This window comes from Streptomyces sp. NPDC006326 (assembly GCF_040612915.1).
Classification (GTDB): domain Bacteria; phylum Actinomycetota; class Actinomycetes; order Streptomycetales; family Streptomycetaceae; genus Streptomyces.
On the sequence record NZ_JBEXRC010000019.1, the window covers coordinates 57,672 to 114,662 of the forward strand.

The 56,991-nt window shown below is 73.1% G+C and carries 45 protein-coding genes and 3 pseudogenes (2 of these 48 running past the window's edge); 28 read left to right on the top strand and 20 right to left on the bottom strand.

Features of this window, described 5'->3' with window-relative positions; all coding sequences use genetic code 11:
* Together ABZ128_RS17000 and ABZ128_RS17005 are read right to left on the bottom strand one after the other, a co-directional pair.
* Positions 1-3,647, bottom strand: the 5' portion of a protein-coding gene (locus ABZ128_RS17000) for an aminotransferase class I/II-fold pyridoxal phosphate-dependent enzyme (RefSeq protein WP_356849133.1). The gene continues 1,123 nt to the left of window position 1, outside the view; the window shows 3,647 of its 4,770 coding nt (coding positions 1-3,647); it begins with the start codon at positions 3,645-3,647; the stop codon falls past the left edge of the window.
* Positions 3,644-5,995: an MMPL family transporter gene (locus tag ABZ128_RS17005; RefSeq protein ID WP_356849134.1), complete on the bottom strand. Its 2,352-nt coding sequence runs from the start codon at positions 5,993-5,995 to the stop codon at positions 3,644-3,646. The genes ABZ128_RS17000 and ABZ128_RS17005 overlap by 4 nt, the downstream gene beginning before the upstream one ends.
* 414 nt (positions 5,996-6,409) lie before the next feature.
* Between ABZ128_RS17005 and ABZ128_RS17010 the strand changes: the two genes are divergently transcribed.
* Positions 6,410-6,844, top strand: coding sequence for a hypothetical protein (locus ABZ128_RS17010; RefSeq protein WP_356849135.1), 435 nt, complete (start codon positions 6,410-6,412; stop codon positions 6,842-6,844).
* 99 nt (positions 6,845-6,943) lie between these two features.
* Here the strand turns inward: ABZ128_RS17010 and ABZ128_RS17015 are convergent, their stop codons facing one another.
* Positions 6,944-7,681, bottom strand: a complete 738-nt coding sequence (locus ABZ128_RS17015) for a hypothetical protein (RefSeq protein WP_356849136.1) — start codon at positions 7,679-7,681, stop codon at positions 6,944-6,946.
* 487 nt (positions 7,682-8,168) lie between these two features.
* On the opposite strand from ABZ128_RS17015, the gene ABZ128_RS17020 reads away from it, so the two are divergent.
* The 5 genes from ABZ128_RS17020 to ABZ128_RS17040 all read left to right on the top strand — a co-directional run bounded on the left by ABZ128_RS17020 (position 8,169) and on the right by ABZ128_RS17040 (position 14,055).
* The gene (locus ABZ128_RS17020; RefSeq protein ID WP_356849138.1) at positions 8,169-8,600 is read left to right on the top strand and encodes a hypothetical protein; all 432 of its coding nucleotides are present in this window, start codon (positions 8,169-8,171) and stop codon (positions 8,598-8,600) included.
* Between the two features lie 725 nt (positions 8,601-9,325).
* Complete coding sequence (locus tag ABZ128_RS17025) at positions 9,326-11,131, top strand: DUF6777 domain-containing protein (protein WP_356849139.1); 1,806 nt, start codon at positions 9,326-9,328, stop codon at positions 11,129-11,131.
* A gap of 214 nt (positions 11,132-11,345) precedes the next feature.
* On the top strand, positions 11,346-11,765 hold the full coding sequence (gene panD, locus ABZ128_RS17030; protein ID WP_356849141.1) for an aspartate 1-decarboxylase: 420 nt from the start codon (positions 11,346-11,348) through the stop codon (positions 11,763-11,765).
* A gap of 15 nt (positions 11,766-11,780) precedes the next feature.
* The gene (locus tag ABZ128_RS17035; protein WP_356849143.1) at positions 11,781-12,134 is read left to right on the top strand and encodes a GNAT family N-acetyltransferase; all 354 of its coding nucleotides are present in this window, start codon (positions 11,781-11,783) and stop codon (positions 12,132-12,134) included.
* Between the two features lie 679 nt (positions 12,135-12,813).
* On the top strand, positions 12,814-14,055 hold the full coding sequence (locus ABZ128_RS17040; protein ID WP_356849144.1) for a transglycosylase family protein: 1,242 nt from the start codon (positions 12,814-12,816) through the stop codon (positions 14,053-14,055).
* Between the two features lie 24 nt (positions 14,056-14,079).
* On the opposite strand, the pseudogene ABZ128_RS17045 reads toward ABZ128_RS17040, so the two are convergent.
* A pseudogene (locus ABZ128_RS17045) lies at positions 14,080-14,907 on the bottom strand (DMT family transporter); the annotation flags it as partial.
* A gap of 257 nt (positions 14,908-15,164) precedes the next feature.
* Between ABZ128_RS17045 and ABZ128_RS17050 the strand changes: the two are divergent.
* The 3 genes from ABZ128_RS17050 (at position 15,165) to ABZ128_RS17060 (ending at position 18,425) form a co-directional block, all read left to right on the top strand.
* Complete coding sequence (locus tag ABZ128_RS17050; RefSeq protein ID WP_356849146.1) at positions 15,165-16,652, top strand: SDR family NAD(P)-dependent oxidoreductase; 1,488 nt, start codon at positions 15,165-15,167, stop codon at positions 16,650-16,652.
* Between the two features lie 404 nt (positions 16,653-17,056).
* Positions 17,057-17,233 (top strand): hypothetical protein, encoded by a 177-nt coding sequence (locus tag ABZ128_RS17055; RefSeq protein ID WP_356849147.1) that lies wholly within the window; start codon positions 17,057-17,059, stop codon positions 17,231-17,233.
* A 208-nt stretch (positions 17,234-17,441) separates the two neighbouring features.
* Entirely contained in the window at positions 17,442-18,425 is a 984-nt protein-coding gene (locus ABZ128_RS17060; RefSeq protein WP_356849148.1) for an NAD-dependent epimerase/dehydratase family protein, read from the top strand.
* Here ABZ128_RS17060 and ABZ128_RS17065 read toward each other — a convergent pair.
* From ABZ128_RS17065 to ABZ128_RS17075, 3 genes and pseudogenes are all read right to left on the bottom strand, one after another.
* Positions 18,411-19,850: a lipase maturation factor family protein gene (locus ABZ128_RS17065; RefSeq protein WP_356849149.1), complete on the bottom strand. Its 1,440-nt coding sequence runs from the start codon at positions 19,848-19,850 to the stop codon at positions 18,411-18,413. The two genes, ABZ128_RS17060 and ABZ128_RS17065, sit on opposite strands and share 15 nt — an antisense overlap.
* 20 nt (positions 19,851-19,870) lie before the next feature.
* A pseudogene (locus tag ABZ128_RS17070) lies at positions 19,871-20,336 on the bottom strand (DUF1990 domain-containing protein).
* Positions 20,337-20,431: 95 nt separating this feature from the next.
* Positions 20,432-21,325, bottom strand: coding sequence for a YndJ family protein (locus ABZ128_RS17075; protein ID WP_356849150.1), 894 nt, complete (start codon positions 21,323-21,325; stop codon positions 20,432-20,434).
* 179 nt (positions 21,326-21,504) lie between these two features.
* Here ABZ128_RS17075 and ABZ128_RS17080 point away from each other — a divergent pair, with 179 nt between their 5' ends.
* The 4 genes from ABZ128_RS17080 (at position 21,505) to ABZ128_RS17095 (ending at position 26,393) form a co-directional block, all read left to right on the top strand.
* Positions 21,505-22,869 (top strand): DUF6777 domain-containing protein, encoded by a 1,365-nt coding sequence (locus ABZ128_RS17080; protein WP_356849151.1) that lies wholly within the window; start codon positions 21,505-21,507, stop codon positions 22,867-22,869.
* A gap of 7 nt (positions 22,870-22,876) precedes the next feature.
* Positions 22,877-24,940 (top strand): SpoIIE family protein phosphatase, encoded by a 2,064-nt coding sequence (locus tag ABZ128_RS17085; protein WP_356849153.1) that lies wholly within the window; start codon positions 22,877-22,879, stop codon positions 24,938-24,940.
* Between the two features lie 68 nt (positions 24,941-25,008).
* Entirely contained in the window at positions 25,009-25,869 is an 861-nt protein-coding gene (locus ABZ128_RS17090) for a DNA-formamidopyrimidine glycosylase family protein (protein WP_356849154.1), read from the top strand.
* A 92-nt stretch (positions 25,870-25,961) separates the two neighbouring features.
* Positions 25,962-26,393 carry a hypothetical protein gene (locus ABZ128_RS17095; protein ID WP_356849156.1) on the top strand — a complete coding sequence of 144 codons (432 nt, stop codon included), beginning with the start codon at positions 25,962-25,964 and terminating at the stop codon, positions 26,391-26,393.
* 37 nt (positions 26,394-26,430) lie between these two features.
* On the opposite strand, the gene ABZ128_RS17100 is transcribed toward ABZ128_RS17095, so the two are convergent.
* Positions 26,431-26,931, bottom strand: coding sequence for a hypothetical protein (locus ABZ128_RS17100; RefSeq protein ID WP_356849208.1), 501 nt, complete (start codon positions 26,929-26,931; stop codon positions 26,431-26,433).
* A 190-nt stretch (positions 26,932-27,121) separates the two neighbouring features.
* The gene (locus ABZ128_RS17105) at positions 27,122-27,661 is read right to left on the bottom strand and encodes a sigma-70 family RNA polymerase sigma factor (protein ID WP_356849158.1); all 540 of its coding nucleotides are present in this window, start codon (positions 27,659-27,661) and stop codon (positions 27,122-27,124) included.
* A gap of 275 nt (positions 27,662-27,936) precedes the next feature.
* Between ABZ128_RS17105 and ABZ128_RS17110 the strand changes: the two genes are divergently transcribed.
* A complete protein-coding gene (locus ABZ128_RS17110) occupies positions 27,937-29,187 on the top strand; it encodes a CapA family protein (RefSeq protein WP_356849159.1) in 1,251 nt (416 codons plus the stop codon).
* On the opposite strand, the gene ABZ128_RS17115 is transcribed toward ABZ128_RS17110, so the two are convergent.
* Complete coding sequence (locus ABZ128_RS17115) at positions 29,171-29,632, bottom strand: universal stress protein (RefSeq protein WP_356849160.1); 462 nt, start codon at positions 29,630-29,632, stop codon at positions 29,171-29,173. The genes ABZ128_RS17110 and ABZ128_RS17115 overlap by 17 nt on opposite strands.
* A 60-nt stretch (positions 29,633-29,692) precedes the next feature.
* Between ABZ128_RS17115 and lysX the strand changes: the two genes are divergently transcribed.
* Positions 29,693-33,007, top strand: a complete 3,315-nt coding sequence (lysX, locus tag ABZ128_RS17120) for a bifunctional lysylphosphatidylglycerol synthetase/lysine--tRNA ligase LysX (protein ID WP_356849162.1) — start codon at positions 29,693-29,695, stop codon at positions 33,005-33,007.
* Between the two features lie 70 nt (positions 33,008-33,077).
* Complete coding sequence (locus tag ABZ128_RS17125; protein ID WP_356849163.1) at positions 33,078-33,986, top strand: polysaccharide deacetylase family protein; 909 nt, start codon at positions 33,078-33,080, stop codon at positions 33,984-33,986.
* A gap of 80 nt (positions 33,987-34,066) precedes the next feature.
* Here the strand turns inward: ABZ128_RS17125 and ABZ128_RS17130 are convergent, their stop codons facing one another.
* Positions 34,067-34,741, bottom strand: a complete 675-nt coding sequence (locus tag ABZ128_RS17130; RefSeq protein WP_356849165.1) for a class F sortase — start codon at positions 34,739-34,741, stop codon at positions 34,067-34,069.
* A 350-nt stretch (positions 34,742-35,091) separates the two neighbouring features.
* Between ABZ128_RS17130 and ABZ128_RS17135 the strand changes: the two genes are divergently transcribed.
* Positions 35,092-35,622 carry a hypothetical protein gene (locus ABZ128_RS17135; RefSeq protein WP_356849166.1) on the top strand — a complete coding sequence of 177 codons (531 nt, stop codon included), beginning with the start codon at positions 35,092-35,094 and terminating at the stop codon, positions 35,620-35,622.
* Positions 35,623-35,782: 160 nt separating this feature from the next.
* Here the strand turns inward: ABZ128_RS17135 and ABZ128_RS17140 are convergent, their stop codons facing one another.
* Entirely contained in the window at positions 35,783-36,337 is a 555-nt protein-coding gene (locus ABZ128_RS17140) for a hypothetical protein (RefSeq protein WP_356849168.1), read from the bottom strand.
* Between the two features lie 188 nt (positions 36,338-36,525).
* The gene (locus tag ABZ128_RS17145; RefSeq protein ID WP_356849169.1) at positions 36,526-37,296 is read right to left on the bottom strand and encodes a hypothetical protein; all 771 of its coding nucleotides are present in this window, start codon (positions 37,294-37,296) and stop codon (positions 36,526-36,528) included.
* Positions 37,297-37,384: 88 nt separating this feature from the next.
* Between ABZ128_RS17145 and ABZ128_RS17150 the strand changes: the two genes are divergently transcribed.
* The 3 genes from ABZ128_RS17150 (at position 37,385) to ABZ128_RS17160 (ending at position 41,422) form a co-directional block, all read left to right on the top strand.
* Complete coding sequence (locus tag ABZ128_RS17150) at positions 37,385-37,765, top strand: hypothetical protein (RefSeq protein WP_356849171.1); 381 nt, start codon at positions 37,385-37,387, stop codon at positions 37,763-37,765.
* A 550-nt stretch (positions 37,766-38,315) separates the two neighbouring features.
* On the top strand, positions 38,316-39,146 hold the full coding sequence (locus ABZ128_RS17155) for an SAM-dependent methyltransferase (protein ID WP_356849210.1): 831 nt from the start codon (positions 38,316-38,318) through the stop codon (positions 39,144-39,146).
* A 131-nt stretch (positions 39,147-39,277) separates the two neighbouring features.
* Positions 39,278-41,422 (top strand): EAL domain-containing protein, encoded by a 2,145-nt coding sequence (locus tag ABZ128_RS17160; RefSeq protein WP_356849211.1) that lies wholly within the window; start codon positions 39,278-39,280, stop codon positions 41,420-41,422.
* Between the two features lie 84 nt (positions 41,423-41,506).
* Here ABZ128_RS17160 and ABZ128_RS17165 read toward each other — a convergent pair whose 3' ends face one another.
* A complete protein-coding gene (locus ABZ128_RS17165) occupies positions 41,507-42,574 on the bottom strand; it encodes an FAD-dependent monooxygenase (protein WP_356849173.1) in 1,068 nt (355 codons plus the stop codon).
* Between the two features lie 106 nt (positions 42,575-42,680).
* Here ABZ128_RS17165 and ABZ128_RS17170 point away from each other — a divergent pair, with 106 nt between their 5' ends.
* Positions 42,681-43,325 (top strand): TetR family transcriptional regulator, encoded by a 645-nt coding sequence (locus ABZ128_RS17170; RefSeq protein ID WP_356849174.1) that lies wholly within the window; start codon positions 42,681-42,683, stop codon positions 43,323-43,325.
* A gap of 65 nt (positions 43,326-43,390) precedes the next feature.
* Here the strand turns inward: ABZ128_RS17170 and ABZ128_RS17175 are convergent, their stop codons facing one another.
* From ABZ128_RS17175 to ABZ128_RS17185, 3 genes and pseudogenes are all read right to left on the bottom strand, one after another.
* Positions 43,391-43,819, bottom strand: a complete 429-nt coding sequence (locus ABZ128_RS17175) for a VOC family protein (RefSeq protein ID WP_356849175.1) — start codon at positions 43,817-43,819, stop codon at positions 43,391-43,393.
* 109 nt (positions 43,820-43,928) lie between these two features.
* Positions 43,929-44,128: pseudogene (locus ABZ128_RS17180) on the bottom strand (hypothetical protein); the annotation flags it as partial.
* 65 nt (positions 44,129-44,193) lie between these two features.
* Complete coding sequence (locus tag ABZ128_RS17185) at positions 44,194-45,072, bottom strand: LysR substrate-binding domain-containing protein (RefSeq protein ID WP_356849177.1); 879 nt, start codon at positions 45,070-45,072, stop codon at positions 44,194-44,196.
* A gap of 94 nt (positions 45,073-45,166) precedes the next feature.
* Between ABZ128_RS17185 and ABZ128_RS17190 the strand changes: the two genes are divergently transcribed.
* The 6 genes from ABZ128_RS17190 to ABZ128_RS17215 all read left to right on the top strand — a co-directional run bounded on the left by ABZ128_RS17190 (position 45,167) and on the right by ABZ128_RS17215 (position 53,397).
* Positions 45,167-45,871 (top strand): succinate dehydrogenase cytochrome b subunit, encoded by a 705-nt coding sequence (locus ABZ128_RS17190; RefSeq protein WP_356849178.1) that lies wholly within the window; start codon positions 45,167-45,169, stop codon positions 45,869-45,871.
* A 2-nt stretch (positions 45,872-45,873) separates the two neighbouring features.
* Positions 45,874-47,826, top strand: coding sequence for a fumarate reductase/succinate dehydrogenase flavoprotein subunit (locus ABZ128_RS17195; RefSeq protein WP_356849180.1), 1,953 nt, complete (start codon positions 45,874-45,876; stop codon positions 47,824-47,826).
* On the top strand, positions 47,823-48,575 hold the full coding sequence (locus tag ABZ128_RS17200; RefSeq protein WP_356849181.1) for a succinate dehydrogenase/fumarate reductase iron-sulfur subunit: 753 nt from the start codon (positions 47,823-47,825) through the stop codon (positions 48,573-48,575). The genes ABZ128_RS17195 and ABZ128_RS17200 overlap by 4 nt, the downstream gene beginning before the upstream one ends.
* Positions 48,576-48,760: 185 nt before the next feature.
* Positions 48,761-50,524, top strand: a complete 1,764-nt coding sequence (locus ABZ128_RS17205) for a Stealth CR1 domain-containing protein (protein WP_356849182.1) — start codon at positions 48,761-48,763, stop codon at positions 50,522-50,524.
* A 161-nt stretch (positions 50,525-50,685) separates the two neighbouring features.
* Complete coding sequence (locus tag ABZ128_RS17210; RefSeq protein ID WP_356849183.1) at positions 50,686-51,339, top strand: hypothetical protein; 654 nt, start codon at positions 50,686-50,688, stop codon at positions 51,337-51,339.
* A gap of 39 nt (positions 51,340-51,378) precedes the next feature.
* Positions 51,379-53,397 (top strand): SGNH/GDSL hydrolase family protein, encoded by a 2,019-nt coding sequence (locus tag ABZ128_RS17215; RefSeq protein ID WP_356849184.1) that lies wholly within the window; start codon positions 51,379-51,381, stop codon positions 53,395-53,397.
* On the opposite strand, the gene ABZ128_RS17220 is transcribed toward ABZ128_RS17215, so the two are convergent.
* Both ABZ128_RS17220 and ABZ128_RS17225 read right to left on the bottom strand, forming a co-directional pair.
* The gene (locus tag ABZ128_RS17220) at positions 53,361-55,775 is read right to left on the bottom strand and encodes an excinuclease ABC subunit UvrA (protein ID WP_356849185.1); all 2,415 of its coding nucleotides are present in this window, start codon (positions 55,773-55,775) and stop codon (positions 53,361-53,363) included. The two genes, ABZ128_RS17215 and ABZ128_RS17220, sit on opposite strands and share 37 nt — an antisense overlap.
* Before the next feature lie 10 nt (positions 55,776-55,785).
* Positions 55,786-55,908 (bottom strand): hypothetical protein, encoded by a 123-nt coding sequence (locus ABZ128_RS17225; RefSeq protein WP_356849187.1) that lies wholly within the window; start codon positions 55,906-55,908, stop codon positions 55,786-55,788.
* Between ABZ128_RS17225 and ABZ128_RS17230 the strand changes: the two genes are divergently transcribed.
* Positions 55,907-56,548: an endonuclease gene (locus ABZ128_RS17230; protein ID WP_356849188.1), complete on the top strand. Its 642-nt coding sequence runs from the start codon at positions 55,907-55,909 to the stop codon at positions 56,546-56,548. The two genes, ABZ128_RS17225 and ABZ128_RS17230, sit on opposite strands and share 2 nt — an antisense overlap.
* An 18-nt stretch (positions 56,549-56,566) precedes the next feature.
* Here the strand turns inward: ABZ128_RS17230 and ABZ128_RS17235 are convergent, their stop codons facing one another.
* Positions 56,567-56,991 carry the 3' end of an LLM class flavin-dependent oxidoreductase gene (locus ABZ128_RS17235; protein ID WP_356849189.1) on the bottom strand. 586 nt of this gene lie beyond the right edge of the window, so 425 of the gene's 1,011 nt are visible here — the last part of the coding sequence; its start codon lies off the right edge, out of view; the stop codon is at positions 56,567-56,569.

The following is a 56,991-nucleotide window of genomic DNA, read 5'->3' on the forward strand; positions in this document are numbered from 1 at the left end:
AGGAAGTACGGGTTCGGCAGCCTCATCCGGCCGAGCGCGGCGACGCGCTCGGCGTGGGCGGTGACCTCCGGGAAGCACTCGATCCGCGTGTACTCCTCGGGCAGCGCGGCGGGGGCGGCCTCGGAGACGGCCGGCGCCGGCCGGTCCGTACGCGGGTCCGCGGATTCGGGCCGGTCCGCGTCCGGGTCGGCGGACGGGCGGACCAGGGTCAGGGCGGCGGGCGACGCGGGCGGGACCTCCCCGGCGCGGTCGGCGCGCTGCCCGGGGACCGCGGCCGCAGCGGCTTCCGCGGAGCCGGTCGCGATCAGCGCGGCGATCTTTCCTGCGGTCGGCCGGTCGGCGGCCCTGTCGTCGAACGTCCAGTGCGGCCACTCCCGCTTGAGGGAGGTGAAGAGGTCGGTCAGCATCAACGAGTCGAAACCGAGATCGTCGATCAGCAGCTGGTCCCCCCGCAGACGACCCACCGGGAACGCGCTGATCCGGGCGACCTGCGCGAGCACCGTGCCGGTGACCTCGTCGAGGCCCGCGGCCGGCGGGGGCGCCTCCTCGGCCGGCGCCCGGGAAGCGGGCGCCTCGGCGGGCGCGGCAGGGGCAGGGGGGACCGCGGCAGCAGCAGGCGCTGCCGGCACGTGAGCGGTCGGCGAGGCGGGTACGAGGGTGGTCGCCTCCGTCGACGCGGTGCCGCTCCGGGCAGCGGGGTCCTGCGCGGGGAGCGCCCCGGTGAGGCGGCCGAGCAGGGCCACCTGCTGCCGGGCCAGCTGGAGCAGTTCGTTCATCGGGTCGTTCGTCGGTTCGTTCATCGAGTTCTCCTGGAGTGGTGCGGGCCGGGTCGGGAGGGGAGCGGCGGAGCCGTTCTTCTGCGCGGGGCGCTTGGTCGGCACCCAGTAGGACTGGGTGGCGAGCCGCGCCACCGGCAGGTCCAGCAGACGGCGGTCTTCCCCGGGCACCAGGGCGCGCGGGTCGACCGGGACGCCCAGGACCGCCAGCCGGGCGAGGGCCCGGACGAAGGCGCGTCCGCCGTCCGGCTCCACCCCCGCCGCGGGGACGACGAGCACGTCGTCGCGGCCGGTGAGGTTGCGGCGGACCGAGGTGAGGAGCGAGTTGCCCCCGGTCGTCTGGAGGAAGATGCGGGCCCCCTGGTCGTAGGCGGTCCGGACGGCATCACCGAAGCGGACCGGCGCGGACGCGTGATGGGCCCACAGCTCGCGCAGCCGGTCGGCGTCGGGGCAGACCGCCGCGTCGACGGACGAGACGAACGGCAGCACGGGGCTGCTGACGCGTCGGTCGGCGAGGTCCGCGCGCATGGCCTCCTCGGCCCAGGCCACCAGCGGCGAGTGGAAGGCGTTCGACACCTCCAGCGCCACCGTGACCACACCGGCCCCGGCACAGGCCTCCTGCAGGGCCGAGAGTCCCCGCGGCGTGCCGCTGACCACGAACTGCCGCGGCTGGTTGAAGCAGGCGAGCCACACCTCGTCGATGCCCTCGACCAGTCGGCGGCACGTCTCCTCGTCGCTCTGCACGGCGAGCATCCCGCCGCCCCGGCCGGCGTCGGCCAGTGCCACGCCCCGGTGGACCAACAGCCGGACGGTGTCCTCGCAGGTGAGGGCGCCGGCCGCCGCGGCCGCGGCGAACTCGCCGAGGCTGTGGCCGAGGGTGAGGTCCGGGGTGATCCCGCAGTCGGCGAGCAGACGGGTGGCGGCCAGCTGGACGCCGCCGAGCAGGGGCTGGCAGACCTCGGTCGAGGCGAGCCGCTGCCTGAGCTCCTCGGTGTCGCCACGGGTGGTCGCGGCCTCCCCGTACAGCAGGTCGACGAGGTCGGGTCCGCCGACCTGCCGGGCCACGGCGCCGAGCGCGTCGAGGGTGGCCCGGAAGCCGGTGAAGCTCTCGTACAGGTCCTGCATCATGCCCGGCCGCTGACTGCCCTGACCGGGGAAGAGGAAGGCGACGCGGCGCTCCTCGGCGGGCAGGGGAGCGGCGGCGGCGAAGGCGCCGTCGCCCAGGTCGCCCCATGCGCCGTCGGCGAGCTGCCGACGGGCCCGGCGCAGCCGCTGTACGAACTCGTCCGTGTCGGCGGCCACGATCGCGAGCCGGGCCGTCAGCGCCGCCCGCGAGCCCAGCGTGTGGGCCAGTGCCGCGACCGGCGGGCGCGGTGTGCGCTCCACGCTGTCGAGCACCTCCCCGATGTGCAGGTCCAGCAGCTCGGGGCTGCCCGCCGAGAGCATGACGAGCTGGGGCGCGGTGTCCTCGGCGCGCGCCGGGAGGCCGTCGGAGGCCGGGGCGGGCCGCTCCTCCAGGACCACGTGGACGTTCGTGCCGCCGAACCCGAACGAGCTGACGGCCCCGCGCACGGGGGTCCCCGAGCCCGGCCAGGGTCGCGCGGTATCGGCGAAGCGCAGGCCCGCGGCGCCGACGCCCAGGTCCGGGTGGGGCGTGGTCTGCGGCTGCGGCACGATCGTGCGGTGGTGCACGACCAGGGCCGTCTTGATCAGCCCCGCGATGCCCGCCGCGGCCAGGGAGTGCCCGATCAGGGCCTTGCCCGAGGCGAGGTAGCACAGACCGGGGTCGTCGTCGGGGTACTCGGTGCGCAGCCGGCGCAACGCCTCCACCTCGGCACGGTCGCCGACGGCGGTGCCGGTGCCGTGCGCCTCCAGGAAGCCCACGGAGGACGGGGCGACCCCGGCGTCCTCGTAGGCCCGGTGCATGGCGCGCAGCTGGCCTTCGGGGGTAGGGACCAGCGGGCCGGGGGACGCGCCGTCGTTGGCCGAGCCGATGCCCTTGATCACCGCGTAGACGCGGTCGCCGTCGGCGAGGGCGTCGGACAGCGGCCGCAGGACGACGGCACCGGCGCCTTCACCGAGGACGAAGCCGTCGGCCTCCTCGTCGAACGGGCGGCACACCCCGGCGGAGGACAGCGCGCGGATCCTGGAGAAGCCCACCAGGGCGTCGGGGGTGAGGTTGACGTACACGCCGCCCACGACGGCGGTCCGGCAGGCGCCCTGGCGCAGCTGCGCCACCGCCTGGTCGAGGGCGACCAGCGAGCCGGAGCAGGCGGCGTCCACGGCGAAGCTGGGGCCGCCGAGGTCGAACAGCCGGCTGACGGTACCCGCAGCCATGTTGAGCAGGCTCCCGGGCAGTGAGAAGGCGGGGATGGTGCTCAGCTGGACCGTCTGCTCCTTGATGGCGTCCAGGTCGTCCACCTGGTCCGTTTCCCGCGCCCGGTCGGCCATGGAGATGGCCCGGAGGGGGGCCGTGAGCAGGTCCTTGTAGTCGGACACCGACACGGCGAAGAAGACCCCGGTGTTCTCCCGGTCGAAGTCGCCGCGGCCGAGCCCCGCGTCGTCGAGGGCCTCCCGGGTGACGTCGAGCATCAGCCGGTGCTGCGGGTCCATGGCCTGGGCGCGGGACGGCGCCACCCCGTAGTGCCGGGCGTCGAAGCGGTCCACGTCCTCCATGAAGGCGACCTGGTCCGTGTACGCCGCATGGGGGCCGGAGCGGGTGCCGGGCTCGTGGAAGACCTCGTGGTTCCAGCGCTCGGGCGGAACGGCGGAGAACTGCCGCTCCCCGCTCAGCAGGAGCTTCCAGTAGCCGTGGATGTCGGGGGCGCCGGGAAAGCGGCAGCCGAGTCCGGTGATGGCGATGTCGGTCATGAGAGGTCTTCCTTGTCGTGGTGTCCGGTCAGGACGGCGGCCGGGGCGGCGGGGAGGGTATGGGCGCCCTGGCGGTCAGCGGCGCGCGGGGAGGGGGTGCGGAGGGCGGCGGGATCAGGGGGGCACGTCGGGGGGTCCTCCCGGACGGCATCCGGGGGTGGTGGCCCGGGCGGCCGGGCCGCCGGCCGCGGCGCCCTGCGCCGCAGCGGCCACGGCGCCCACCAGTTCAAGCCGCCCGCCAGGCGCATCAGCGCCGGTACGAGGACGCCCCGGACGAGGGTGGCGTCGAGGAGGACGCCGAGCCCTGCGCCGATCCCGAAGAACTGGAGGAGGGAGACCTGGGAGGTGCCGAAGCTCAGCAGGGTGAAGGCGAGCAGGGCGCCGGCGGTGGTGACGATGCCGCCCGTGCGGGCGAGGCCCGTGACGATCGAGCCGGGGTTGTCCTCCCCGGCCTCGTACGCCTCCTTGATGCGGGCGAGGACGAACACCTCGTAGTCCACCGACAGCCCGAAGACGATGCAGAACAGCAGGACCGGCATGGTCGTGCTGAGGGGTCCGGGCGTGAAGTGCAGCAGGTGGTGCAGATGGCCCATCTGGAAGATCCACACCATGGCTCCGAGGACGGCCGCGAGCCCCAGGGCGTTCAGCGCGATGGCCTTCAGCGGCAGGAGCAGGCTGCGGGTGAAGCCGAGCAGCAGGACGAACGTGGTGAGCGTGATCAGGGAGAGCGCCAGCGGAATCCGGTCCGCCACGGTGTGCTTGGCGTCCACCAGCACCGCGCTCTGACCACCGACGAGAGCCTCGGTGCCCGCCGGGGCGGGAGTCGTGCGGATGTCGTGCACCAGCTGCTGGGCGGCGCGCGAGTGGGGGTCGACGAGCGGCACCACGGAGAGCCGCGCCGGGCCGGTGCCGGCGCGCCCGGCCGGGGAAGCGGCGGCGGAGACCGCTGCCTTCCCGCCGTGCCGGAAGCTGCCCTCGGGCCCCACGACCTGGGCGACCTGCGGGAGCGCGGACAGCCGGCGGGCGTAGTCCTGCTGCGCCGCCGGGGACGCCTTGCCCGTGAGGACGACCGTGACCGCGCTGGAGCCCTTCATGTCGAACGAGTCGCGCACCAGGTCCCCGGTCTGACGGCTGGACGCGCTCACCGGCAGCGCCCGGTCGTCGGGGGTGGCGAAACCGGCGCGCGCGAACGGCGCGGCGAGCACCAGCAGCAGGCCGATCACCGGCAGCGCGGCGAGCAGCGGGCGGCGTACGACGATCCGCGCGAGCTTCGCCCAGAACCGGGAATCCGAGCCGGCGTGGACGCGGCGCCGCCACGGCACGGCCCACGCGTTCACCCGCTTCCCGAGCAGCGTGAGCAGGGCCGGCAGTACGGTCAGGGCGCTCACCGCCGCGATCGCCACCACGGCGATGCCCGCGTAGGCGAACGAGCGCAGGAAGTACGGCGGGAACACCAGCAGCGTCGCGAGCGCGGCGGAGACCGTCGCGGCACTGAAGACGATGGTGTGGCCCGCGGTGCGCACGGTCTGCATGGCGGCCTCGCGCGGAGCGAGTCCGCGTGCCAGCTCCTCGCGGAACCGCGAGACGATCAGCAGGCCGTAGTCGATGCCCAGCCCGAGGCCGAGCGCGGTGGTGAGGTTCAGGGCGAAGACGGACACGTCGGTGACGCTGCCGAGGACGCTCAGGACCAGCAGCGTCCCGGCGATGGCCAGGATCCCGATCAGCAGGGGCAGAGCCGCAGCCACCACACTGCCGAACACCAGGACCAGCAGGACCAGGGTTCCCGGCAGGACGACGGCCTCGGCCCGCTTCAGGTCGGACTCCGACAGGTCCTGGAGCTGGGCGTCGATGAGCGCGGGCCCTCCGACGTGCACGGTCAGGGCCGTGCCGGCGGCGTTCGGGGCGGTCAGTTCCCCGCTCAGCTCCTTGACGCGCGCTCCGAGCTGCTCGCCCTCGCCGTCCACGTGCGCGACCAGCATGGCCGCGCGGCCGTCCCGGCTGCGCAGCTCCGCCGCGTCGCCGGTCCAGTACGAGGTCACGGCGCTGACGTGCGGCTCGGCGGCGAGGCGCCGGGCCAGGCTCTTGCCCGCCTCCCGGGCTGCCGGGCCGTCCACGGAACCGCTGCGGGTCTTCGCGACGACGACCAGGTTGGGGGACGCGCCCAGTCGCTCGGCCGCGACGTGGGCGGCCCGGCTGGACTCGGACCGCGGATCGTCGTATCCCTGCGACTTCAGGAGGCCGGTCGCATTCGCACCGAACACGGCGGACAGCAGGAGGAACACGAGCGCGGCGAAGAGGACGAGTCTGGGGCGGCCAGTGACACTTCGTCCCCATGCACGACGGGACATTTCACAACTCCGGGAGGGGTGGCGTTTCGCTCCTGCTCTTGTGCAGGACGGTCGACATCCACCGTCCCCGGAGGAGGGATGACGCCGTAGTCCCGGCTACTCGTTACTTGACAGGAGCCGATGGGGCGGCTCCAGGGCCCCAGGGCCTGACGCCGGCCGAGCCGTCCACGGGGGCGGGGGTGTGCCGCCGCCGGCCCGGAAAGGGCGGTTCAGGGAACGCGCACGCGCTTTTACCAAGATCGGTTTTCGGCGTCAAGTCACGTATTCGAGGGGCGTGACGCACCTCTTGCCGCAGGGTTTATTTGAAGTACGCCCTCACCGGGGAGTCCCGGAGAGACCGAGGCGGAACAGAAAGCCCCTCCCTTTTCCCGGGGCGGCACCCAGACCTCTTTTTGCATCGAATGGAGAATTCCCATGTTCCAGCGTTTCTCGACCCGTCGTATCGTTCTGGCCGGAGCTTCCGTGGCCCTGCTGGGCGGCGGTATCGCACTGCCGGCGACCGCGATGGCCGCCCCGGTCGCCGCCCCGCAGCACGTCGTCACCCTCGCCCCCGCGGACAGCGCCGACGGCATCGGCACCGGCGGCGACTCCAACGCCGAGAACACCACGGTCGGCGGCAACGCCACCGGCGGCAACGCCAACTCCGGTGTGAACAACTGCGAGGGTGGCTGCGACATCACCACCGGTCCCGCCACCGGCGGAAACGCCAGCGCCGACGCGATCAACCAGGGCGACGCCACCTCCACGGGCGGCAACGGCACGGGCAACGGCGGCATCGTGAGCAAGTCCACCGCGCAGGTCATCAAGGACCAGGTCAAGGAGAACCTGAAGGCCAAGCTCGGCAAGTGACGGCCGGACCGCCCCCAGACGAAAGACGCCGGAGAGGCCCGTGGCCTCTCCGGCGTCTTCGCCGTGCTCCTGGCGCTTCCCGCCTCCGGGCGACGGGGCCTAGGAAGCCGCGGCCGTCGCGTCCCCGCTCACGGCGGTGGCATTGCCGGTGTTGATGGCGTCGGCGCTGGCGTCACCGCTCGTCGCGGCCCCCGTGGTGATCGTGCACCTGCCGATGCAGGTGCCGACACCGGAGTTGGCGGCGCCGCTGGTGGCCGTGCCGCCGGTCGTGGTGTTCGTGGCAGTGGCATCACCGCTGACCGCAATGGCGCCGCCGCCCGTGTCACTGTCGCCCCGCGTGCCGCGTCCGATCGACCTCACCGTTTCGGAGCTGCCCGTGGCCAGCACGTCAGCGCTCCAGGCGGTGTTGACGCTGTCGTGGCAGACACCGCTGCACTCGTTGTAGGCGCCGACGCCCACAGCGGTGTTGGTGCTGGTGCCGCAGAGACCCGTGCACTGGCTGAACGCGCCGGCCCCCACGGTGGTGGACGTGCTGTCACCGCACAGGCCCTCGCACAGGCCGGCGGCGCCGTCGCCCACGGCGGTGTTGGTGCTGTCCTTGCAGAGACCTCTGCATGCGCCGGTGGCGCCGTCGCCCGCGGCGGTGTTGGTGCTGCCCGTGCAGAGGCCTTCGCACACGCCGGGGGCACTGCTGACTGCGGCGCTGTAGATGCTGCTGTAGCCGTGCTGCGGGGCTGCCGGTGCGGCCATCGCGGTCGTCGGCAGCGCCACGCCGCCGGCCAGTGCCACGGAAGCCGCGGCCAGCAGGATACGACGGGTCCAGGAACGCTCGTTCATCGGAATTCTCCGGGATTCTTGTGTGAAGTCTCCGCCTGCGGCCAAGCGGGCGGACGCCGAGCAGCCGGGCGAATGCGTCCGATGGTGTGCAGACGCAAGGGGACGCTCCGGGGCTCATTCGGGGGCGACGTTATCGCGCTGATCATGAAGCGAGCAGGATCTGGCGCAGCGCGGCGTGTTCTCCGCCCTTGCGGGTCTTCTTCTTGAGCTCCTTTCAGGACCCCGGGCATGCCGACCCGTACGGCCGGAAGCTGCACCGGAGCCGCGCAGTACGCCTCGCCCCGGCACGACGTCCGCCTTTTACCAAGATCGGTTTTCGGCGTCAAGGCGCGTATTCGAGGGGCGTGACGCACGTGCTCCCGCACGGTTCATTTGACGTGCGCCCTCGACGGGGAAATCCCGGACAACGCGAGGTCGCAGAATTTCCCCAGGGGTTTCCCTGGGCAGTGGACAGATCCCCTTTTTCTGCATCGAATGGAGAATTCCCATGTTCCAGCGTTTCTCGACCCGTCGTGTCGTTCTGGCCGGAGCTTCCGTGGCGCTGCTGGGCGGCGGTATCGCTCTGCCGGCGACCGCGATGGCCGCGCCGGTCGCCGCTCCGCAGCACGTCGTCACCCTCGCCCCCGCGGACAGTGCCGACGGCATTGGTACCGGCGGCGACTCCAATGCCGAGAACACCACGGTCGGCGGCAACGCCACCGGCGGCAACGCCAACTCCGGTGTGGGCAACTGCGAGGGCGGCTGCGACATCACCACCGGTCCCGCCACCGGCGGCAAGGCCAGCGCCGACGCGATCAACCAGGGCGATGCCACCTCCACGGGCGGCAACGGCACGGGCAACGGCGGCATCGTGGACAACGTCAAGCAGGTGATCAAGGACAAGCTCCTGCAGAACCTGAAGGCCAAGCTCGGCGACTGAGGCGACTGAGGCGACTGAGGCGACTGAGGCGACTGAGGCGACTGAGGCGACTGAGGCGACTGAGGCGACCGAGGCGACTGAGGAAGGGAAGCCCGTGGCTCCCCGGGGCGCGCCCCGGGGAGCCGCCCCGTGACGGGGGGGGCCGGGGCCGGTGCCCCGGCGCGGCGGAAGTGACGCAGACCCGGTCGGGCCGCCGACCGCCTGTCAAGCCCCGAAATCCCGCGGCATGACGGGAGCCGATCCCCCGGGGCTTACTCAAGACGGGGGCTCACTCGGAGGGTGGGCCCGCCTTCGTCACCTCGCGGAGCGACGGGATCGTCCGGCCGCTCTTCATCTTTTTTCGCGGGAGTGGAATTTCCATCATTCACGCCTCCAGGACTGGAGGCCATAATGGCTGTAAGGAGCGAGCACATGCGGATAACCACCATTTTCCCGATGCCCTACGTCGGGGGGAGAGTGTCGTGACTTCCCTACCTCCTCCGGGCGAGCGCCCCACCGGCCCGCCGTCCGGACCGCTGTCCGACCGGCCGACGAACGAGCAGTCCTGGCCACACAGCCCCCCGCCGCCAGGCCCTCCCATGCCACCGGTGCCCCCGCCGCCATCGCAGCCCCCTGGCCCGCCCGCCAACAGCGGTGAGCCGGACGAGCCCGGCCCGCGTCGAGGCGGATCGGCCCACGGGTGGCGTTCACGCAGAACCGTGCTGAGTGCCGGCACGGCAGTGGTCATGGCGACCGCCGTGGTCCTGGCCTTCACCGTCATGGGCGGGCACGAGGCATCCGGCGGAGAGGTCTTCCTCCAGGCCGCCTCGGCGGCCGGCCCCGACCCCTTCACCCCCTCGACGGACACGCAGTCCGAGAACGGCGCGGTCACGCCTGCAACCGCCGGCAGGTCCACGGGCGGCGGCGCGGGCGGCGCGGGCGCCCTCGAAGTCACAGGTGCGTACCCGGGCCTCTACGGCGGCACGCGGAACGTCACGAGCTGCGACGTCGAAAAGCAGATCAAGTACCTCACGGAGCACGCGGACAAGGGGAAGGCCTTCGCAGACCCCCTGAGCATCCGGCAGTCCGACGTCGCCTCCTACCTGCGGTCCCTGACGCCCGTCCAGCTGGGCTGGGACACCCGGGTCACCAACCACGGGTACAAGAACGGCGCGCCCACCGGCTACCAGGCCGTCCTCCAGGCCGGCACGTCCGTCCTCGTCGACAACCGCGGAGTACCGCGCGTCCGCTGCGCTTGCGGCAACCCGCTGGCCCCGCCCGTCGCTGCCAAGGGCAAGCAGAAGTACAGCGGCCAGGAGTGGTCGTCGTTCCGGTCCTCCGACCTCGTTGCGGTCAAGCCCGCCGAGCAGCCGGTGAAGACCGTCACGATGTTCGACCACGCCCACAAGGGCTGGTACCAGCGCCCGAGCGGAGACGCGCAGGGCAAGCACGACCACGAGGTCGCGGCCCCGAAGGGCCAGATGCCCGACTCGCCGTACCCGGTCCTGCCGCCTCCTGCGGGATCGGTGGAGAGGCCCCCGGCCAAGGACAGGCATGAGGGCGTGGACAAGGACACGCACAAGGGCACCGACAAGGACAACCGCGAGGGCGTCAACCAGCACCCGCAGGAGAAGAACAAGCACAAGGGCACCGAGGAGCACACGAAGGAGCACAAGCAGGGCACCCACGAGAACACCAAGGAGAACGAGCACAAGGGCACCGAGGAGCGCACCAAGGAGCACAAGCAGGGCACCCACGAGAACAAGCAGGGCACCCACGAGAACACCAAGGGCGACAAGGAGAAGAGCACCGAGGAGCACACGAAGGAGCACAAGCAGGGCACCCACGAGAACACCAAGGAGGGCAAGGAGAAGAGCACCGAGGAGCACACGAAGGAGAAGAACCAGGGCACCAACGAGAAGAGCAAGCAGGACAAGCAGGGCACCCACGAGAACACCAAGGAGGGCAAGGAGAAGAGCACCGAGGAGCACCCGAAGGAGAAGAATCAGGGCACCAACGAGAAGAGCAAGCAGGACAAGCAGGGCACCCACGAGAACACCAAGGGGGACAAGGAGAAGAGCACCGAGGAGCACCCGAAGGAGAAGAATCAGGGCACCAACGAGAAGAGCAAGCAGGACAAGCAGGGCACCCACGAGAACAAGGAGGACAAGCAGAACAAGCAGAAGCGCACCAACGAGAACACGCAGCAGAACAAGCAGAAGAGCACCAACGAGAACACGCAGCAGAACAAGCAGAAGAGCACCAACGAGAACACCAAGGAGTCCAAGCAGGGCACCCACGAGAACAGCAAGCAGGGCACCAGCCAGAACACGAACAAGCAGGGCACCAGCCAGAACACGAACAAGGGCACGGGCGAGGACAAGCGCAAGGGCGGCAACCAGAACCCGCAGCAGAACCCGCAGAAGAACACGCAGCAGGGCACGGACGAGGGCACGCCCACGGCCCCCAAGAAGGTCCCCGAGAAGGTCCCGCAGCACGATACGGGTGAGCAGAAGAGCCAGAACCACGGCGACGACGGGGGGTCCGGATGATCCCGGTCGTCCGGTCGCCCGGGAACGGTGCCGACGTCTGGTGGCCGGACGGTGAGGACAAGCGCCCGGCTGGGGTTCCCCGGCCGGGCGTCTTTCGTGGCCGTCCGGAAAGGCCCGGGGGAGCTGACCCCGGGAGGGGAATCGTTGTACAGTCCTGAGAACGCCCTTGACCTGCACAAAGCGGGCAGGGAGCAGACATTCCGGGAGTTTCTCGATGCTTCGCACCATGTTCAAGTCCAAGATCCACCGCGCCACCGTCACCCAGGCCGACCTGCACTACGTGGGGTCCGTGACCATCGATGCGGACCTCCTCGACGCGGCCGATCTGCTGCCGGGGGAGCTCGTGCACATCGTGGACATCACCAACGGGGCGCGGCTGGAGACGTACGTCATCGAGGGGGAGCGCGGTTCCGGGGTCATCGGGATCAACGGCGCCGCCGCGCACCTCGTACACCCCGGAGACCTCGTCATCCTGATCAGCTACGCGCAGGTCGAGGACGCCGAGGCCAGGACGCTGAAGCCCCGCGTCGTACACGTCGACGCGGACAACCGGATCATCGAGCTGGGTGCGGATCCGTCCGCCCCGGTGCCGGGAACGGACCAGGAGCGCAGCCCCCACGCGGTGGCTGTCTGAGGGGAGTCGGGGGCCATGTCGCAGACGGGGACGATCGAGTTCAAGGACGAACGGGAAGCCGGGCGGCTGCTCGCCGTCGAGGACGGGCAGGTCGTCGGGCTGATCGCGTATTTCGTGCTCGCGAAGGCGCCGGGCGCGCTGGTGGCGGTGCACACCATCGTCGAGCCCGGTCACGAGGGCCGGGGCATCGCCGGGGACCTGGTGCACGCCTTCTACGGGATCGCCGCCGCCGAGGGCGTGCCGGTGGTTCCGCTGTGCCCGTACGCGGCGAGCTGGGCCGCCCGTCACCCCGACCAGGCCCCCGAGGCCCCGGCGGCGGTCGTCGCCGCGGCCAAGGCCCAGCTGGACGCGAGCCCCGACCTCTGGTGACGGCCCCCGCCCGGGCGGACACCCCGCCCGGGCAGGACCCGTCCCCGCCGCCCCGCGGCCGGGCCCACACGGGCGAGGGCGGCATTCGAGGAGGTTTTCCTCAGGCGTATGCGGCCCGATGGGGGGAAGGCGGCCCATATGGTGCGATACGCAGACGAAGACCAGACGCAGCCGCCGGTGCCCGAGCCGTCGCCCGTGCCGCAGCCGCCGAGTCCGACGCCGCCGTTCCCGGACCCCGAGCCCATCCCGCGGCCCGTGCCGCCCGTGCCCGGGCCGGTGCCGGAGCCGGATCCGGTGCCGCCCCCGCCGGGGCCCGCGCCGATTCCGCAGCCCGGACCGCTCAGCTGAGCGGCGTCGCGTCGGTCACGCGCGGACCGCGGAGCCCGCGTCCCCGCTGAGGGTGGGGGCGGGCCCCGCGGTCGGCGCGTGGGCGCCGTGCGCCCTGGACCGGGCTCCACCGGCTCCGCCGAAAGGCATTCCGCGCCGGCGTCCGCAGGGCATCTCCCCTGATCCGCACCGCCCACCCCCTCTCCCCGTCATCCGGCCGACGCGCCCCCCGGTCGCCTGCCGCACCGACACGCCGTCAACTTCCCCCGGCATGCGCCCCGTTGCGCCTCTTGTCATGCACCCAACGCGACGTTAGGTTGTGCGGTTCCTGATGTCTTCAATGGGGGCTCCCATGGGTGTACGGGGTCGGCACCGCCGGTACCAGCCGAGCAGCATCAACCGCGCCTCGCTCGCCGTCACCGCCGGTGGCGCCGGGATCGCGCTTCCCCTGATCGGCACCGGCGCCGCCCACGCGGCCTCCCTGGACACCTGGGACAAGGTGGCCGGGTGCGAGTCCACCCACAACTGGCACATCAACACCGGCAACGGGTACTACGGCGGGCTCCAGTTCAGCCAGAGCACGTGGCGCGCCTTCGGCGGCACCGCCTACGCCCCCCGCGCCGACCTGGCCACCAAGGACCAGCAGATCGCGGTCGCCGAGAAGGTGCTCAAGGGCCAGGGCCCGCAGGCCTGGCCGGCGTGCGGGAAGCAGGCGGGGCTCAGCCGCAGCGCGCCCGCGCCCGCCGCGACCCCACAGGTCCGCATCCAGCAGGCGAAGGCCCCCGCGGCCACGCCTCAGGCCGCTGCACCTCGGGCCGCTGCACCTCAGCCCGCCGCGCCCCGCCCGACCGGCACGCCGGTGCTGCCGAACCCGTACGTGGTCGCCCCCGGGGACTCCCTCTCGGCGATCGCCGCCAGCCGGCACGTCGAGGGCGGCTGGCAGGCGCTGTACGAGACGAACCGGGCGACCGTCGGCAGCGACCCGAACCTGATCTTCCCCGGCCAGCGGCTCACCCTGCGCGTCACCACCGCCCCGGTGCCGCCGCCGCCCGCCCAGAACCCCGAGAAGCCGCCGCGCACCGCCGAGCCCGTCACACCCGTCCAGCCCGCGGCCGAGAAGCCCGCCGCGAAACCGGCCGGAAAGCCCGCGGAAAAGCCGGCGGAGAAGCCGGCCGCGCAGCCCGCCTCGGGCGGGTTCGTCGCCCCCGTCGACGCCGCCCTCGGCACCCGCTACCGCGTCGCGGGCTCCTCCTGGTCCAGCGGCTACCACACGGGGGTCGACTTCCCCGTGGCGACCGGGACCTCAGTGAAGGCCGTCGGCCCGGGCGAAGTCGTCTCCGCCGGATGGGCCGGAGCGTACGGATACCAGGTCGTCATCCGCCACCCCGACGGCCGGTACTCGCAGTACGCCCACCTCTCGGCGCTCGGGGTGAAGGCCGGGGCGCAGGTCTCGGGCGGCCAGCGGATCGGCCGCTCGGGCTCGACGGGCAACACCACCGGGCCGCATCTGCACTTCGAGATGCGGACGGGCCCCGGCTACGGCTCCGACATCGATCCGCTGAAGTACCTCCGCGGCCACGGCGTCAGCATCTGACCCCCGCACGTGCGGCGGCACGGCCGTGAGCAGGACCAGGCCGGCCGCCGCCAGCACGGCGCTCGCCAGCGCCGAGGCCGTGCCCGCGGCCCCGTACCGGAAGCCCTCGCCGAAGAGGGTGATCCCGACCACCGCCGCCACCACCGGGTTGACCACCGTCACGGTGGCCAGCGGTACGGTCAGCCCCGCGCCCCGGTAGGCCGCCTGCGAGAGCAGCAGTCCGCCCGCCGCCAGTACGGCGATCACCGCCAGGGCGGCCCACGGGGAGCCCGCGGACCCGGCGGCGCCGAGCGCGTCGGTGACCCCCTCGGCGACCGACTTGGTGAACACCGAGGCCATGCCGAACGCGGTGCCGGCCGCCGCCGCAAGCAGCACGCTGCGCAGCACCGCCCGGTGCATCCGGTGCGCCGCCAGGAACAGGACGGCCACGCCGGCCGCCGTCGCCATCAGCAGCAGTGCCTGTTCGCCGCCCGCCAGCGGCCGGCCTCCGCCGCGGTTCCCGCCCGTCAGGGCCAGCAGCCCCGCCAGGCCCACCGTGGCCATGACGGCGCCCCGCCAGGCCGCCGCACCCGCCCGCCGGTGTACGAACACGGCGGCCATGGGCAGCGCGAAGACGATCGTGAGCGCGCCCAGCGGCTGGACCAGGCTCAGCGGACCGTACGCGAGCGCCACCACGTGCAGCAGGGCGCCGAGGCCGTTCAGCCCGACCGCGACCCACCAGCCGGGCCGGCGCAGCGGCGCGTACGGGCGGTCCGGGGTGCCGGCCGCGACCCGCTCCTGGACGATCGCGCCGCCCGCGTACGCCACGGCGGACACCAGGCACAGCAGGACCGACAGCACAAGGGCACTCATAGATTCCACAATGCCTTGCCCAAGCGGCCTATTCCTCCCCCTCAAGGACGTATCCGATCATCCTCAAGGCATACTCCGAGCGGAGTAGAGGATCCGGCGCCGTCCTCCTCGCGGAGTGCTTCCCGTGACCCCGCGGTCGCCGTCTGTGAGGTCGCGGAACGGGTTTGGTCCCGGGCGCGTCGGATCCGTACAGTTGCCGTTTTGGGGACATCCGCAGCAGGCGGACGCGGACGAGTGATCAAGGAACGGCAGCGGCCATGACGGTGACCGAAGACAGCCAGGACCACGGGCAGGCCTACGGGCCGGGCATCGACCCCGAGCGCCTGGCCCTCTGCCTGAGCGTGCTCGGCGAGCTGGACGAGCTCGACGTCGACCACCCGGACGCCATCACCGTACGCCGCGCCACCGCGGGCCTCTACCGCACGGTCAAGCAGCGCCGCCGCCAGGAGCGCCGCGCCGCCAAGACCGCCAACGACAAGGCCGTCACCGAGGCGACCGCGACCGGCTCCGCCGAGCGCATCGACGACGAGACCGAGGGCATCCTGCCCTCCTCGGTCACGGAGGCCGGCCGGATCGCGGGGATACTCCAGCGCCCGCGCTCCTGCTACGTCTGCAAGACGCGGTACGTCGAGGTCGACTACTTCTACCACCAGCTCTGCCCGAACTGCGCCGCCGAGAACCGCGCCAAGCGCGAGGCCCGCGCCGACCTCTCCGGCAAGCGCGCGCTGCTCACCGGCGGCCGGGCCAAGATCGGCATGTACATCGCGCTGCGGCTGCTGCGCGACGGTGCGCACACCACCGTCACCACCCGCTTCCCCAAGGACGCCATCCGCCGCTTCAAGGCGATGGACGACTCGGCGGACTGGATGCACCGCCTGGAGGTCGTCGGCATCGACCTGCGCGACCCGGCCCAGGCCGTTGCGCTCGCCGACCAGGTGGCCGAGTCCGGGCCGCTGGACATCCTGATCAACAACGCGACGCAGACCGTGCGCCGCCTTCCCTCCGCGTACGCGGCGCTGGTCGAGGGGGAGAGCGCCCCGCTCCCCGCCGGTGAGCTCCCCGCCCACCACGTCATCGGCGCCTTCAATTCCGGGGCGGTCGACGGCCTGGCGGCGCTGCCCGTCGGCGTGAGCGGCCTCGAAGCGCAGAAGGTCGCCGACCTCGCCCTGGTCGCGGGCAACGCCAGCATCGCCCGGCACCTCGACGGCACCGCCATCGACGCCGGAGGCCTGCTCCCGGACGTCGTCGAGACCAACACCTGGGTGCAGACCATCGACCAGATCTCCCCGGTGGAGCTGCTCGAAACCCAGCTGTGCAACTACACGTCGCCGTTCATCCTGATCAGCAAGCTCCGGCCGGCCATGGCCGAGGCCGCCCGCCGCGCGTCCAGCGGGCGTGCGTACGTCGTCAACGTCTCCGCGATGGAAGGCGTCTTCAGCCGCGGCTACAAGGGCGCGGGGCACCCGAACACCAATGCCGCCAAGGCCGCGATGAACATGGTGACGCGGACCAGCGGCCAGGAGATGTTCCAGACCGACCGCATCCTCATGACCTCGGTCGACACCGGCTGGATCACCGACGAGCGCCCGCACTTCGACAAGCTGCGCCTGGCCGAGGAGGGCTTCCACGCCCCGCTCGACCTGGTCGACGGCGCGGCCCGGGTCTACGACCCGGTCGTGCGCGGCGAGGCCGGCGAGGACCTCTACGGGGTCTTCCTCAAGGACTACGCGCCCGCCAACTGGTAAAGAACCGACAGCCCCCGCAAGCCCGCGCGCCCCGGCCTCCGTACAGGAGCCGGGGCGCGTCGCGTTCACCGCGTGCGCGGGTCGGCCCCCGCCGCGTGGTCCGGCGACCCGGAGCTCCTCGGCCTGTTCGTGCCGAACTCCTGCCGCACTCGTGCCGTTGAGCAGAGCATCGATGGGGAACCTTCGGCCCACGGCTTCCTGAACCGGGGAAGAAATCGAATGGTCGGGGTGGATTTTGCCGTTCCATCGAGCGGGGGTGCGCTCATATGTGTACTCTGAGGGGCAGCAAGAAGGCCCCAACCGGGCCACGCTCCACCACGGCGCCACCGCGTCCGGAAACCCTTTATCCCTTGTGCCCGGCGCGCGGTTCGCCCGCCGGGTTGCGCAACACAAAGGAGTGCGCGGTGACAGACACGACGACGAAGTCCGACGAAACCCTGACGGAGCGTCCGGGGCGGCGCAGCAGCCCCCGCACCGACAAGCTCGGCAACCTCGAAGTCTGGGCCCGGTCCGCCCCCATCCGGCTGGCGGGTTACGAGGAAGACCTCGCGGAGTCACACATCCTGCCCGGCATCGACTGAGAGCGTTCCCGGCGCCCCCGAGCCGACACGGCGACGGGGGCGCTGCGCTGCGCGGCGGAGCACCTCCGCCCGGCCGCACGCCGCCACCCCGCCCGGCCCGGCACGCGCCGCCGGCCCGCCCGGTTCCCGCACCGCGTACGCCGTCAGCGTCATCGCTCACGGCGATCACCGCTTCCCCGGCCCCGCCCGCCCGGGCACGCTGATCCGCATGAAACTACTGATGCTCGGCGGTACCGAGTTCGTCGGACGCGCGATCACCGAAGACGCCCTGGACCGCGGCTGGGAGGTCACGGTCTTCCACCGCGGACACCACGCACCCCCTCCCGGCACCTCGGCCGTGCACGGCGACCGCACGGCCCCCGGCGGTCTGGACGCCCTCGCCGAGGGGGAGTGGGACCTCGTCGTCGACACCTGGTCCGCGGCCCCCACCGCGGTCCGCGACAGCGCCCGGCTGCTGAGCGGCCGGGCCGGAGCCTACGCCTACATCTCCAGCCGTTCGGTCTACGCCTACCCCGCCCCCGCCGGCATGGACGAGGGCGGGCCGCTGGTCGAGGGCTCGCCCGACGCCGACTCCACTGCCTACGCCGAGGACAAGCGCGGCGGGGAACTCGCCGCCCTGGACGCCTTCGGCGACCGCGCCCTGCTGGTGCGCGCCGGGCTCGTCCTCGGCCCGTACGAGAACGTCGGCCGGCTGCCCTGGTGGCTGAACCGGGCCGCCCGCGGCGGCCCCATGCTCGCCCCCGGCCCGCGGGACCTGCCGCTCCAGTACATCGACGTGCGCGACCTCGCGCGCTGGACCCTGGACGCCGCCGCGGCCGGGCGCGGAGGTCCGTACAACCTGGTCTCCCCGGTCGGGCACGCCACGATGGGCAGCTTCCTGGAAGCCTGCGTCGCGGCCACCGGCGGCACGGCCGAGCTGCGCTGGACCGACCCGGCCGTGATCACCGCGGCCGGCATCGAGCCCTGGATCGAACTGCCGGTGTGGCTGCCCGAGGGGGAGTCGTACACCTACATGTTCGGCGGTGACGTGTCCAAGGCCCTCGCCGCCGGCCTCACGTGCCGCCCGATGGAGGAGACCGTGGCCGACACCTGGGCCTGGCTCCGCTCGCTCGGCGGCGTCGCACCGCAGCGGCCCGACCGGCCGAGGAAGGGCATCACCGCGGAGCAGGAGGCGGCGCTACTCGGGCTCTGACCGGGCCGCCTGCGCGAGACGGGTCGGCGCCAGGTACTCGCGCAGCAGCCTGCGGTGCCACCACGCCCCCGTCTCGCGCAACTCCCGCCAGGTGGTGAACCGGTAACGGTAGAGCCGGGCCCGGACGTAGACGGGCGGGGCGTCCGGGAAGGGGTTGTGCCGGATCAGCCGCAGGGTGTCCCGGTCACCCGTCAGCAGCCGCTCGACGAAGGGCCCGAACCAGTCCCGCGCGTACGCCGGGGAGAGCGCGGCGAACCACATCAGCCAGTCCAGTCGCAGGTGGTACGGGGCGAACTGGCGCGGCAGCCTGCGCACGTCTCCCGGTTTCCCCTTGAACCCGTAGGCCCGCCACTCGCCGTCCTCCCGCGGCACCGGATCCGCGGTGCCCTCGACGACGACCTCGTCCCGGATCCGGCCCACCGTGCCGAAGGCCCCGTAGGTGTTGACCAGGTGGAGGGAGTCGAAGGAGCGGTTCATCACCTGGCGCCGCGAGATCATGTTCCGCACCGGATTCCGGCTCAGCCACAGCACCAGCACCGTCACGGCGCACACCAGGACCACGTACCAGACGGGCGCGCCGCGCGAGGCCGCGGCGGGGGGCGGCCCCGCGAGGCCGGTGAAGTCGATCGCCGACAGGGCGGGCGTGATCGTCACCCAGTTCAGCCAGGCGAAATTGCCCGACAGCACCAGCCACAGCTGCGTGGCCACGATGATCCCGGCCGCGTACGAGGCGATGGGCTGCGGGGTGAACAGCAGAACCGGCACGACCAGTTGGGTCACGTGGTTGGCGGCGCACTCCACCCGGTGCAGCGGCCTCGGCAGACGGTGGAAGAACCAGCTCAGCGGTCCCGGCATGGGCTGCGTCTCGTGGTGGTAGTACAGGCAGGTCAGCTTGCGCCAGCAGGCGTCTCCGCGCATCTTGATCAGCCCGGCGCCGAACTCCACCCGGAAGACCACCCAGCGCAGCAGCCACAGCACCAGAACCGGCGGCCCGACCCGCGCATTGCCCAGGAAGACGGCGAGGAAGCCGATCTCCAGCAGCAGCGACTCCCAGCCGAAGGAGTACCAGGTCTGCCCCACGTTCACGATCGACAGGTACAGCAGCCACAGCAGCGCCCACAGGCCCATCGCCGCGCCCAGCGGCACCGCGTCGCCCGCGCCCGCCGCCAGGGCCGCCGCCCCGGCCGCCCCCGTCCAGGCGCAGCAGGCGAAGAGCCGGTCCGAGTAGCGCAGTTGGAACAGGCTCGGAGCCGCCTTGAAGGGCACGTACCGTACGTAGCGCGGTACGGGCAGCATGCCGTGCGCCCCGATCAGCGCCCGGAACTGGAGGGCCGCGGCGAGGAAGGCGAAGAGGTAGACGCCTGCCAGGGCCCGCTGGAAGACCAGCCGGCCCAGCCAGTAACCGGGCGCCGTGAACCAGTCCATCGCCTCCAGTATCCGGCCGGTCAGGCCGCCGCGGCCAGCCTGCGCAGGGTGCGCCCCAGCAGGCGGGCGTAACCCCGCTGGAGGACGGGGATCAGGGGGCCCGCCAGGCGCGTGTACCAGGCGGCCGGGCGGCTGAACGCGGTCACCTCGAACCACACCGTGTCGTCGGCGTCGCGGATGACCATGAAGGATTCATTCCTCACCGCTCTCCGGGTGCCCGGTCAGCGTCCCGTACGCGAAGCCGGTGCGCGCGGGCTCGTACGTGGTTCGGATCACCTGGCAGGGGGCGCTGATCCGCAGCGGCCCGAAGCCGATGCCGACCACCACCCGGGTGCCCGGCCGGACGGCGCCGTGGTCGGCGCGGACGAGCATCCCCGAGGCGCGGTGGGCGCGGAAGGTGGTGACGGCCGCTCCGGCGGCCTCGAAGACGGCCCGGCCCGAGCCGATCCGGGTCCGGTGGTGAAGGTGGTGGTAGCCGGCGGGCAGCGGCCGGTGCTCCGTCGCGTTCCGCTCCGGGTAGTTGAAATCCCGGGGGAAGTACCGGTGGTCGGGGACGGTCCGGCCGGTGCCGGTGAGTCGGGTCACGGGGTGCTCTCCTCCATGCGTCGGGGGCTGCGGCGCGCCCCGGTCACCCGGTGCCAGGCCAGCACCGAGCACAGGGCGAAGCCGAGCGCATTGCCGAGGCCGTGGGTCGCGGCCATCCAGGTCAAGGTGGGGTGTACGACCCCGGTGGCCTCGCCGACCGCCCACCACAGGGCGAGCAGCATGGTGGCCACCAGGACCACGGCCGAGGTCCCGAGCAGCGCCCGCGCCGTCCGGTCCCGGCCGGCGGGCCGGATCTCCCGCCAGGTCAGCAGTGCCACGGCCCACATCCCGGCGGTCAGCACCACCGCGCCCCCCAGTTCGGCCCAGTCGTCCACGAAATAGCCGAGGAGCACGAGCAGGGTTCCTGCGGGCACGCTGTACGCCGCCCAGCGTGCCAGGGTCCCGGCACCGGGCCCGGGCGCCGTCGCGCGGCAGACGAGTCCCGCGACCAGGGCGGCCGTGAACCCGGCGAAGTGGAAGTGCGGCACGGTCAGCGCCAGGATGTCGAGGTCGAAGCCGAACAGCCGGTGACCGGCGCGTTCGGCGACCAGGGCGGTCCCGGCGACCGAGGGCGAGACGAGCGCGGTGAGCACCGCGACCTCGGCCGGTGCGAGGCGGCTGCCGCTCCCCCCGGAGGGAGTCCCGGAAAGGACCCGCAGCAGCCGCTCGGCCGCCCGGGCGGCGAGGACCAGGGTGGCCGCCGCGTAGAGTGCGGCGAGCGCCGTGGCGGCGGCGCCGCGCGGCAGCCAGAGGCACAGGGCCCCGGGGGCGGCCAGGAGGGGCCAGATCCGGGCCGTCCCGAGCAGCCCCACCGGATCGATCAGGCGCAGACCCAGGGGCACGATGCAGAGCATGCCCAGGGTGACGACGAGGTGTACCAGTACCGCCACCGCGGCTCCCCTCCTCAGGCGGCCGAAACGCTTTGAACGCGTTCAACCCGCGATCGCGACCTTACGGGGTCCCTTGAACATGTTCAAGACCGGGGGAGCGGTTGGCGGCGCTCCGGTTGCGGCCCTCTCCGGGATGCGGCAGACAAGAGGGAGCATCCTGGGCGAAAAGGGAGATATCCGTGCACGCACCGACACCCCGTCAGGCGCCGCGTCGTCACACGCCGGTCCACGCCGCCCTCTTCGCGCTCGTCGGCCTGCTCGCCGCGGCCTGCGGCGGCGCCGAGGAGCAGCATGCCACCGCCGGGCCCGAGAGCCAGGACATCCAGCTCCAGCCCGTGGCGGCCGCCGGCCTCGACCCCTTCACCCCCTCCTCCGCCCCCGGCGAGTCCGCCCCGCTCCAGGCGCCGCTGCCCAACCGGACCGGCAAGGGCATCCGCACCGTGAACGCGGCCACCCCCGGTCTGTACGGCGGCACCGAGCGCTACGGCAGCTGCGATGTGGAACAGCAGGTCACCGCCCTGACCCAGGACGACAAGAAGACCCGCGCCTTCGCCGAGGCCGCCGCCGTCGAGGCGGCGAAGGTCCCCGAATTCCTGCGCGGCCTGACCCCCGTGGTGCTGCGCGCCGACACCCGGGTCACCAGCCACGGCTTCCGCGACGGCCGTGCCCACGGCTTCCAGTCCGTGCTCCAGGCGGGGACCGCGGTGCTCGTCGACGCCCACGGCATGCCCCGGGTCCGGTGCGCCGGCGGGAATCCGCTGCTCGCGCCGCGCGCCCCCAAGGGCACACCGGTGCTCAAGGGCGAGCAGTGGGCCGCCTACCAGCCCGCGCAGGTCATCGTCATCGAACCGACCGCCGCCGAACTCCGCAGTCTGATCATCGTCAACATCGCCGACAACAGCTGGCTGGAGCGCACCACCGGCGACGACGGCGCGCAGGACCGCCTCCCGCAGCCGGTGCCCCCCTACGACCCGGCGGACGGCATCCCGGACGCGCCCCTCACCCCGCCGAACGGCCGGCCGAGCGGGCAGCCGCCGGAGGGCTCCGGCGTACCGGCGCCGCAGCAGCCCCAGCCGCCGGGGCAGTCCGCCCCTGCGCAGGTCCCGCCGGGCGGCCGTGCCGAGGCGGCGCCGCAGGCCCCGTCCGACCCGGGTGTGCCCGCCGCGCCCGACGGCGGGGCGCCGCAGCCCGACGCCCCCCAGGGCCGGGACCCCTTCGCGCCGCAGGATCCGAGCGCGCCGCAGGACGCCCCGGACCCGCTCGCGCCGCAGGACCCCCTCGCCCCCCGGGACCCCCTCGCCCCCCGGGACCGCCTCACGCCGCAGGACCGCCTCACGCCGCAGGACCCCCTCGCCCCGCGGGACCGCCTCACGCCGCAGGACCGGAACGTGCCGGAGGACCGGAACGTGCCGGAGGACCGGAACGTGCCGGAGGACCGGAACGCGACGGACGACCCCCTCGGCCAGAGCACCCCGGACGAGTTCCTGCCCGACCCGGAGCAGCAGCAGCCCCCGGACGCCGTCTCCGATCTGGAGAGCGCCTGACCGGCCCGTGTGTCATGGTGGACCGGTGCCGACCGCAGTATCGCTGCCGGACGACTGGCCCGCGCACCCGGACCGGTCGCTCTCGCTCAACCGCATGGGAAGTTTCGACTGGGACCTGGTCACCGGTCTGATGCACATGGACGCGGCGGCCCTGGACGTGTTCGACACGGTCCCCGAGGACTACGACGGCCGGCCCGAATCGCTCTCCCCGCGCGTCCCGCCCGCCGAGGGGGCCCGGCTGGACGCCCTCGTCGCCAGCGCCCTCAAGAGCGGCGTCGACAGCTACGGCGCGTACTTCCGCATCCGCTGCCACGACGGCAGTCTGCGCTGGACGCACACCCAGGGCCGCGTCATGCGCGAGCGGGACGGCCGCCCGTTCCGGATCATCGGCATCGTCCGGGACGCCACCGAGGAGCTCAGCCACTCGGCGGAGCGCCTCGGTCTGGACGAGGAGCGCCGCCGCCAGACCTCCGTGGTCGAGAGCACCACCGCCGCCCTCGCCCATGCCCGGACCGTGCAGGACGTCATCGACGCCCTCGGCGACGCCCACGGCCTGGAGCGGCTCGGCACCATGGGCATGGTGATGGGCCTGGTCGAGGCGGGCCGGATCCACCTCGTGGCCGAGGGGCCGGTGGGCAGTTTCGTCCCCGGCACGCGCTACACCCGCATCGACGAGCAGTACCCGATGAGCGAGGTCGTCCGCTCGCTCCAGCCGCGCTTCCTCGACTCCGCGCAGGAGTTCGCCCACGACTACCCCGAGCTGTGGGCCAAGATCTCCTCCATGGACATCTCGGCGGCCGCCTACCTGCCGCTGATCGCCCAGGCCCGCCCCATAGGCGCGCTCGGGCTGCTCTACCAGGACAAGGACGGCTTCACCCAGGACGAGCGCAACCTCCTCGTGGCGCTCGGCAGCAGCATCGCCCAGAGTCTCCAGCGCGCGATGCTGCTGGAGCAGGAGCACGATCTGGCGGAGGGCCTCCAGCAGGCGATGCTGCCGCGGCGGATCCCCTCGGTGCCCGGCGCCGACATCGCGGTCCGCTACCGCTCCGCCCGGATGGGCCAGGACATCGGCGGGGACTGGTACGACGTCATCCCGCTGCCCGGCGGCCGCGTCGGGGCGATCATCGGCGACGTCCAGGGTCACGACACGCACGCGGCGGCGGTCATGGGCCAGCTGCGGATCGTGCTGCGCGCCTACGCCGCCGAGGGGCATTCACCGGGCACGGTCATGGCCCGGGCGTCCGTGTTCCTCCACGAACTGGACACCGACCGCTTCGCGACGTGCACGTACGCGGAGGCCGACCTCACCACCGGAGTCCTGCAACTGGTGCGGGCCGGGCACATCGACCCGCTCGTGAGCAGCCCGGACGGGGACTGCCGGAGACTGGCGGTGGAGGGCGGGATGCCGCTGGGGCTGTCGGCCGAGTTCGGCCGCCTGGACTACCCGGTGAGCACGGTGGAACTGGACCCCGGGGACACGCTGGTGCTGTGCACGGACGGTCTGGTGGAACACCCCGGCGCGGACCTCGACGACGGGCTGCAGCTCCTCACCGCCCTGATCCGCAGCGGTCCCTCGGACCTCCAGCAGCTGGCGGACCGGCTGTGCGGGGTGATCGACGAGCGCGGCGGCGACGACGACATGGCCCTGCTCCTGCTGCGCCGCCAGATCAAGGACGCCCCGCAGGGCGGCGGCCGCCTGCAGCAGCACGTGGCCCCGGGGGACCCCGAGGCGCTGGTCGCGGCCCGCCACATGATCGGGGCGGCGGTACGGGCGTGGGGCGCGCGGGAGAGGGCCGACGAGATCGAACTCGTCGCGGACGAGCTGATCGTGAACGCCCTGATGCACACGGACGGACCGGCCATCGTGACCCTGCGGGTCCTGGCCGGGGCGCAGCGCAGGCTCCGGGTGGAGGTGGAGGACCGCTCCAGTGCCCTGCCCCGGCGGCGCGAGGCGGGCAGCGCCGGGGTGTCGGGGCGGGGGCTGATGCTGGTCGACCGCCTGGCGGAGGTCTGGGGAGTGGAGCCGCGCGGCAGCGGCAAGTGCGTATGGTGCGAGTTCTCCCTGCCCTGACCCGCGGGCCGCGCCGGCCGCGCGGGGCTGCGCTGGCGCCCGGCCGGAAGCGTTGGCAGGCTGGTGGCATGCCCGAGCTGCCCGAGGTCGAGGCCCTCCGGGAGTTCCTCGACGCGCATCTGGCCGGGCGGGTGGTGGAGCGTGTCCTCCCGCTCGCCGTCAGCGTGCTGAAGACGTACGACCCTCCCCTCACCGCCCTCGAAGGCCGGCCCGCCGGGACCACCGACCGGTACGGCAAGTTCCTGGCGATGCGGATCGGGGAGCTCCACCTCGTCACCCACCTCGCCCGGGCCGGCTGGCTGCGCTGGCAGGACAGCCTGCCCGACCGGCCGCCCCGCCCCGGCAAGGGGCCGCTCGCCCTGCGCGTGGCCCTGGAGGGCGGCGGCGGCTTCGACCTGACCGAGGCGGGCACCCAGAAGCGGCTCGCGGTGTACGTCGTCCACGACCCGCAGGAGGTACCGGGCATCGCCCGCCTGGGGCCGGACCCGCTGGCCGAGGACTTCGACCTGGCCGCGTTCGCCGCGCTGCTGGCGGGCGAGCGCCGGCAGATCAAGGGCGTCCTGCGGGACCAGGGCGTCATCGCCGGGATCGGCAACGCGTACAGCGACGAGATCCTGCACGCGGCCAAGGTCTCGCCCTTCAAACTGGCCGCCTCCTTCGACGACGAGCAGGTCGCCCATCTCTACGAGGCCGTCCAGGAGACGCTGCGCGAGGCGGTCGCCCGCGCGCACGGCGTGGCCGCCGGGAGCCTCAAGGCCGAGAAGAAGAGCGGGCTGCGCGTGCACGGGAGGGACGGGGAGACGTGTCCGGTGTGCGGGGACACCATCCGCTCGGTCTCCTTCGCGGACTCCTCGCTGCAGTACTGTCCGACCTGCCAGACCGGCGGCAAGCCGCTCGCCGACCGCAGGCTCTCCCGCCTCCTCAAGTGAGCCCCCGCGACCGGCCTCCGCGCCCCGGGCTCCCCGACCGCCCCCTCCACCGGCCTCGGCAACGGACCCACGGCTGCGTACACTTCCGCCCCATGTCCGAGCCGCAGTCGCCGCAGTCGCCGCAGCAGCCGGGGCCGCAGCCGCCCCGGCGGGAGGTCGTCACGGGCGTGCCCCGCGGCGCCCGCCGCCGTCCGCCCGCGCACACCCCGGCCCGCTCGGAGATCTCCGAGCAGACGACCCTGGGCGCCACCTACGTACGCGCCCTCATGCGCAGCCAACTCCGCGCGGGCCTGGCGGCATTGGCCGCCCTCGCCCTGCTGGTCGGGACCCTGCCCCTGCTGTTCGCGCTGCCGCGCTCGGCGTCGGGACCGCTGGAATGGGTGGCCCTGGGGCTGGTGGTGTACCCGGTGATGTGGCTCATCGGCCGCTGCTACGTGACCCGGGCCGAGCACAACGAGGCCGATTTCACCGGCCTGGTGATGGACCCGGCCGAGGCGCCGGTACCGGGCCCCCGCAAGCCGTAGGCCCGCGGGCCGCGGTTCCCCGGGCCCGGGCGGTCGCTCAGAACAGGTGCATCGCCAAATGCCCCAGCGGCAGCCCGAGCTGCCAGGCCGGCGTCCACACCCGTGCGTTCTCGTCGAGGCCCGGCGGGGTGCCGGCGGGGTCGTGCCCGCCGGGGTCGAGGTTGGTGGCGAACAGCTCGGTGCGGTCCAGCCAGCGCCAGGCGGCCCGGGCCAGTTCCAGGTCGGGGTCCTCACCGCGCCCGCGCTCCCGGGCCTCCTCGCCCAGCGCGAGGAAGCGGGTGTCGACCCAGTCGCGCCACGGATGCCCGTACGCCGTCAGCGACAGCCACTCGTCGAGTTGCGAGACCACCCGGATCCCGGAGAGCTCGCCGGCCGCGTCGGAGAGGTAGATGGTCAGGGCGAGCGTGTCGCGCCCGGCGCGGAACTCCAGGGTGCTGACCGGGATCAGCCGGCCCGTGCGCAGCAGTTCGTCGGCGATGTACTCCGCGTAGAGCCATGCCATGGGCACCGCGAGCCCGCCGTCACTGGTGCCGTTCATACCCTCGGGCTGCACCGTTTCCACCTTCTCCCGCGCGTCAGCTTCCCGTCGTCAGCCATGAGCCTTCACCGAGCCACTCGCGGAACGGGGGAGGTTTACCCAACTTGAACGCTCTGAGGCCGATTTCGATGCGCTTCTTGTCCGATCCGCGGGCATTCGGGTCGTTCCCTGAGTGCCGCTCCCGTCCCGCTCAGGCGCCGAGACCGTACCCGTATCCCTGGAGTCCCTTCCTCAGGGCCCGCAGGGCGTAGTACGTACGGGATTTGACCGTGCCGGCCGGAATCCCGAGCTCCGCCGCGGCCTCGGCCACCGAGCGGTCCTGGAAGTAGACCTGCACCAGCACCTCGCGGTGCTCCGGCCCCAGGGACCCCACGGCCCGGCGGACGTCGATGGCGGTGACCGAGCCGGCCACCGCGTCCTCGGGGGAGGGAGCCTGCTCCAGCCCCTCCGGGTCGACCTCCTGCGGCCGGGACAGCCGGGCCCGGCGCGCGTCGATGGCGAGCCGCCGCGCCACCGTGAACAGCCAGGGACGCATGGACTCGTGGTCGCTCTCCAGGACTTCGGGGTGCTGCCAGGCCCGGACCAGCGTCTCCTGTACGAGGTCCTCGGCGCGCTGGCGGTCCCCGGCCGTGAGGCCGAGCAGGAACCCGAAGAGAGCCCGGCCGTGGTCTCGCTGGAGCTCCGCCAGCGTCTCGGGGTCCGTGCGCAGCAGGGTGGGGGAGAGGGGCACGAGTGGCTCCTTCCTGGTTCCGTTCAGGTCCGACGGATCCACCCTCACCTGCACGGAGCGCCCCGGGAACCGTCCCGTGCCGCCGGTGCGCCCAAGCACCCGGGTCGTCCGGTGGGCGGCCGCGCCCGGCGACGAACGGTTGAACGGCGCGGCGAACGGCCGTCCGGGTGAGTTCGCCTCGGGCTGCGGAGCCGCTTCTTGACCGGAGGGCATCTCCTTCTACGTAAGACGGATGATCCGATGGCCATATTGATCCCGTGAAGGGGAGTCGACCCATGTCCCAGCCCACCCGCCAAGCCCTCGCGCTGCTCTCGGCCGCCCTGCTGGCGGGCGCCGCCGCCGGCTGCTCCGACGGCAGGCAATCCGCGTCCGCCACCCGCCTCGGCACCGCGCAGGCCCCGGAGCCGTCCCGCGCCGACGGCTCCGGCACCGCACCCCCCGACGCCTCCCCCAGGGGGTTCACCCTGGTCGCGAGCGGGGACGTACTGCCCCACGACTCGATCATCAAACGGGCGGCAGCCGATGCGGGCGGCGACGGATACGACTTCAAGCCCATGTTCTCCGGCGTCAAGCCGCTGGTCTCCGCCGCCGACCTGGCGATATGCCACATGGAGACCGTCTACGGCGAGGACGGCGGCCCGTTCACCGGCTACCCCGCCTTCCAGTCCCCGCCCGCGGTCGCCGAGGGGCTCAAGGACGCCGGGTACGACGGCTGCTCCACGGCCTCGAACCACACGCTGGACGGAGGGAGCGCGGGGATAAAGCGCACCCTGGACACCTTCGACGAGGTCGGCCTGCAACACGCCGGCTCGGCCCGTACCGCAGCCGAGGCGGCCACGCCGGCCCTCTACACGGCGGGCTCCGCGAAGGTCGCACACCTCGCGTACACCTACGGCACGAACGGCTACCCGATGCCCGAGGGCCAGCCGTGGGCCGTCAACCTGATGGAACAGGACAAGATCCTCGCGGATGCGCGGGCCGCCCGGAAGGCCGGGGCCGACGTGGTCCTGGTCAGCGTGCACTGGGGCACCGAATGGCAGACCGAGCCGGACGAGACCCAGCTCTCGCTGGGCCGGGCGCTCACGGCCTCGCGGACCGGCGGACGCCCCGACATAGACCTGGTACTCGGCACCCACGCGCACGTTCCGCAGGCCTACGACCAGGTCAACGGCACCTGGATCATCTACGGCATGGGCGACCAGGTCGCCGGGGAGATGTTCAACCACTCCGGCGCGCGGGACGTGCGCGGCAACTACGGTTCGATCGGGCGGTTCACCTTCGCCCCGCCGGCCGTCGCGGGCGGCCGCTGGCAGGTCACCCGGGCCGAGTTCGTCCCCCAGATGACGGACCTGTCCGCGGGCAGGGTCGTCAACCTGCCGGCCGCGCTCGCCGCGCATCCCGGCCGGAAGGACTACGAGAGCGCCCAGGACACCGTCTCGGAGGCCGTCCTCAGCCGCGGCGCCGCCGAGCACGGCCTCACCATGGCCCGGCAGGCCCCGCACCCGGACGCTACGGCACCACGGTGACCGGCCACCGGCCCGCCTTCACCAGACGGACCGCCACCGAGCCGACGATGCGGTGCCCCGCCTGTTCGGAGGCACCCACCACCACCGCGTCCGCCTTCAGTTCCTCCGCCGCGTCCACCAGGCCCGCGTACGGGTCGCCGCGGAAGGTGTGGAACTGCCAGCGCATGTCGTAGATGCCCTTGAGGCGCTCCGCGGCCTCCCGGATCTCGGCCACCAGCCCCTCGGCGATCTCCCCGGTGGTGCCGGCCACCGGCGCGCCCAGCGCGGCCCCGGCCGGCATCACCGGCTGCACGTACACCAGGGCCAGCAGCGCGTTCTGCCGCCGCGCCAGCCCCGCCGCGTACGCCGCCGCCCGCAGGGAGGACTGCGACCCGTCCACCCCCGCCAGGATCACCTTCGGCCCGTCCGTACCCCGCTCGAACCCCGAATCCACGCGCTCCGTCACGGCTCCCAGGCTATCCGGCTCGACGCGCGGACCGCCGCCGCCCTCCCTACAGTGCGAACCATGAGTGCCACCGTGGAGGAGACCCGCGGCACCCGGAACCGCTTCCTGAACCGGGTGCCCGACGGATTCGCCGCGTTCTTCGGAACGCTCGGGCTGGTGTGCGCCGTGCTCGCGCTCTCCCCGACGCTGCGGCACCTGCTGAGGCACTTCGTCCGCTTCCTCGACGAGTTCGTCGTGCCCGTCAGCGAGAACCTCGCGTACGCCGTCTTCCTGTTCCTGCTCGCCGCGGCGCTCGGCACCCGCAAGAAGGTCGCCTGGTGGATCGTCGTCACCTATCTGGCCCTGCTGATCCTGGTCGATCTCCTGATCGTGGCCGACGGGTACTACTGGGTCGGCGGCCCCTCCATGGTCATCGCCGTCGCGGCCCTCGTGCTCCTGATCGCGGCCCGCAAGGAGTTCTACGCGGCCTCCCGGCCCGGCGCCTTCTGGCGGGCGCTGCTCGTCCTCGGCCTCGGCCTGCTCACCGCCGTACTCCTCGGGTGGGGCCTGGTCGCCCTGTTCCCCGGGACCCTCCCCAGGGGGCAGTGGCTGGACTGGGCCGCGAAGCAGGTCTTCGGCGGTCTCTTCTCGGCCCGCCGGTTCGACGGCCGGCCGCCCCGGCCGCTGTACTTCCTGCTCGGCCTCTTCGGCGCCCTCGCCCTGCTGAACGCCGCCGCGGCCCTCTTCCGCTCCCAGCGGCTGACCGCCGCCCTGCACGGGGACGAGGAGCTCCGCATCCGCGCCCTGCTCGCCGCTTACGGGCGCAGCGACTCCCTCGGCTACTTCGCCACCCGCCGCGACAAGGCCGTCGTCTTCGCCCCGAACGGCAGGGCGGGCGTGACCTACCGCGTCGAAGCCGGGGTCTGCCTCGCCAGCGGGGACCCGGTCGGCGACCCGGCCGCCTGGACGCCGGCCATCAACGCATGGCTGACCGTGGCCCGCCGCCACGGCTGGCAGCCCGCCGTGATGGGCGCCTCGGAGGCCGGCGCGACCGCGTACGCCCGCTCCGGACTCAGCGCCCTCCAGCTCGGCGACGAGGCCATCCTGCACGTCGCGCACTTCGACCTCGACGGCCGCGACATGCGGGTGACCCGCCAGGCCGTCAACCGGGTCCGGCGCACCGGCGCCACCACCCTCATACGCCGCCACTCCGCCCTCACCGAGGAGGAGATGCAGCGCATCATCGACCGCGCCGACCACTGGCGCGACACCGAGACCGAACGCGGCTTCTCCATGGCCCTGGACCGGCTCGGCGACCCCGCCGACGGGGACTGCCTGCTCGTCGAGGCCTTCGACGCGGACGGTGAACTGATAGCCCTGCTGTCCTTCGTCCCCTGGGGCAAGGACGGCATCTCCCTGGACCTGATGCGCCGCGACCGCACGGCCCCCAACGGGGTCATGGAGTTCATGGTGGCCCAACTCTGCGCCGCCGCTCCCGGTCTGGGCGTCCACCGGATCTCCCTGAACTTCGCCGTCTTCCGCTCCGCCTTCGAAGAGGGCGGCCGGATCGGCGCCGGCCCGGTCCTCAAGCTGTGGCGCGGGCTGCTGCTGTTCTTCTCCCGCTGGTGGCAGCTGGAGGCGCTGTACCGCTCGAACGTCAAGTACGGGCCCGAGTGGTACCCGCGGTTCCTCTGCTACCAGGACGCCGGCTCGCTCGCCCGGGTCAGCCTCGCCTCCGGCATCGCGGAGGGCTTCGTCTCCGTACCGAGCCTGCGCAAGCTGTGGGGAAACGCCCATGCCAAGGGCCTGACCGCCCCGGCCACCACCGAGGGGCTGCCCTCGATCGACTCCCTCGCCCTGGAGCTCGCCGGAGAGGAGGGCACGGCGGCCGCGCGGGCCGAGCGGCTGCCCGAGCAGGTCCGGGTGCGCCACGCCAAGATGGAGCGGATCCGGTCCGCCGGCACCGACCCGTACCCCGTCGGGATCCCGCGGCGCAGCCACACCGTGGAGCAGTTGAAGGCCGCCCACCCGGCCGTCCCCGGACTCCCGCCCGGCGCCCGTACGGGAGAACGGGTCACCCTCGCCGGCCGCGTGATGGTCGTACGCGACCTCGGCGGGGTGGTCTTCGCCGTCCTGCGCGACTGGTCCGGGGACATCCAGCTGCTGCTGACCCGCGAGGAGGCCGGCGCGGACGTCCTGGACGCCTTCACCTCGCAGGTCGACTTCGGCGACCACGTCGTCGCCACCGGCGAGGTCGGCGCCAGCAAGTCCGGCGACCTGTCCGTCGTGATCGACTCCTGGCAGCTCACCGGCAAATGCCTGCGCCCGCTGCCCGACAAGCGCAAGGGCCTCGCCGATCCGGAGGCGCGGGTGCGGCGCCGCTATCTCGACCTCGTCGCGAGCCCGGAGGCCCGGGACGTCGTACGGGCCCGGTCCGCCGCGGTGCAGGCGCTGCGCCAGGGGCTGCTGGACCGCGGCTACCTGGAGGTCGAGACCCCGATGCTCCAGCAGATCCACGGCGGGGCGAACGCCCGGCCCTTCCGTACCCACATCAACGCCTACGACCTCGACCTGTACCTGCGCATCGCCCCCGAGCTGTACCTGAAACGGCTGTGCGTGGGAGGGCTGGAGAAGGTCTTCGAGATGGGCCGCACCTTCCGCAACGAGGGCGTCTCCTACAAGCACAACCCCGAGTTCACCATGCTGGAGGCCTACCAGGCGTTCGCCGACTACGACGTCATGCTCGACCTCACCCGCGAGCTGATCCAGGGCGCCGCGACCGCCGCCTTCGGCTCGCCCGTCGCCCACAAGGCCGGCGCCGACGGCAAGCTCGTCGTCCACGACATCTCCGGCCCCTGGCCGGTCAAGACGATGTACGGGGCGATCAGCGAGGCGCTCGGCGAGGAGGTCGGCGCGGACACCCCCGAACACGTGCTGCGCGGGCTCTGCGACCGGGCGAAGGTGCCGCACACGCCCGAGGACACCCGGGGCGACGTGGCGCTGGAGATGTACGAGCGGCTGGTGGAGGAGCGGACCGGGCTGCCCACCTTCTACAAGGACTTCCCCACCGACGTCTCCCCGCTGACCCGGCAGCACCGGGTGGACCCGCGGCTCGCCGAACGCTGGGACCTGGTGGCCTTCGGCACGGAGCTGGGCACCGCCTACTCGGAGCTGACCGATCCCGTCGAACAGCGGCGCCGGCTCACCGCCCAGTCGCTGCTGGCGGCCGGCGGTGACGTGGAGGCCATGGAACTCGACGAGGACTTCCTGGACGCGCTGGAGTACGCCATGCCGCCGACCGGCGGTCTGGGCATCGGCGTCGACCGGCTCGTCATGTTCCTCACCGGCCTGACGATCCGCGAGACGCTGCCGTTCCCGCTGGTGCGGCGCGGCTGAACGGGTGAGGGGAGGCAGGCGCGTCCGCGCCTCTCGACATCCGCGGCGATGTCGTTGATACGTAGTAATAATGAAAAATGACGAGCCGACAGTAGGGCGACGCGCGCTCCTGCGTACCGCCGTCTTCCTCGGAGTCGCCGCCGCCTCCGGACTGCTCAGCGCAGGAGAGGGCGGCGCTCCCGGACCCGGCGCCACGGCCGGCGGCCCGGGCGCCCTGCCCGGCGCGGGCGGCCCCGGACCCGGCGGAGCGGCCGGACCCGGCGGGGTCCGCCCCCTGCGGGCACAGGCCCCCGGCCGGACGGCGTACCGGCTGAGCCCCATGACCGCCGAGGCCCCGATGCACCCCCAGGCCGCGAAGCCCGCGGTGCGCACCCGGCCCTTCCTGGCACTTCCGTCCGGCGCCGGCCCGGCGAACGCCATGGTGCTCACCTTCGACGACGGACCCGACCCCCGCTACACGCCCGCGATCCTCGACACCCTCTCGCGCCACGGCGTCCGCGCGATGTTCTTCGTCTGCGGGGAGATGGCCACCGAAAACCGGGACCTGCTGCGCCGGATGAGCGCCGAAGGGCACGTCATCGGCAACCACACCTGGACCCACCCCCTCATCCCCCGGCTCAGCCGGCCGGCCCTCGCCTCCGAGATCACCCGCACGAGCGACGTCGTACAGGAAACCGTGGGGGAGCCGCCCCAGTGGTTCCGGGCGCCGTACGGGGCGTGGAACCGGGCGGCGTTCGAGATCGGCGCCGAGCTGGGCATGGAGCCGCTGGCCTGGACCGTGGACAGCCTGGACTGGACGGAGCCGGGCACCACCCCGATCGTCTCCCGTGTGCTCAAGGGAGCGGCCCCCGGCGTGATCGTGCTGAACCACGACGCGGGCGGCAACCGTTCGCAGAGCGTCCAGGCCCTCGCCGCGTACCTGCCCCAGCTGCTCGCCCGCGGCTTCCGGATGACACTGCCCCCGCTGCCGCCCCGCTGAGGAGCCGCTCCCGCGGTGGAACGGTCGGGTCGCGCCCGGGGCCGGCTTCGTCAGCGGGCCCCGGCCTGCCTCAGCGAGCCTCAGCGCGCCTGCACCATGCGGGCGAACACCACGACGTTGCCGTCGTAGCCGCGGGCCTTCGAGTAGCCGCCGCCACAGGTGATCACCCGCAGCTCGGGCTGCCCGGTGTCCCCGTACACCCGGGAACCGGGGAAGGTGTTCTTGGCGAACACCTCCACCCCGTACACCTCGAAGACCGCTGTGCGCCCGTCGTAGCGCGCCACCTCGATGTGGTTGCCCTTGCGCAGCGAGCCCAGGCCGTAGAAGACCGCCGGACCCCGCGCGTTGTCGACGTGGCCCACGATCACCGCCGAGCCGCGCTGGCCCGGCGAGATGCCGTTGAGGTACCAGCCGGCCAGGTTCGGGTCCTGGGGCGGCGGGGCGTCGATGAACCCCTGCGCGTCCAGCCCCACCGCCATCACCGGCGCGTCCACCTTGATCTCCGGGATCCGGATGCGCTGGACGGACGAGTGCTCCAGCGGCTCCACCGGTGCCTGCGGGCGGGCGGCCGCGGGACCCTCCGACGGCTGCTGGTCGGAGGGAGCCCCGACCGCGGCCGCGGCGGCCGGCTGGGGCGGCCCCTGGGCGACCTCCGCGCCGTTGCGCATCATGGCGAGGCCGGTGAGCATGACCAGCGCGAGCACACCCCAGGGGGATCGTCTCCTGCGAGGCTGCTCGTCCTCGTCCTCGGTCATGGCTCTCCCTTCCCGACGCGGGGGTCCCGACCCGCGTTCTCGTCCCACCCCGGTACGCCCTTCTTCACGCACGTTAAGGGCGTACGCGCAAGACGGCGATCGGTGAAGGGCGAACGGGTGGTGGGGCCGGAAGGGGTGCGGCCATCCAGGTATTCGTCACATAAATGCCTGACGGGTCGTGACCTGCGGATCCGTCAGCTCCGGCGTCCGCCTCTCGGCGTGTCGCTCAACCTTGCGGCCCAAAGGCGGACATGCGCTGGTTGCGGGCCGCCCCGAGGGTTCGACATGGGAGGCGTTCTCGTCGATCTTCCCGGGCGACCGCTCCGGGGCGCTCCCGCTGGAGGTTCCACATGCGTGTTCTGCGCGCTCTCACCGTGAGCGTGGCGGCCTGCGCCGCCATCGGCCTCAGTATGCCGTTCGCCTCCGCGAACCCGGCGGGCGGCCCACCGTCGGGCGGCGGCAACGGCAACAACAACGGCAACGGCCCCAGTAACGTCACGGTCAATCCGTACTCCGTGCATCAGGGCTCGACGATGCAGGTCAGCGCGGCGGGCTGCCACCACGGCGGCACGGTCTGGTCGAACGGCAACTTTCCCCAGACGAACCTTTCGGCCGGGTCCATCGGGTTCGCGACCGTCCGGATCTTCAACCACGCCTCGCCCGGCAACCACACGCTGTCGGTCAAGTGCCACGACAACAGCCTGGTGGCGACGCACCGCTTCACCATCCTCGCGGGCAACGGAGCACAAGGCGGTCTCGGCGGCTCGTTCGGCCCGTCCACCGCCGAGACCGCGATCGGGGCGGGCCTGGTCGGCACCGCGGCCCTGGGAGCGGGCGCCCATGTGGTGCGCCGGCGCCGCCCGGTCCGCAGCCGGGCCTGACGACTGGCCGACCTCCCCGGTCACAAGCCCCGGAAACCGCCGGTCGCCCCGAGCCCTGGCCAGGCATCGGGGCGACCGGCGGTCGGTGGTCGGTGGTCGGCGGACGGAGCGCGGTGGTCGTCGGTCGGTGGTCGGCGGGCCGGCATCGGGCCGCACGCGCTCAGTGGCTGCGCCGGGAGTGACGGCGGCGGAGCGTGTACGCCGTACCTCCCGCGGCGGCGAGGAAGAGGGCCGTGCCCGCGCCCAGCTCCCAGGGGTCCATCCCGGCCACGCTGCCGCCCAGCCCGCCGCGCACGCCCAGCGAGGCGGCACTGCTCCTGGTGGAGGTGGAACTGGTGGTCGGCTCGTTGCTCCCGCCGGCGATCGTGAGATCGGTGGAACCGGTCTCGCCGTTGCAGGTGAAGGAGACGGAGTAGACGGCTCCGCGGCGGGCGTCGCGGTCCACCGTGACCCGTGTGCTCTGGCCGCGCTGGATGCTCACGGTGTCGAAGACCCCGGAGGAGACGGTGGTGTAGGCGGAATCGCAGCCGCTGACCGAGAGCACCACCTGGCCGCCCGGGGCCACGGTCGACGGGGTGATGGCGAAACCGAATGAGGTGGCGGGCTGGGCCTCGGCCGCAAGGGCGGCAGGCGCGGCCGGCACACCGAGCGCGAGTACGGCGCCCGTGGCGCCGGCGCTCAGCAGGGCTGTGGCGGAGGTACGTATCGCACCCATGGTTGATTCTCCGGATCCCCGAGGTGCAGGCCGCGGAAGGGTTTCCGCACGTGGGGGCGCATGCGCCTCGATGACCGCCACGCTAGGGGCGCAGGCCGTGACCCGCGATCAGGAGCGGGCGAACGGGTCACGGCGCTGGGCCGAACCGGGGAAGACGGCCCCGGTACCGGTTTGCCGGGCCGTCCGCCTCAGTCGCCCCGGCCCAGGTGCGGGAACTGGGCGAAGAACGGCTCGGCGGTGGCCGAGATACCGCGCCCGAAGGGTGCGTCGAAGTCCCAGATCAGGAACAGCAGGAACGCGATCAGCGCGCTGAACAGGCCGGCCAGCAGCATTTCCCGGAACGAGCGCCGGATCTGCAAGGTGAAGATCAGACCCACCGTCACCAGGGCTCCGGTGACCAGACCGAACCAGACCACCCCGGGCATCGTCGCGCCGGCGCTCTGACCGCGGGCGTTGCGGGCGTCGTCGACCAGCGCCACCTGGTCCACCAGCGGCTGGTAGGCCTGCCCCTCGTGGTCCGTCTGCGGCTCGTAGTCCGTCACGTCCCGGCGGATGCGGTCGAGCAGCTCCCCACTGCGGTCCGTGAGCCTGGCGTGGTCGGCCATCTCCTTCCACTCGGTGTCCACCACGTACGTGGCGTACGCGTCCACGTCGGCCCGGATCCTCTTGCGGACCTCGGGCGGGTAGACCTCGGAGCGGACGCTGATCTCGTGGAGGGCCTGGGCCTCCTGGCGGACGTACTCCTGGGCGGCGCCGCGGCCCTCCCAGACGCCGGCGATCGCCAGGCCCAGCACGATCGCGTAGATCACCCCGATCATCATGGTCATGTACTCGATGACGTCCGGGGTCTCGTTCGGATCGTCGTCGTCACCGATCCGGCGGTGGTTGAAGAAGGCGATGGACAGCACGACGGCGCAGGCCGCGGCCATCGCGAGGGTCAGGACGAGCCATTCCGACAAGATGACTCCCAATCGGTCTTCGTGCGGGGCGGGCTAGCGCGGGCGCAGCGCGACGATCGCGAGCACCGCGGGGGCCGCGGTCATCAGGGTGAAGGTCACCGGTGAGACGTGGTGCTCCGCCGGTTTGCGGGCCGCCGCGTGGTACACGGGCCGGGCCACCGGCTTCTTCGGGGGCGGCGGGGCCACCACGGGCGTGGGGGCCGGGGCCGGCCGCGGGGGCGCCGGCGGCGGTGCCGGTGGTTTCGGCGGGGCGGGCCGGGGCGGCTCGGGCTTCGGCGGCGGCTTCGCCGCCGGGGGCGGTGGCGGCGGTGCGGGCCGGGGGGCGGGCGGCGGCGACGGCTTCGGCGGCGGCGGTGTGGGCTTCGGACTGGGGGTCGGGGTGGGCGTCGGGGTCGGCGTCGGCTTCGGCGGGCACGGCGGGGGAGGCGGCGGAGGGCAGTGGTGGCCCTGGTGGCCGCCCCCGCCGTGATGGCCGCCGCGGCCGTGCCCGTCTCCGTGGTCGCGGCCTCCGCCGTGATGTCCGCCACCCCGGCCGTCGCCCGACCCGCCGGAGGCGGCGGCCGCGACCAGGCTGCCGGCGCCTGCGGCACCGCCGGTTTCGATCGTCGCGTAGGCGCAGCTATCGGCCACGGCCGGGGCGGCGGACCACGCCGCCCACACCAGGACCGGGACGACCAGCACGCGCCTGGTACGGGCACTGTTCACCCCGGGAGCATGGGCTCGCCCGCGCCCGCGCACGCGGCGGTCGGCCGTGGTTCGCCTGAACGGGTGGCGTGGGGACCGTAGAGGTTTAAGCCATAAACGGAAGCCGTCCGGTCGCCCATTCGATCATTACCGAACATGATCCATCAGTGCCGGTCAACCGGCACGTACGGGGTCCGGGAGGCCTTGAGTGTGTGATGAAGAACGGATCACCAATTTCCGCTTTTGCTCGCTCCGTTGGCCAATGATCAGTACATTCGGCTCGGACAGACGTCCGACCCCGGACAGACCCGCAGGACTACGGCTTGGAGACCGCGATGGAGCGCCCCGCCTGGGCCCCGCCAGGCATCGACATATCGGTGCCGAGCGTGTCCCGCATCTACGACTACTACCTGGGCGGCTCCCACAACTTCGAGGTCGACCGCCAGGCCGCCCGCCGCGCCATGGAGTTCATGCCGGGCCTGCCCAAGATCATGCAGGCGAACCGGGCCTTCATGCGCCGCGCCGTCCGTTACGCCGTCGCCCAGGGCGTCACGCAGTTCCTCGACATCGGCTCCGGCATCCCGACCTTCGGCAACGTCCACGAGATCGCCCAGGCGGCCAGCCCCGACGCGCGCGTCGTGTACGTCGACCACGACCCGGTGGCCGTCGCCCACAGCCAGGCCGTCCTGGCGGGCAACGACCACGCCGGCGTCGTCGCCGCCGACCTGCGCAAGCCCCGGGACATCCTGGCCGCCCCCGAGGTCTCCCGGCTGCTGGACCTGGACCGGCCGGTCGCCCTGCTGCTCGTCGCCGTCCTGCACTTCCTGGAGGACGCGGACGACCCGTACGCCGCCGTCGCCGAGCTGCGCGACGCGCTGGCCCCCGGCAGCCTGCTGGTCCTGACGCACGCCTCGTACGAGGGCATCCCCCTCTCCGAGGAGGTCGCGGGCGGCGCCGTCGGCGTCTACCGGGACATCCGCAACCCGCTCGTCATGCGCAGCAGCGGCCAGATCGCCCGTTTCTTCGACGGCTTCGAGCTGATCGAGCCGGGAGTCGTGTCGATGCCGAACTGGCGCCCGGACGGCAGCGAGGAACCCGAGGACGGTGAGGCGCCGGAGGACCCGTACGCGTTCTCCGGCTTCGGCGGAGTGGGACGCAAGGCGTGAGATCCCCGGCCGCGGTGCCCTCCGGCACGCCGACCCCGAAGAACGCGGAGCCCGCGCTGGGCGGACAGACCCCCGCGCGGCCCACCGGCCCGTCGGCGACGCCGACGGGCCCCGGCGCGCCGCACAGCGGCCTGGAGGACCGGATCGCGCGGTTCGCGACGATCTGGGGACGTGCGATCTTCCCCGTCACGGCGACCTCCCTGACCCGCGTCGAGTTCGAGCAGCACCTCCTTCCGCTCACCCGGACGCTCGTGGAGGCCCTGCACGCCCGGCCCTTCGACGCGAGCGTCGCCCAGCGCGTGGGCGCCGAACTCGTCGCCGTGCACTGCACCGACCCGGAGGCGCTGGCCGGCACCCTCGGCGTGATCGAGTCCTACCTCGTCCTCTACTGCGGGCCCGACGGCTCCGGAGCGGAGGGCGCCGAGGAGTACCGGGCCCGCTGCGCCCGGCTCCAGCACGGCATTGCGGCGGGCTTCGCCCGCGCCCTGCGCGAGCGCACCCTCAAGGAGCAGGAGGCCATCGCCCGCTCCGCGCTGACTGCCCGCACCGACGCCCAGCAGGCCCTGCACGCCAGCGAGGAACGCTTCCGGGCGGTCTTCGAAGGCGCGGCGATCGGCATCGGCATCGCCGACCTGGAGGGCAACGTCCTTGAGGTCAACGAGGCGCTGCTGCGGATGTTCGGCGGCATGGACGGGCACGTGCGGGGCCGCAACGTCAGCGAGTGGGGGCACCCCGACGACACCCCGCACGTCTGGCGCATGTACGGCGAGCTCGTGCGCGGCGAGCGCGAGAGCTACCGCGTCGAGAAGCCGTACTACCGGCACGACGGGACCGTGCTGTGGACCAACCTGACGGTGTCGCTGCTGCGCGACGCCGACGGCGTACCGCAGTACCAGCTGGCCCTGATGGAGGACACCACCGAGCGCCGGCTGCTGAACCTGCGCCTGCGCTACGAGGCGACCCACGACGCACTGACCGGCCTGCCGAACCGGACGCTCTTCTTCGAACGCCTGGAGAAGGCCCTCGGGGGCTCCCAACCGCCCGGCGGCGCAGGCCGCTTCGGCCTGTGCTATCTGGACCTGGACGGCTTCAAGGCGGTCAACGACAGCCTCGGCCACTCGGCCGGCGACCGCCTGCTGGTGGAGGTCGCCGACCGGCTGCAGAGCTGCGCGACCGGCCCCGGCGAGGTGGTCGCCCGGCTCGGCGGCGACGAGTTCGTGGCGCTGACCACCGGCTCCGACACCGAGGAGAAGGTGACCGAACTCGCCGTGCGCATCCTGTCCGCCCTGTCCGCGCCGATCCGGATCGAGGGCCGTGAGCTGTCGGTGCGCGGCAGCATCGGCATCGTGGAGGGCCCGGCCGGTGAGCGCACCCCGGCGGAGGTGCTGCGCAGCGCCGACATCACCATGTACCGGGCCAAGGCGGCCGGCGGCAACCGCTTCGAGTTCGCCGACGCCGAGGCCGACGCGCGCGCCATCACCCGCCACGGCCTGACGAACGCCCTCCCGGCGGCCCTGGAACGCGGTGAGTTCTTCATCGAGTACCAGCCGCTGGTCCACATGCACGACGGGAGCATCCACGGGGCCGAGGCGCTGGTGCGCTGGTCGCACCCGCAGTACGGGGTCCTCGGCCCGGACCGCTTCATCCCGCTCGCCGAGCGGACCGGACTGATCGTGCCGCTCGGGCGCTGGGTCCTGGAGGAGTCGGTCCGCCAGGCCCGCACCTGGCAGCGCGAGCACGGCGGCTCCTCCCTGCGCATCAACGTCAACCTCTCGCCGACCCAGCTCCACCACCCCGGCCTGGTCGCCGACACGGTGGCGGTCCTGGAGAACTCCGGCCTCGCCCCGGGCGCGCTGTGCCTGGAGGTCACCGAGTCGGCCCTGATCGGCGCCGACGACGAGCTCCTGGAACCGCTGCGCCGACTCGCCGCCCTGGGGGTGGACATCGCCCTCGACGACTTCGGCACGGGCTATTCGAACCTGGCGAACCTGCGGCGCCTGCCGGTCAGCGTGCTGAAGCTCGACCGCTCCTTCACCAAGGGGATGCAGCAGCAGCCCGCCAACCCCGTCGACGTCAAGATCGTCGAAGGCATCGTGGCCCTGGCCCACAGCCTCGAACTCGCCGTGACCGTCGAGGGCGTGGAGACCGGCGCTCAGGCGGCGCAGCTACGCGACCTCGGCTGCGACACCGCCCAGGGCTGGTACTACGCCCGCCCGGGAGCTCCCGACCGGATCCACACCCTGTCGCTCTCGGACGCCGTACCCACCCCGTCCTGACGTCCTTCGGGGCGCCGGTCACCCCGCACGGCCGGAGCCCGGACCGACGCCCGACCGGGGAGCCGGGCGGCCGGGCGGGGCCGGTCAGTCCAGCCCGGCCTCCGTCCCCACGCCCGGCGTCCGGACGGCGGCCACGACCCGCTCGTACCGCCGTGCCGTGTCGGCCAGTACCTCGGCGGCCACCGGCAGCCGCTCCACCTGGTACGCGTCGAGCCCTTCCTCCCCGGCCTCGCCGGCGAGGGCGGCGGCCAGCGTCCGGCCCAGTGCTGCCGCGTCCTGGATGCCGGTGTTCATGCCCAGGCCGCCGGCTATCGGATGGACGTGCGCGGCGTCTCCGGCGAGGAAGACCCGGCCCTCGCGTATCCGGGTGGCCATGCGGACGTTGACCCGCCAAGTGGAGAGCCAGGTGGGATCGGCGAGCCGGATGCCCGGCATCCGGGCACACCGGTCGAAGAGCCGCTGGAAGCTCTCCAGCGAGGGCGGCACCAGCTCACCCCGCTCGTCCTGTTCGGGCGTGGCCTGGAGCTGGAAGGTGTCCGTCCCCGGCATCGGGCAGAGCAGTATCCCGCCGCCTTCCGAGGTGAACCACTGGTGCCAGAAGTCCCGGCTGAGCCCGGGCGCCCTGACATCCCCGAGGACCATGGCGGGCTCCTCCTGCCCGCTCCCCTCGAAGGGGATGCCGAGGAGCTTCCGCGTGGTGCTGCGCCCGCCGTCGCACCCGGCGAGATAGCCGGCCCCGATCACGGTGCCGTCGGCCAGCTCCACGCGGACCCCCGCAGCGTCCTGGGTGATTCCGGTCAGCTCGGCCCCGTACTCCACGCGGACGCCCAGGGCGGCCAGCCGCTCGCGCAGCGCCTCCTCGATCTGCCACTGCCCTATCAGCAGGCCGCCGTCGACGGGGGTGTCATTGACGTGTGCTCCGTCGAAGTACTTGCGCAGGACCACGCCGCTGCTGCCGACGGCCATCAGGGGACCGGCCACCCCGAGCTCCTCGAAGACCTCCAGGCTGCCCGGCCGGAGTGTCTTGCCCCGGGATTCGCGGTGCGGGGCGGCCCGCCGGTCGATGACGCGCACGGCAGCCCCCTGCAGGGCGAGGGTGCACGCCAGGGTCAGTCCCGTGGGGCCGGAGCCCGCGATCAGTACGTCGGTCATCGGATGTCCTCTCCTCGTCGATGCCTCAAGGAAAGCGGCTCCCGAGCGAAAAAGCAACCCGGTTAAGAAAATGACCCGGTCACTCATCCGTGCTATGCTGTGGACCATGGAGAACGTGACCGGTCTGCGCGAGAACAAGAAGCTCCGCACGCGCCGCCAGCTGGCGGCCACGGCTCTGGAGCTCTTCCTGGAGCGGGGCTTCGATGCGGTGTCCGTGGCGGACGTCGCAGCGGCGGCCGAGGTGTCCAAACCGACCCTCTTCCGGTATTTCCCGAGCAAGGAGGACCTGGTCCTCGACCGCTTCGCCGACCATCAGGACGAGGTGGCGCGCGTCGTCCGTGAACGCACCGCCGGACAGACACCCCTGCGCGCGGTGCACGCGCACTTCCTCGCGGCGCTGGCCGAGCGGGATCCGATCACCGGGCTCTGCGACCATCCGAACGTGGTCGCCTTCGTGCGGCTGGTGTACTCCACGGCGAGCCTGGAGACGCGGCTGGCCCACTACACGGCGCGCGAGGTGGAGCTGCTGGCGGAGGTACTCGAAGAGGAGTCGGTGCAGCCCCTTGCGGCCCGCCTCGCGGCCATGCACCTGGTGGCAGTCCGTCACGAGCTGGGCCGGGAGAACTGGCGCCGCATCGACGAGGGCCTGAGCGCCGACGAGGCCCACCCGGCCGCCGTGGCCGACGCGGACCGGGCCTTCGGAATGCTCGCCGACGGCCTGGACAACGCCCTGCCCGCCCGCACGGCCTGAGGGCGACCGTCCCACGGCCGCCGACGACCTTCCGTGCGGTCCGCCCCCGCCCCGGGAGCGGCTGTTCAGTCGAGGCAGAACTCGTTGCCCTCGATGTCCTGCATCACGATGCACGAATCGTTGCCGTCGTACAGAAGTCGCACACGGACCGCACCGAGCGGGATCAGCCGTGCGCACTCGGCCTCAAGCGCCGCCAGGCGCTCCTCACCCACGAGCCCGGTGCCCACCCGCACGTCGAGATGCACCCGGTTCTTGGCGACCTTCCCTTCGGGAACGCGCTGGAAGAACAGGCGCGGGCCCACACCCGAGGGATCGGTGCATGCGAACCACGAACCCCGCTCCTCGACAGGCCGCGAGTGATCGAACTCGTCCCATGTGGCAAACCCCTTCGGCGGGGGCGATACGACGTACCCCAGCACCTGGCACCAGAACCGAGCGACGCGCTCGGGTTCTGCGCAGTCGAAGGTGACTTGAAATTCCTTGATCGATGACATCGGCGCACCATAGCAACAGGTGCTGTGGCCCATCTCCCGGTAGGGAAGCGCAGGTTGGTCAGGTGGACCGGACCGGGAGACGGCCTGGCGCCTGGCCCACCGAGGCCGGCTCGCGTGGGCCTGCCGAGCCTGCTGAAACCGCCCGCTCCAGCAGGTGGAGGGCGCGCCGCTGGACGTGGAGCTGCCGGTCTGCGAGCTGGGCGATCAGCCACCCGAGCGGGCGGCGTCCTCGCCGACGAGGTCCGCCGTCGGCCAGCCGTACTCGTCCGTGATCGCGGCGAGCCGGTCGCCGTGCCGTGCGGTCAGCCGCCCGGGCGGAACCAGGCGGTCCAGGCGGCGCCCGCCCGGCCCGGCACGCGCCCGCCGACGGGGCGTCAGTCCAGCAGCATGCGGCGCAGCTCCCGGGCTGCGCGCGGGGGAGCGACGTCCGTGCGGTGGGCGAGGGCGATCGTGCGGCGCAGCGGCGAGCCCGCCAGCGGTGTCGCCCGCAGCCCCGGCCCTGCATGCTCGACGACCATCGCCGGAACCACCGCCACCCCCAGCCCCGCCCTGACGAAGCCCAGGACGGCGTCCATCTCCCCGCCCTCCACCGTGAACACCGGCTCGAACCCCTCCGCCCGGCAGGCGGCCATCGTCAGGTCCCGCAGGTCGTAGCCGTGGCGGAACATCACCATCGGCTCGTCCCGCAGCGCCGACACGGTGAGGGGCCCGCCGCCCGCCGGGGGCGGCAGCTGCGCCGAGGACACCACCACCAGGTCCTCCGTCAGCAGATCCACCGTGGTCAGCGCCGGAGCCGAGGGAGGCAGCGGCAGGGCGATCAGCGCCAGGTCCAGGGCCCCGCGCGCGAGCTCCCGTACGAGGTCCAGCGAACCGCTCTCCTCGATCAGCAGCTCGATCCCGGGATGGGCGGTGTGGAAGGCGCGCAGCACACCGGGCAGCAGGCCCGTGCACACGCTCGGCGTGGCGCCCAGCCGGATCCGCCCGCGCCGCAGCTGCGCCAGCTCCTGCACCTCCAGCCGCGCGGTGTCCGCGTCCGCCAGGATCCGCCGGGCCAGGGGCAGCAGCGCCTCCCCCGCATCCGTGAGCGTGATGTTCCCCCGCGCCCGGCTGAACAGCTCGGCGCCCAGTTCCCGTTCGAGCGCCTTGATCTGCTGGGAGAGCGAGGGCTGGGCCACGTGCACCCGGTCCGCCGCCCGGGTGAAGTGCCGGGTCTCGGCGACCGCCACGAAATACAGGAGCTGCTGGAACTGCATCACCCCAGCATACGGCGCTACATAGGTGAGGCCTATCGATATCAGCACCATCATGTCTTGGACCTCTCGGGGACCCCGTCCTTACCGTCGAGACATGGCTCTGGCAACCCGGACGGACCGACGGCCGTCCACCCCGCGCAGGCTCTGGGACTCCACCGTCGGCAAGAAGACCGTCATGGCGGTCTCCGGGTTGATCATGCTCGGGTACCTGGTCGTCCACATGATGGGGAACCTAAAGATCTTCTTCGGGCCGGAGGAGTTCAACGCCTACGGGCACTGGCTCCGGCACATGGGCGAACCCTTCCTGCACAGCCACTGGGGCCTGTGGGCGGCCCGCACCGTCCTGCTGGCCTCCGTGCTCGCCCACGCCGTGTCCGCGTACCAGCTCAGCCGGCGCGACATCAAGGCACGGCCCGTCAAGTACGCCCACAAGCGCCGCCGCGCGAGCTACGCCACCCGCACCATGCGCTGGGGCGGCATCATCCTCGCGCTGTTCATCGTCTGGCACCTGCTCGACCTCACCACGCTCACCGTCAACGAGCGGGGCTGGGCGGGCCACCCGTACCAGAACGTCCTCGCCACCTTCTCCACCTGGTACGGCAACGCGATCTACCTCATCGCCATGGCCGCGCTCGGGCTGCACGTCCGGCACGGCTTCTGGAGCGCCGCCCAGACCCTCGGCGCGGGCAACGCCCGCCGCGACCGCGCCCTGAAGTTCCTCGCCGACGCCCTGGCCCTCGTCCTCTTCGCGGGCTTCGTGTCCGTCCCCGTCGCCGTCATGACCGGAGTGGTGAGCTGACCATGAGCACCGAATACGCCCGCTACACCACCGGCGAACCCCTCGCCGACACCAAGGCCCCCGCCGGCCCCATCGCCGAGCGCTGGGACCGCCGCCGCTTCGAGGCCAGGCTCGTCAACCCGGCCAACCGCCGCAAGCACACCGTGATCGTCGTCGGCACCGGCCTGGCGGGCGGTGCCGCCGGCGCGACCCTCGCCGAGCAGGGCTACCACGTGGTCCAGTTCTGCTACAGCGACTCGCCGCGCCGCGCCCACTCCATCGCCGCCCAGGGCGGCATCAACGCCGCCAAGAACTACCGCAACGACGGAGACTCCGTCCACCGCCTCTTCTACGACACCGTCAAGGGTGGGGACTTCCGCGCCCGCGAGTCCAACGTCCACCGCCTCGCCCAGATCTCCGTCGAGATCATCGACCAGTGCGTGGCCCAGGGCGTCCCCTTCGCCCGCGAGTACGGCGGCCTGCTCGACACCCGCTCCTTCGGCGGCGTCCAGGTCTCCCGCACCTTCTACGCCCGCGGCCAGACGGGCCAGCAGCTGCTGCTCGGCGCCTACCAGGCGCTCTCGCGGCAGATCGCCGCCGGCAACGTCGAGATGCACGCCCGCACGGAGATGCTGGACCTGATCACCGTCGACGGAGTCGCCCGCGGCATCGTCGCCCGCGACCTGATCACCGGGAAGATCAGCACGTACTACGCCGACGCAGTGGTCCTGGCGACCGGCGGCTACGGCAACGTCTTCTACCTCTCCACCAACGCCATGAACTCCAACGCGACCGCCATCTGGCGGGCGCACCGGCGCGGCGCCCACTTCGCCAACCCCTGCTTCACCCAGATCCACCCCACCTGCATCCCGCGCACCGGCGACCACCAGTCCAAGCTCACCCTGATGAGCGAGTCCCTGCGCAACGACGGCCGCATCTGGGTCCCCAAGGCCAAGGGCGACACCCGACCCGCCGCCCGGATCCCCGAAGACGAGCGCGACTACTACCTGGAGCGGATCTACCCCTCCTTCGGCAACCTCGTCCCCCGCGACATCGCCTCCCGCGCCGCCAAGAACGTCTGCGACGAAGGCCGCGGCGTCGGACCCGGCGGCCAGGGCGTCTACCTCGACTTCGCCGACGCCATCCGCCGCATGGGCCGCGACAAGGTCGCCGAGAAGTACGGCAACCTCTTCGAGATGTACGAGCGGATCACCGCGGAGGACCCGTACGAGGTCCCCATGCGGATCTACCCCGCCGTGCACTACACGATGGGCGGCCTGTGGGTCGACTACGACCTCCAGACCACCGTCCCCGGCCTCTTCGCGATCGGCGAAGCCAACTTCTCCGACCACGGAGCCAACCGCCTCGGCGCCTCCGCCCTCATGCAGGGCCTGGCCGACGGCTACTTCGTGCTCCCCTCCACCATCAACGACTACCTGGCCCGCCACCCCCACCGAGGCAGGGTCGACGACAGCCACCCCGAGGCAGCGGCCGCCGTCCGCGAGACCCGCGACTGCCTCGCCAAGCTGCTCGCCGTCGACGGCGACCGCACCCCCGACTCCTTCCACCGCGAGATCGGCGAGCTCATGTGGGAGTACTGCGGCATGTCCCGCACCGACGCCGGCCTGCGCAAGGCCCTCGACCGGATACCCCAGATCCGCGAGGAGTTCTGGCGGCGGATCAAGGTCCCCGGCAGCGGCGAGGAGTTCAACCAGTCCCTGGAGAAGGCCAACCGCATCGTCGACTACCTCGAACTCGCCGAGCTGATGTGCCTCGACGCCCTGCACCGCGCCGAGTCCTGCGGCGGCCACTTCCGCGAGGAGTCCCAGACCCCGGACGGCGAGGCCGCCCGCCGCGACGAGGAGTTCGGCTACGCCGCCGCCTGGGAGTACCGCGGAACCGGCGCCGCCCCCGTCCTGCACAAGGAAGACCTCGTCTTCGAGTACGTCCACCCCACCCAGCGGAGCTACGCATGAAGCTCACCCTGCGCGTCTGGCGCCAGCAGAACGCCGACGCCCCCGGCGCCATGGCCTCCTACGAGGTCGACGGCATCTCGAAGGACATGTCCTTCCTGGAGATGCTCGACACCCTCAACGAGGACCTCATCCTGCGCGGCGAGGACCCCGTCGCCTTCGACCACGACTGCCGCGAGGGCATCTGCGGCGCCTGCAGCCTCGTGATCAACGGCGACGCACACGGCCCGGAGCGCACCACCACCTGCCAGCTCCACATGCGCTCCTTCGCCGACGGCGACACCATCGACATCGAGCCGTGGCGCGCCTCCGCCTTCCCGGTGGTCAAGGACCTCGTCGTGGACCGCAGCGCCTTCGACCGGATCATCCAGGCCGGCGGCTACATCACGGCCCCCACCGGCTCGGCCCCGGAGGCGCACGCCACGGCCGTGCCCAAGTCGGTGGCGGACTCCGCCTTCGAACACGCCGAGTGCATCGGTTGCGGGGCCTGCGTGGCCGCCTGCCCCAACGGCTCCGCGATGCTCTTCACCTCCGCCAAGATCAACCACCTGAACGTACTGCCTCAGGGCTCCCCGGAGCGCGAGACCCGGGTGCTGGACATGGTGGCCCGGATGGACGGCGAGGGCTTCGGAGGCTGCACCCTGACCGGCGAATGCGCCACGGCCTGCCCGAAGGGCATTCCGCTGCCGTCCATCGCCGCCATGAACAAGGAGTGGCTGCGCGCGGTCCGCAAGCACGGTGCCGGAAGCTGAGAACTGCCTGTGAGAGTCGAATGGCGGCCCCCGGACCCTTGCGTGAAAAATGAACCACGGGAAAGGTGGGGGTGAACGAGGCATCCGCCCCTGCCCGCCGGACCCCGTCCCCTTCCTTCACCGTGGGGTCCGCACCCTCGGGTGCCGCACGCCGGCGCCGTCACGCGAGGTCGTCCATGCAGGGCATGTCCCGTCTTCCCCTCCCCTCCGGCCTGCGCCGGATCGTACGGACGCTGCGCACGCCGGGCGGTGTGCCGGGGCAGCCGGACGGAGCCCGGCGGGAGCGCGTCGAGGCCGGCCCGCGCGGGGCGGGCGGACCGGAGGCACCCGGCCGCGCGCGTGAGGACGAGCTGCTGGAGCGGCTGCCCGGCCTGGTCCGCCACCGCGGCCGGATCACCCGGGTACGCGACGACCTGCTGCCCGCCGCCGCCCGGGACGCCAATGTCCTCGCGGTGGCCGAAGCCCTCGAAGCGGCCGGCGTCCCCTACGGGCTGGTCCCCGACGGCGGGCTCACGCACCGGGTGGCGATCGCCCCGGGTGACCGCGCGGCCGCACTGAAGGCCTGCGCCGCGGCCTTCACCGGTCTCCCGGTCTACGCCCGCCTCCTCGGCGACGGAGCCGACGGAGCCGACGGCTGTGACGGCGGTGACCTCGGGGAGGTGCTCGCCGAAGCCCTCCCCGAGGCGGTCGAAGCCGCCGAAGCAGCCCCTGAAGCCCGCGCCGGCGCCGCCCCGCCGGCCCCGAGGGTCAAGGGCCTGCGGCTCCACCAGCCCGTCACCACCTCCGGCCGTACCCTGACCTACGGCCCGGACACCGGGTGCGACCTGGAGTTCTGGGAGGTCCCCGAAGCGGGCACCGGCGCCATCGCGGGCCTGCGCGAAACCCCGTACGGCTGGTGGGTGCCCTCCCTGGAAGCCACCGCCACCACCCGCGTCGGCGACCGCGACCTGCCCGTCGTCGACGCCTTCGCGGGCCGCTTCCCCGACGACATCGACTTCCCCGTCGACGCAGTGATCACCTGGGTGGACGCCGCCGACCCCGCCTGGCGGCGCCGCCGCGACCGGGCCGCGGCCGCCGGATCCGCCACCGGGGCCGACGTGGACCACGCCGACAACCGCTACCGCGACCGGGGCGAGCTCCGCTCCTGCCTGCGCTCCATCGCGGCCCACGCCCCCTGGATCCGGCACCTCTTCCTCGTCACCGACGACCAGACCCCGCCCTGGCTCGCCACCGAGCACCCCCGGCTCACCGTCGTGGACCACCGCGAGCTGTTCGCCGACCCCGCCGCCCTCCCGGTGTTCAACTCGCACGCCATCGAGAGCCAGCTGCACCGCATCCCCGGCCTCGCCGAGCACTTCCTGTACTTCAACGACGACATCTTCCTCGGCCGCCCCCAGCGCCCGCAGCACTACTTCCTCTCCTCCGGCCTGCCCAAGGTCTTCCACGACCGGCGGGCCGTGGCCCCCAGCGCCCCCTGCGCCGAGGACGACGTCTTCACCGCCTCCCAGAAGGCCACCCGGCAGGCCGTGGAAGAGGCCGTCGGCCGCACTTATCCGCACATCCTGGCCCACACCCCCTACGCCCTCAGCCGCTCCCTCTTCACGCACGTCGAGGAACGGCTGCCCGGCCGGCTCGGCGCCACCAGCCGCTCCGTCTTCCGCAGCGCCGCCGACCTCGCCCCCGTCACGCTCGCCGCCCACCTCGCCCTCGCCGACGGCCGGGCCGTGGAGGGCGAACTCCGCCACGTCTACGTCAGCACCAGCCGGGCCGAGGCGATCGAGCAGCTCCGCGGCCTGGCCGCCGAACGGCGGGCCGACGCCTTCTGCCTCGCCGACGACGACGCCGGGGGCGACCTCGGCCCCCAGGAGCAGCAGCGCGCGGTCGCCGCCTTCCTGGAGGCCTACTTCCCGGTGCCCTCCCCGTACGAGCACCCCGGCCCGGCCGACTGACCAGCCGCGCCCGGCGCGCCGACCGCCCCGCCGACCCGTCCGCCCGACCCCTCCGCGCCGGCCGGTCCGACGGCCGCCGTGATCCGCCGACCGGGCGCTCGTGGCCCCGTACGCCGCGCCGCGCCCCGGCCGGATCCGGCCCATGGGAGACAGTGGGCCCCATGCCACACGCCCCCGCCGGGTCCGGGCCACGCCGCCGAACCGTGCTGGCCGCCGCCGCCCTCGCCCCGTTCGCCGTGGCCGGCTGCTCGGCACAGGACCACCCGCGCACCCCCGCCCCCGGCCCGTCCGGCACGGCGAAGGACGCCCTGCTCCTGCTCATCCGGCACGCCGAGAAGCCGTACGCAGGAGACACCGGCGAGGACGCGGAGGGCAACGAGGACCCCGGATCCCTCGCGGGGCGCGGCCGGCGCCGGGCCGAGGAACTCCACCGCCTCTTCCTGCCGCCCGGCGGCTCCTCACTTCCCCGCCCCGCCGCCGTCTTCGCCGCCGGCGGCCCGGCCGGCGCCCCCGGCCGCTGCCGGCAGACGGTGCAGGCACTGGCCACGGCCCTGAAGACCCCGGTCCGCACCGAGTTCGCGGTCGGCGGCGAAACGGCCCTGGCCCGCGCGGCGCTGACCGCCGCGATGCCCGTCCTCGTCTGCTGGGAGCACACCGGCATGCCCCGGCTGATCCGGGCCATCGGAGCCGAACATGTGCCCGGCGTCCCCGCCGTCTGGCCCGACCGCTACGACCTGGTGTGGGTGTTCACCCGCAGACGGGGCCGCTGGAGCTTCCGCGAACTCTCCCAGCACCTGCTGCCCGGAGACGCGTAACGGGCCGGTGGCCGTACCCACGGCAGAAGGGTGCAGGACATGCACGGTGACGAAGGCCTCCCCGGTGGCGGGCCAGCGGCACGAGCCGGCCGGCGGGACCTGCGCGGCGCCCTGCTGTGGTGGGGGCCGCGGATGCTGTTCGTCGCGGGTGCCGTGTTCCTCGTCGTGGAGTCCAGCCGCGGAGTGCCGCTGCCCGAGCTGTACCTGGCGCTGGGACTCTTCGGCCTCTGCAGTGCCGTCTTCGTCGGTCGACAGCTGGGGTTCGGACACGAGCGGGGCCCCGGCGCGCGGACCCCGCGCTGGCTGATCCGGGCGGCCGCCCTGCTGAGCACGGCCGGGGTCGCCGTCCTCCTCGTCCACCTGGCGGGGGCGGAGGGGGACGCCCTGCCGCTCGTCGGGTCCGTTCTGCTGCTGCTGGGCCTTGGCTGGTTCGTCGAAGCATGGCGGGGAGCCGGACCCGGCCGCCCGAGCAAGGCCCTGCTGCCGTGGGGCGCGGCCCTGCTCGCGGTGACCGCGCTGACGGCGGTCCTCGCCGGCCTCCTGCTGCCCGGGGCGAAGGGCGGTTTCTACCTCGGCCTGCTCATCGCCCTCGGCGTGGCGCTGTTCGTGTTCCTCCCCCTGGGCCTCAACCTCCTGTCCGAATGGGGCGTACGCCGACTGCGCAGCCGGCGCTCCGCCGCGGGACCCGGGGCCGGCGCGGGCACCGCCGGGATCCTGGGCCTCGTCGTGATCGCCGCAGTCGCCCTGTCCTGCGGATGGCTCGTGCACCGGGACTGGGTGCTGGCCGCCGTCCTCGTCGCGGCGGCTCTGATCCTGCTGCCGGCCATCGTCTCCAACACGCACGCCGACGTCGCCCTCGTGCTCGCGGCACTGTGCCTGCTCGCGGCGGCGCCCCCGGAACAGCCCCTGCCGCCCGGCGCCGCCGGCGGCCAGCGGGTCCTCGTGGCGCTCGGCGACTCCTACATGTCGGGTGAAGGGGCGAGCAGCTACTTCCAGGGAACCGACGACGGCGGCCGCGACGAATGCCGGCGCTCACCCTCCGCCTACGCGGTGGGACTCACCACCGGCCGGCACTTCGACCGCACGGTGTTCCTCGCGTGCTCCGGCGCCCGGACCTACAACCTCAACCCGGCCTCGGCACCCGGCCCCTCCCGGGCGCAGCCCGGCGAGCCGGGCACCCAGATCGACCAACTGACGCGGCAGCCGCCACCGTTCCACCCGGCCCTCGTCATCGTCACCGTCGGCGGCAACGACGCCGGCTTCGCCATCCTCGGAGAGGCGTGCCTCGCACCCGGCGACTGCCGGACCCAGAAGCCCGCGTTCGTGGACAACCTGCCGAAGGTCCGCCGGGACCTCGTCGCGACCTACCGGTCACTGCGCAAGGTCCTGCCCGCCGACGTGCCCATCGTGGCCGTGCCGTACCCGCAGCCGATCGCCGCGGCCGCCCGCTGCACCGGAGTGGCCTTGACGGAGGGCGAACGCGACTTCATCCGCACGTTCGTGGAGCAGCTCGACACCACCATGCGCGAGGCCGCCGGCCAAGCGGGCATCACCTACATGCCGGAGATGAAGGACAGCCTCGCGACGCACCGGCTCCAGCTGTGCGAGCGCAGGAAAGGAGCCGCCGGAATCAACTTCGTGGACATCGAGACGGTCAACGGGCTCGCCGCGCAGCGCTTCAGCCCCGCCAAGTGGCTCCACAACAGCCTCCACCCGAACGAACGCGGCCACGCCGCCATGCGCGACACCTTCACCACCTGGCTGGACTCCCACCCCGAGCTCGCCCCGCCCGCCCCCGCGGGCCGGGTCGAGACCGCCGTCGCCGCCGCGGCGGAACCCGAGCCGCTGTGCGGCATGACCTACCAGGCGGCGAACGCGCACTGCCAGGTCCGGATCCGGGCCTGGGAGCTGGAACAGGTCCGGGGCCGCTGGCCGTGGCTGCTGCTCGTGCTGGGCGCACTGGCCGTCCTGTGGGCCGCGAGCATCGCCGCCTTCAGCCTGCTCCCCGCAGCCGACCGCTCCTACCCGGCGCCGCCCGCCAGGGCCCGGGCGAGGTAGGGCGCCGTGCGGCTCACCGCCGAACGGGCCACCCGCTCGGGCGGACCCGAGGCGACGACCCGGCCGCCCTCCGCCCCGCCGCCCGGGCCCAGGTCCACGACCCAGTCCGCGCCGGCCACCACCTCCATGTCGTGCTCGACGACCACCACCGAGTGCCCGGCGTCCACCAGCCCGTGCAACTGCCGCAACAGCACCCGCACATCGGCCGGATGCAGCCCCGTCGTCGGCTCGTCCAGCAGGTACAGGGTGTGGTCGCGGCGCAGCCTCTGCAGCTCCGTCGCGAGCTTGATCCGCTGCGCCTCGCCACCCGACAGCTCCGTCGCGGGCTGCCCGAGCCGCAGGTAGCCCAGCCCGATGTCCTCCAAGGCCCGCAGGCTGCGCACCGCCGCGGGGACCTCCGCGAAGAAGGGGAGGGCGGACTCCACCGTCAACGACAGCACCTCCGCGATGTTCAGCCCCTCGTACCGGACCTCCAGCGTCTCGGGGTCGTACCGGGCGCCCCCGCAGTCAGGGCACGGAGCGTACGTACTCGGCAGGAACAGCAGTTCCACCGAGACGAAGCCCTCGCCCTGGCAGGTCTCGCAGCGGCCGCCCGCCACGTTGAACGAGAACCGGCCCGCCTTCCAGCCGCGGGCCCGCGCCTGCGGGGCCGCCGTGAACAGCCTGCGCACCACGTCGAACAGCCCGGTGTAGGTGGCCAGGTTGGACCGCGGGGTCCGGCCGATCGGCTTCTGGTCCACCTCCACCAGCCGCCGTACCGGGAACCGTGCGTCCGCGAGCCGCTCCCCGACCTCACGGGCGAGCACCCGGCCCACCAGCGTCGACTTGCCGGACCCGGACACCCCGGTCACCGCCGTGAACACCCCGAGCGGGAAGTCCGCGTCCACGCCCCGCAGGTTGTGCAGTTCGGCGCCGCTGATCCGGACGGACCCCGTCGGCCGCCGGACCCGCCGCGGACCGGCCGCCCCGGGGACGCCGAACAGGTGCCTCGCCGTCGCCGACTCCCGTACGCCGCCCAGCTCGCCCGGCGGCCCGCTGTGCAGCACCTGCCCGCCGTGCTCCCCGGCCAGGGGCCCGACGTCCACCAGCCAGTCCGCGTGCCGTACGACGTCCAGGTCGTGCTCCACCACGAACACCGTGTTCCCGGCCGCCTTGAGCCGGTCCAGTACCGTCAGCAGCGCCTCGGTGTCGGCCGGATGCAGCCCCGCCGACGGCTCGTCCAGCACGTACACCACCCCGAACAGCCCCGACCGCAGCTGGGTGGCCAGCCGCAGCCGCTGCAGCTCGCCCGCCGACAGGGTCGGTGCGCCGCGGTCCAGGCTCAGGTAGCCGAGCCCCAGCTCCACGACGGGCCCGATCCGCGCGCGCAGGTCCTCGGCGAGGACCCGGGCCGCCTCACCGGCCGGAGCCGCTTCGGCCAGTACGGTGTCCAGCTCCGTCAGCGGCAGCGCCGCCAGCTCCGCGATGGTGCGCCCGGCGAAGGTCACGGCCAGCGCCTCCGGCCGCAGCCGCCGGCCCCCGCACGCCGGGCAGGGGGAGTCGGTGAGGAACCGCTCGGCGCGGGCCCGCAGGGTGGCGCTCTTGCTGTCGGAGAAGGTTCGCATGACGTAGCGGTGGGCGCTCGTGTACGTGCCCTGGTACGGCCGTTGGATCCGGTCGGCCTCCCGCACCGGGTGCACGGTGACCACCGGCTGCTCCTCGGTGAACAGGATCCACGCGCGGTCCTTCGGCGCCAGCTCCTGCCACGGCGCGTCCACGTCGTAGCCGAGGGCGTCCAGGATGTCCCGGAGGTTCTTGCCCTGCCAGGCGCCGGGCCAGGCGGCGATGGCGCCCTGGCGGATCGACAGCCGCGGGTCCGGCACGAGGAGTTCCTCGCTGGTGCGGTGGATCCGGCCGAGCCCGTGGCAGGACGGGCAGGCGCCGGCGGCGGTGTTGGGGGAGAAGGCGTCGGAGTCGAGCCGCTCGGCCCCCGGGGGATGGGTCCCGGCCCGGGAGTACAGCATGCGCAGCGAGTTGGACAGCAGGGTCACCGTGCCGACCGAGGACCGCGAACCGGGCGAGGAACGACGCTGTTCCAGCGAGACGGCGGGCGGCAGCCCCGTGACGGAGTCCACCTTCGGTGCGCCGATCTGGTGGATCAGGCGGCGGGCGTACGGGGCCACCGACTCGAAGTACCGGCGCTGGGCCTCCGCGTACAGCGTGCCGAAGGCCAGCGAGCTCTTGCCGGAGCCGGAAACGCCGCTGAACACGGTCAGGGCGTCGCGGGGGATGTCCACGTCGACGCCCCGCAGGTTGTTCTCCCGGGCGCCGCGCACGCGGACGAAGGGGTCGAGGGCGGCGGTCGCGGCCGTGGCCGGCGGCTCGGTGGAGTGGTGCATTCGCCCCAGTTTACGTGCGCGGGTGTTCGACGGCCGCGCCCGCCCGCCCGAACCGGCGCCCGTCGCCGCGGCCCGCCCGCATGAACCGGCGCCCGCCGGGCAGCCGCACCGCGGGGAGGAAGGAGCCGGCCATGGCCGAGCCGCTGATCGAACGCCTCCTGGACCGGTACGGCGAGACGCACGCGCAGGAGGCCGGCATCCGGCTGCGCGACACGCCCGCGCCGCTCTACCAGCTGCTGGTCCTGTGCCTGCTCTGCTCGACCCGGATCCGGGCCGACATCGCCGTGGCCGCCGCCCGGGAACTGTTCGCGGCGGGCCTGCGCACCCCCCGCGACATGGCCCGGGCCTCCTGGCAGGAGCGGGTGGACGCCCTGGGGCGGGCCCACTACCGGCGGTACGACGAAAGCACCTCCACGGCCCTCGGGGAGGGCGCGGAGCTGCTCGGCGAACGCTACGGCGGTGACCTGCGGCGGCTGCGGAAGGAGGCCGGCGGGGACCCGCGCCGGGTGCGCGAGCTGCTGCGGGAGTTCCCGCGGATCGGCCCGGTCGGCGCGGACATCTTCTGCCGCGAGGCGCAGGGGCTGTGGCCCGAGCTGCGCCCGGCCTTCGACCGGCGCGCCAGGGAGGCCGCGGGCCTGCTCGGCCTGCCCCGCACGGCCGGGGAACTCGCCGGCCTCGTCGAGGGCGCCGAGCTGCCGAGGCTCGCGGCTGCCCTCGTCCGCACGAAGTCGGCCGGCAAGGACGGGCTCCGGCAGCTGCGCGAGGACGGCTGACCGGGCTGCGCCGGGCCCTCAGGCCGTACCGGCAAGGCCGCAGAGGCGGGCCAGCCGGGTGAGGGAGTCCAGCAGGGCCGTCCTGTCGTACGTGGAGGTGGTGACCAGCAGCTCGTCCGCGCCGGTCAGCTCCGCCACCCCGGCCAGTTCCGCCGCGACCTGCTCCTCGGTGCCGTGGACGTGCCCGCCGAGGGCGCCCTCGTACAGCTCCCGCTGCTTCGGGGTCATCTCCAGGGCCTCCACCTCCTGCGCCGGGCGCAGCGGCGGGAAGCTGCCCAGGGTGCGGGAGTACGCGAGGGCCCACGCCTCCGGCACCAGGATCCGCCGGGCCTCCTGCGCGGTGGCGGCGACCGCGACCGTCCCCGAGACGATGACGTACGGCTGCGCACCCCGCGACGAGGGCCGGAACTCCTTGCGGTACCGCTCGACGATGTCCGCCACCC

Coding starts and splice junctions, on each gene's coding strand:
- ABZ128_RS17005 (WP_356849134.1), bottom strand. CDS start 5,995: ATGTCCCGTCGTGCATGGGGACGAAGTGTCACTGGCCGCCCCAGACTC.
- ABZ128_RS17010 (WP_356849135.1), top strand. CDS start 6,410: ATGTTCCAGCGTTTCTCGACCCGTCGTATCGTTCTGGCCGGAGCTTCC.
- ABZ128_RS17015 (WP_356849136.1), bottom strand. CDS start 7,681: ATGAACGAGCGTTCCTGGACCCGTCGTATCCTGCTGGCCGCGGCTTCC.
- ABZ128_RS17020 (WP_356849138.1), top strand. CDS start 8,169: ATGTTCCAGCGTTTCTCGACCCGTCGTGTCGTTCTGGCCGGAGCTTCC.
- ABZ128_RS17025 (WP_356849139.1), top strand. CDS start 9,326: ATGGCGACCGCCGTGGTCCTGGCCTTCACCGTCATGGGCGGGCACGAG.
- panD (WP_356849141.1), top strand. CDS start 11,346: ATGCTTCGCACCATGTTCAAGTCCAAGATCCACCGCGCCACCGTCACC.
- ABZ128_RS17035 (WP_356849143.1), top strand. CDS start 11,781: ATGTCGCAGACGGGGACGATCGAGTTCAAGGACGAACGGGAAGCCGGG.
- ABZ128_RS17040 (WP_356849144.1), top strand. CDS start 12,814: ATGGGTGTACGGGGTCGGCACCGCCGGTACCAGCCGAGCAGCATCAAC.
- ABZ128_RS17050 (WP_356849146.1), top strand. CDS start 15,165: ATGACGGTGACCGAAGACAGCCAGGACCACGGGCAGGCCTACGGGCCG.
- ABZ128_RS17060 (WP_356849148.1), top strand. CDS start 17,442: ATGAAACTACTGATGCTCGGCGGTACCGAGTTCGTCGGACGCGCGATC.
- ABZ128_RS17065 (WP_356849149.1), bottom strand. CDS start 19,850: ATGGACTGGTTCACGGCGCCCGGTTACTGGCTGGGCCGGCTGGTCTTC.
- ABZ128_RS17090 (WP_356849154.1), top strand. CDS start 25,009: ATGCCCGAGCTGCCCGAGGTCGAGGCCCTCCGGGAGTTCCTCGACGCG.
- ABZ128_RS17095 (WP_356849156.1), top strand. CDS start 25,962: ATGTCCGAGCCGCAGTCGCCGCAGTCGCCGCAGCAGCCGGGGCCGCAG.
- ABZ128_RS17100 (WP_356849208.1), bottom strand. CDS start 26,931: ATGAACGGCACCAGTGACGGCGGGCTCGCGGTGCCCATGGCATGGCTC.
- ABZ128_RS17110 (WP_356849159.1), top strand. CDS start 27,937: ATGTCCCAGCCCACCCGCCAAGCCCTCGCGCTGCTCTCGGCCGCCCTG.
- lysX (WP_356849162.1), top strand. CDS start 29,693: ATGAGTGCCACCGTGGAGGAGACCCGCGGCACCCGGAACCGCTTCCTG.
- ABZ128_RS17125 (WP_356849163.1), top strand. CDS start 33,078: ATGAAAAATGACGAGCCGACAGTAGGGCGACGCGCGCTCCTGCGTACC.
- ABZ128_RS17130 (WP_356849165.1), bottom strand. CDS start 34,741: ATGACCGAGGACGAGGACGAGCAGCCTCGCAGGAGACGATCCCCCTGG.
- ABZ128_RS17135 (WP_356849166.1), top strand. CDS start 35,092: ATGCGTGTTCTGCGCGCTCTCACCGTGAGCGTGGCGGCCTGCGCCGCC.
- ABZ128_RS17140 (WP_356849168.1), bottom strand. CDS start 36,337: ATGGGTGCGATACGTACCTCCGCCACAGCCCTGCTGAGCGCCGGCGCC.
- ABZ128_RS17155 (WP_356849210.1), top strand. CDS start 38,316: ATGGAGCGCCCCGCCTGGGCCCCGCCAGGCATCGACATATCGGTGCCG.
- ABZ128_RS17165 (WP_356849173.1), bottom strand. CDS start 42,574: ATGACCGACGTACTGATCGCGGGCTCCGGCCCCACGGGACTGACCCTG.
- ABZ128_RS17170 (WP_356849174.1), top strand. CDS start 42,681: ATGGAGAACGTGACCGGTCTGCGCGAGAACAAGAAGCTCCGCACGCGC.
- ABZ128_RS17175 (WP_356849175.1), bottom strand. CDS start 43,819: ATGTCATCGATCAAGGAATTTCAAGTCACCTTCGACTGCGCAGAACCC.
- ABZ128_RS17185 (WP_356849177.1), bottom strand. CDS start 45,072: ATGCAGTTCCAGCAGCTCCTGTATTTCGTGGCGGTCGCCGAGACCCGG.
- ABZ128_RS17190 (WP_356849178.1), top strand. CDS start 45,167: ATGGCTCTGGCAACCCGGACGGACCGACGGCCGTCCACCCCGCGCAGG.
- ABZ128_RS17195 (WP_356849180.1), top strand. CDS start 45,874: ATGAGCACCGAATACGCCCGCTACACCACCGGCGAACCCCTCGCCGAC.
- ABZ128_RS17200 (WP_356849181.1), top strand. CDS start 47,823: ATGAAGCTCACCCTGCGCGTCTGGCGCCAGCAGAACGCCGACGCCCCC.
- ABZ128_RS17205 (WP_356849182.1), top strand. CDS start 48,761: ATGTCCCGTCTTCCCCTCCCCTCCGGCCTGCGCCGGATCGTACGGACG.
- ABZ128_RS17210 (WP_356849183.1), top strand. CDS start 50,686: ATGCCACACGCCCCCGCCGGGTCCGGGCCACGCCGCCGAACCGTGCTG.
- ABZ128_RS17215 (WP_356849184.1), top strand. CDS start 51,379: ATGCACGGTGACGAAGGCCTCCCCGGTGGCGGGCCAGCGGCACGAGCC.
- ABZ128_RS17220 (WP_356849185.1), bottom strand. CDS start 55,775: ATGCACCACTCCACCGAGCCGCCGGCCACGGCCGCGACCGCCGCCCTC.
- ABZ128_RS17230 (WP_356849188.1), top strand. CDS start 55,907: ATGGCCGAGCCGCTGATCGAACGCCTCCTGGACCGGTACGGCGAGACG.
- ABZ128_RS17225 (WP_356849187.1), bottom strand. CDS start 55,908: ATGGCCGGCTCCTTCCTCCCCGCGGTGCGGCTGCCCGGCGGGCGCCGG.